The 57,671-nt window shown below is 69.7% G+C and carries 49 protein-coding genes (1 of these 49 running past the window's edge); 36 read left to right on the top strand and 13 right to left on the bottom strand.

Going from position 1 to position 57,671, the window contains the following annotated elements; genetic code table 11:
- The 6 genes from J3486_RS04285 to J3486_RS04255 form a co-directional block, all read left to right on the top strand.
- Positions 1 to 190 carry the 3' end of a 2-keto-4-pentenoate hydratase gene (locus J3486_RS04285; RefSeq protein WP_207818555.1) on the top strand. 617 nt of this gene lie to the left of the window's left edge, so only the last 190 of its 807 coding nucleotides appear in the window; its start codon lies beyond the left edge, outside the window; its stop codon occupies positions 188 to 190.
- Entirely contained in the window at positions 187 to 1,140 is a 954-nt protein-coding gene (locus tag J3486_RS04280) for an acetaldehyde dehydrogenase (acetylating) (RefSeq protein ID WP_207818554.1), read from the top strand. Before J3486_RS04285 ends, J3486_RS04280 begins: the two co-directional genes overlap by 4 nt.
- Positions 1,137 to 2,150, top strand: coding sequence for a 4-hydroxy-2-oxovalerate aldolase (gene dmpG, locus J3486_RS04275; protein WP_207818553.1), 1,014 nt, complete (start codon positions 1,137 to 1,139; stop codon positions 2,148 to 2,150). Before J3486_RS04280 ends, dmpG begins: the two co-directional genes overlap by 4 nt.
- Positions 2,147 to 2,491 (top strand): hypothetical protein, encoded by a 345-nt coding sequence (locus tag J3486_RS43875; RefSeq protein ID WP_229377395.1) that lies wholly within the window; start codon positions 2,147 to 2,149, stop codon positions 2,489 to 2,491. Before dmpG ends, J3486_RS43875 begins: the two co-directional genes overlap by 4 nt.
- A gap of 16 nt (positions 2,492 to 2,507) precedes the next feature.
- Entirely contained in the window at positions 2,508 to 3,326 is an 819-nt protein-coding gene (locus J3486_RS04260; RefSeq protein WP_207818552.1) for an alpha/beta fold hydrolase, read from the top strand.
- 279 nt (positions 3,327 to 3,605) lie between these two features.
- Complete coding sequence (locus tag J3486_RS04255) at positions 3,606 to 5,186, top strand: tannase/feruloyl esterase family alpha/beta hydrolase (RefSeq protein ID WP_229377600.1); 1,581 nt, start codon at positions 3,606 to 3,608, stop codon at positions 5,184 to 5,186.
- Positions 5,187 to 5,299: 113 nt separating this feature from the next.
- On the opposite strand, the gene J3486_RS04250 is transcribed toward J3486_RS04255, so the two are convergent.
- Together J3486_RS04250 and J3486_RS04245 are read right to left on the bottom strand one after the other, a co-directional pair.
- Positions 5,300 to 6,883 (bottom strand): carboxylesterase/lipase family protein, encoded by a 1,584-nt coding sequence (locus tag J3486_RS04250; protein WP_207818550.1) that lies wholly within the window; start codon positions 6,881 to 6,883, stop codon positions 5,300 to 5,302.
- A gap of 199 nt (positions 6,884 to 7,082) precedes the next feature.
- A complete protein-coding gene (locus tag J3486_RS04245; RefSeq protein WP_207818549.1) occupies positions 7,083 to 7,496 on the bottom strand; it encodes a helix-turn-helix domain-containing protein in 414 nt (137 codons plus the stop codon).
- A gap of 157 nt (positions 7,497 to 7,653) precedes the next feature.
- On the opposite strand from J3486_RS04245, the gene J3486_RS04240 reads away from it, so the two are divergent.
- On the top strand, positions 7,654 to 8,550 hold the full coding sequence (locus tag J3486_RS04240) for an NADP-dependent oxidoreductase (protein WP_207818548.1): 897 nt from the start codon (positions 7,654 to 7,656) through the stop codon (positions 8,548 to 8,550).
- A gap of 69 nt (positions 8,551 to 8,619) precedes the next feature.
- Here the strand turns inward: J3486_RS04240 and J3486_RS04235 are convergent, their stop codons facing one another.
- Entirely contained in the window at positions 8,620 to 10,200 is a 1,581-nt protein-coding gene (locus J3486_RS04235; protein WP_207818547.1) for a hypothetical protein, read from the bottom strand.
- A gap of 56 nt (positions 10,201 to 10,256) precedes the next feature.
- A complete protein-coding gene (locus tag J3486_RS04230) occupies positions 10,257 to 11,531 on the bottom strand; it encodes a prolyl oligopeptidase family serine peptidase (RefSeq protein WP_207818546.1) in 1,275 nt (424 codons plus the stop codon).
- A 708-nt stretch (positions 11,532 to 12,239) separates the two neighbouring features.
- Between J3486_RS04230 and J3486_RS04225 the strand changes: the two genes are divergently transcribed.
- Positions 12,240 to 15,392: a glycoside hydrolase family 3 protein gene (locus J3486_RS04225; RefSeq protein ID WP_207818545.1), complete on the top strand. Its 3,153-nt coding sequence runs from the start codon at positions 12,240 to 12,242 to the stop codon at positions 15,390 to 15,392.
- A gap of 839 nt (positions 15,393 to 16,231) precedes the next feature.
- Here the strand turns inward: J3486_RS04225 and J3486_RS04220 are convergent.
- Positions 16,232 to 17,242, bottom strand: coding sequence for a hydroxyacid dehydrogenase (locus tag J3486_RS04220; protein WP_207818544.1), 1,011 nt, complete (start codon positions 17,240 to 17,242; stop codon positions 16,232 to 16,234).
- Positions 17,243 to 17,739: 497 nt separating this feature from the next.
- Between J3486_RS04220 and J3486_RS04215 the strand changes: the two genes are divergently transcribed.
- The 8 genes from J3486_RS04215 to J3486_RS04180 all read left to right on the top strand — a co-directional run bounded on the left by J3486_RS04215 (position 17,740) and on the right by J3486_RS04180 (position 26,893).
- A complete protein-coding gene (locus tag J3486_RS04215; RefSeq protein WP_207818543.1) occupies positions 17,740 to 19,068 on the top strand; it encodes a sugar ABC transporter substrate-binding protein in 1,329 nt (442 codons plus the stop codon).
- Positions 19,065 to 20,036, top strand: coding sequence for a carbohydrate ABC transporter permease (locus tag J3486_RS04210; RefSeq protein WP_207818542.1), 972 nt, complete (start codon positions 19,065 to 19,067; stop codon positions 20,034 to 20,036). The genes J3486_RS04215 and J3486_RS04210 overlap by 4 nt, the downstream gene beginning before the upstream one ends.
- A complete protein-coding gene (locus tag J3486_RS04205; protein WP_207818541.1) occupies positions 20,033 to 20,899 on the top strand; it encodes a carbohydrate ABC transporter permease in 867 nt (288 codons plus the stop codon). The genes J3486_RS04210 and J3486_RS04205 overlap by 4 nt, the downstream gene beginning before the upstream one ends.
- Positions 20,900 to 20,953: 54 nt before the next feature.
- Positions 20,954 to 22,282, top strand: coding sequence for an alpha-L-fucosidase (locus J3486_RS04200; RefSeq protein WP_207818540.1), 1,329 nt, complete (start codon positions 20,954 to 20,956; stop codon positions 22,280 to 22,282).
- A gap of 46 nt (positions 22,283 to 22,328) precedes the next feature.
- Positions 22,329 to 23,762 (top strand): polysaccharide lyase 6 family protein, encoded by a 1,434-nt coding sequence (locus J3486_RS04195; protein WP_207818539.1) that lies wholly within the window; start codon positions 22,329 to 22,331, stop codon positions 23,760 to 23,762.
- A gap of 33 nt (positions 23,763 to 23,795) precedes the next feature.
- Positions 23,796 to 25,226, top strand: coding sequence for a polysaccharide lyase 6 family protein (locus tag J3486_RS04190; RefSeq protein ID WP_207818538.1), 1,431 nt, complete (start codon positions 23,796 to 23,798; stop codon positions 25,224 to 25,226).
- Positions 25,227 to 25,344: 118 nt separating this feature from the next.
- Complete coding sequence (locus J3486_RS04185) at positions 25,345 to 26,175, top strand: sugar phosphate isomerase/epimerase (RefSeq protein ID WP_207818537.1); 831 nt, start codon at positions 25,345 to 25,347, stop codon at positions 26,173 to 26,175.
- A gap of 70 nt (positions 26,176 to 26,245) precedes the next feature.
- Positions 26,246 to 26,893 (top strand): SGNH/GDSL hydrolase family protein, encoded by a 648-nt coding sequence (locus tag J3486_RS04180; RefSeq protein ID WP_207818536.1) that lies wholly within the window; start codon positions 26,246 to 26,248, stop codon positions 26,891 to 26,893.
- 73 nt (positions 26,894 to 26,966) lie between these two features.
- On the opposite strand, the gene J3486_RS04175 is transcribed toward J3486_RS04180, so the two are convergent.
- The gene (locus J3486_RS04175; RefSeq protein WP_207818535.1) at positions 26,967 to 28,019 is read right to left on the bottom strand and encodes an esterase family protein; all 1,053 of its coding nucleotides are present in this window, start codon (positions 28,017 to 28,019) and stop codon (positions 26,967 to 26,969) included.
- Between the two features lie 189 nt (positions 28,020 to 28,208).
- Here J3486_RS04175 and J3486_RS04170 point away from each other — a divergent pair, with 189 nt between their 5' ends.
- The 3 genes from J3486_RS04170 (at position 28,209) to J3486_RS04160 (ending at position 31,035) form a co-directional block, all read left to right on the top strand.
- Positions 28,209 to 28,640 (top strand): MarR family winged helix-turn-helix transcriptional regulator, encoded by a 432-nt coding sequence (locus J3486_RS04170; RefSeq protein ID WP_207818534.1) that lies wholly within the window; start codon positions 28,209 to 28,211, stop codon positions 28,638 to 28,640.
- Between the two features lie 452 nt (positions 28,641 to 29,092).
- The gene (locus tag J3486_RS04165; RefSeq protein ID WP_207818533.1) at positions 29,093 to 29,962 is read left to right on the top strand and encodes an alpha/beta fold hydrolase; all 870 of its coding nucleotides are present in this window, start codon (positions 29,093 to 29,095) and stop codon (positions 29,960 to 29,962) included.
- A 56-nt stretch (positions 29,963 to 30,018) separates the two neighbouring features.
- A complete protein-coding gene (locus tag J3486_RS04160; protein WP_207818532.1) occupies positions 30,019 to 31,035 on the top strand; it encodes a GlxA family transcriptional regulator in 1,017 nt (338 codons plus the stop codon).
- Positions 31,036 to 31,416: 381 nt separating this feature from the next.
- Here the strand turns inward: J3486_RS04160 and J3486_RS45145 are convergent, their stop codons facing one another.
- Complete coding sequence (locus tag J3486_RS45145) at positions 31,417 to 31,620, bottom strand: transposase (RefSeq protein WP_207818531.1); 204 nt, start codon at positions 31,618 to 31,620, stop codon at positions 31,417 to 31,419.
- A 1-nt stretch (position 31,621) separates the two neighbouring features.
- On the opposite strand from J3486_RS45145, the gene J3486_RS04150 reads away from it, so the two are divergent.
- The 4 genes from J3486_RS04150 (at position 31,622) to J3486_RS04135 (ending at position 36,806) form a co-directional block, all read left to right on the top strand.
- Positions 31,622 to 31,765, top strand: a complete 144-nt coding sequence (locus J3486_RS04150; protein ID WP_374194678.1) for a hypothetical protein — start codon at positions 31,622 to 31,624, stop codon at positions 31,763 to 31,765.
- Positions 31,766 to 32,569: 804 nt separating this feature from the next.
- Positions 32,570 to 33,985: an MFS transporter gene (locus tag J3486_RS04145; RefSeq protein ID WP_207818530.1), complete on the top strand. Its 1,416-nt coding sequence runs from the start codon at positions 32,570 to 32,572 to the stop codon at positions 33,983 to 33,985.
- A gap of 270 nt (positions 33,986 to 34,255) precedes the next feature.
- Complete coding sequence (locus tag J3486_RS04140) at positions 34,256 to 35,263, top strand: dipeptidase (RefSeq protein ID WP_207818529.1); 1,008 nt, start codon at positions 34,256 to 34,258, stop codon at positions 35,261 to 35,263.
- A gap of 97 nt (positions 35,264 to 35,360) precedes the next feature.
- The gene (locus tag J3486_RS04135; protein WP_207818528.1) at positions 35,361 to 36,806 is read left to right on the top strand and encodes an amidohydrolase family protein; all 1,446 of its coding nucleotides are present in this window, start codon (positions 35,361 to 35,363) and stop codon (positions 36,804 to 36,806) included.
- A gap of 42 nt (positions 36,807 to 36,848) precedes the next feature.
- Here the strand turns inward: J3486_RS04135 and J3486_RS04130 are convergent, their stop codons facing one another.
- A complete protein-coding gene (locus tag J3486_RS04130; protein WP_307804676.1) occupies positions 36,849 to 38,255 on the bottom strand; it encodes a serine hydrolase domain-containing protein in 1,407 nt (468 codons plus the stop codon).
- 144 nt (positions 38,256 to 38,399) lie between these two features.
- On the bottom strand, positions 38,400 to 39,644 hold the full coding sequence (locus tag J3486_RS04125; protein WP_207818527.1) for an FAD-binding oxidoreductase: 1,245 nt from the start codon (positions 39,642 to 39,644) through the stop codon (positions 38,400 to 38,402).
- Between the two features lie 262 nt (positions 39,645 to 39,906).
- Between J3486_RS04125 and J3486_RS04120 the strand changes: the two genes are divergently transcribed.
- The 3 genes from J3486_RS04120 (at position 39,907) to J3486_RS04110 (ending at position 43,418) form a co-directional block, all read left to right on the top strand.
- Positions 39,907 to 40,251, top strand: coding sequence for a RidA family protein (locus J3486_RS04120; protein ID WP_207818526.1), 345 nt, complete (start codon positions 39,907 to 39,909; stop codon positions 40,249 to 40,251).
- A gap of 466 nt (positions 40,252 to 40,717) precedes the next feature.
- Positions 40,718 to 41,923 (top strand): CdaR family transcriptional regulator, encoded by a 1,206-nt coding sequence (locus J3486_RS44885; RefSeq protein ID WP_207818525.1) that lies wholly within the window; start codon positions 40,718 to 40,720, stop codon positions 41,921 to 41,923.
- Positions 41,924 to 42,023: 100 nt separating this feature from the next.
- Positions 42,024 to 43,418, top strand: a complete 1,395-nt coding sequence (locus J3486_RS04110; RefSeq protein WP_207818524.1) for a serine hydrolase — start codon at positions 42,024 to 42,026, stop codon at positions 43,416 to 43,418.
- A 483-nt stretch (positions 43,419 to 43,901) separates the two neighbouring features.
- Here J3486_RS04110 and J3486_RS04105 read toward each other — a convergent pair whose 3' ends face one another.
- From J3486_RS04105 to J3486_RS04095, 3 genes are all read right to left on the bottom strand, one after another.
- The gene (locus tag J3486_RS04105; protein ID WP_207818523.1) at positions 43,902 to 45,074 is read right to left on the bottom strand and encodes an MBL fold metallo-hydrolase; all 1,173 of its coding nucleotides are present in this window, start codon (positions 45,072 to 45,074) and stop codon (positions 43,902 to 43,904) included.
- Positions 45,075 to 45,122: 48 nt separating this feature from the next.
- Positions 45,123 to 45,899, bottom strand: coding sequence for a DoxX family protein (locus J3486_RS04100; protein WP_207818522.1), 777 nt, complete (start codon positions 45,897 to 45,899; stop codon positions 45,123 to 45,125).
- A gap of 639 nt (positions 45,900 to 46,538) precedes the next feature.
- Complete coding sequence (locus J3486_RS04095) at positions 46,539 to 47,456, bottom strand: LysR family transcriptional regulator (RefSeq protein WP_207818521.1); 918 nt, start codon at positions 47,454 to 47,456, stop codon at positions 46,539 to 46,541.
- 136 nt (positions 47,457 to 47,592) lie between these two features.
- Between J3486_RS04095 and J3486_RS04090 the strand changes: the two genes are divergently transcribed.
- The 10 genes from J3486_RS04090 to J3486_RS04045 all read left to right on the top strand — a co-directional run bounded on the left by J3486_RS04090 (position 47,593) and on the right by J3486_RS04045 (position 56,775).
- The gene (locus tag J3486_RS04090) at positions 47,593 to 48,594 is read left to right on the top strand and encodes a fumarylacetoacetate hydrolase family protein (RefSeq protein WP_207818520.1); all 1,002 of its coding nucleotides are present in this window, start codon (positions 47,593 to 47,595) and stop codon (positions 48,592 to 48,594) included.
- Positions 48,591 to 49,553 carry a cyclase family protein gene (locus J3486_RS04085; protein WP_207818519.1) on the top strand — a complete coding sequence of 321 codons (963 nt, stop codon included), beginning with the start codon at positions 48,591 to 48,593 and terminating at the stop codon, positions 49,551 to 49,553. The genes J3486_RS04090 and J3486_RS04085 overlap by 4 nt, the downstream gene beginning before the upstream one ends.
- Before the next feature lie 90 nt (positions 49,554 to 49,643).
- Positions 49,644 to 50,774 (top strand): FAD-dependent oxidoreductase, encoded by a 1,131-nt coding sequence (locus J3486_RS04080; protein ID WP_207818518.1) that lies wholly within the window; start codon positions 49,644 to 49,646, stop codon positions 50,772 to 50,774.
- A complete protein-coding gene (locus J3486_RS04075) occupies positions 50,771 to 51,781 on the top strand; it encodes an amidohydrolase family protein (protein WP_207818517.1) in 1,011 nt (336 codons plus the stop codon). Before J3486_RS04080 ends, J3486_RS04075 begins: the two co-directional genes overlap by 4 nt.
- Positions 51,782 to 51,786: 5 nt before the next feature.
- Positions 51,787 to 52,725, top strand: a complete 939-nt coding sequence (locus J3486_RS04070; protein WP_207818516.1) for a VOC family protein — start codon at positions 51,787 to 51,789, stop codon at positions 52,723 to 52,725.
- A 103-nt stretch (positions 52,726 to 52,828) separates the two neighbouring features.
- The gene (locus J3486_RS04065) at positions 52,829 to 53,800 is read left to right on the top strand and encodes a fumarylacetoacetate hydrolase family protein (protein WP_207818515.1); all 972 of its coding nucleotides are present in this window, start codon (positions 52,829 to 52,831) and stop codon (positions 53,798 to 53,800) included.
- On the top strand, positions 53,797 to 54,567 hold the full coding sequence (locus J3486_RS04060) for an SDR family NAD(P)-dependent oxidoreductase (protein ID WP_207818514.1): 771 nt from the start codon (positions 53,797 to 53,799) through the stop codon (positions 54,565 to 54,567). Before J3486_RS04065 ends, J3486_RS04060 begins: the two co-directional genes overlap by 4 nt.
- Positions 54,564 to 55,352, top strand: a complete 789-nt coding sequence (locus tag J3486_RS04055) for an SDR family NAD(P)-dependent oxidoreductase (RefSeq protein WP_207818513.1) — start codon at positions 54,564 to 54,566, stop codon at positions 55,350 to 55,352. The genes J3486_RS04060 and J3486_RS04055 overlap by 4 nt, the downstream gene beginning before the upstream one ends.
- 17 nt (positions 55,353 to 55,369) lie before the next feature.
- On the top strand, positions 55,370 to 56,125 hold the full coding sequence (locus J3486_RS04050; RefSeq protein ID WP_207818512.1) for a CoA transferase subunit A: 756 nt from the start codon (positions 55,370 to 55,372) through the stop codon (positions 56,123 to 56,125).
- Positions 56,125 to 56,775 (top strand): CoA transferase subunit B, encoded by a 651-nt coding sequence (locus tag J3486_RS04045; RefSeq protein ID WP_207818511.1) that lies wholly within the window; start codon positions 56,125 to 56,127, stop codon positions 56,773 to 56,775. The genes J3486_RS04050 and J3486_RS04045 overlap by 1 nt, the downstream gene beginning before the upstream one ends.
- 98 nt (positions 56,776 to 56,873) lie before the next feature.
- Here J3486_RS04045 and J3486_RS04040 read toward each other — a convergent pair whose 3' ends face one another.
- Positions 56,874 to 57,311, bottom strand: a complete 438-nt coding sequence (locus J3486_RS04040; protein WP_207818510.1) for a DUF2267 domain-containing protein — start codon at positions 57,309 to 57,311, stop codon at positions 56,874 to 56,876.
- Between the last annotated feature and the right edge of the window lie 360 nt (positions 57,312 to 57,671).

Below are 57,671 nucleotides of genomic sequence, written 5' to 3'. Positions count from 1 at the left end.
GCTCAACGCCGCCGCCTGGCTCGCCTCGACCCTCGCCGCCGCGGGTGACCCGCTCAAGGCCGGGGACATCGTGCTCACCGGGGCCCTCGGCCCGATGGCCGTCGCCGCGCCCGGCGACCGCTTCGAGGCCCGCATCAGCCAACTGGGCCGTATCAGCGTGCAGTTCGCACAGACGGGAGACACCGCATGAGTGACCGTACGAAGGTCGCCGTGATCGGTTCCGGCAACATCGGCACCGACCTGATGATCAAGATTCTGCGGCTGTCCGAGTCGCTGGAGATCGCCGCGATGGCCGGCATCGACCCGGACTCCGACGGCCTCGCCCGCGCCCGCCGCCTCAAGGTCGCCACCACCCACGAGGGCGTCGAGGGCCTGGTGAAGATGGACGAGTTCGCGGACGTGGAGTACGTCTTCGACGCCACCTCCGCCGGCGCCCACCGCCACCACGAGGACGTCCTGCGCCCCTTGGGCCGCACCCTGATCGACCTGACCCCGGCCGCGATCGGCCCGTACGTCGTGCCGCCGGTGAACGGCGACGCCCACCTGGCCGCGGGGAACGTCAACATGGTCACCTGCGGCGGTCAGGCCACCATCCCGATCGTCGCCGCGGTCAACGCGGTCACCCCGGTCCACTACGGCGAGATCGTCGCCTCGATCTCCTCGCGCTCGGCCGGTCCCGGTACCCGCGCCAACATCGACGAGTTCACGGAGACGACCTCGTCCGCCATCGAGCAGGTCGGCGGTGCCGCACGCGGCAAGGCGATCATCGTCCTCAACCCGGCCGAGCCACCGCTGATCATGCGGGACACCGTGCACTGCGTCGTCTCCGCCTGCGCCGAGGAGGCCGTCACGGCGTCCGTCGAGGAGATGGTCGGCCGCGTCCAGGCGTACGTGCCCGGCTACCGCCTCAAGCAGAAGGTGCAGTACGAGACGGTGAGCCCCGGCGACCCGCTGCACACCCTCGCGCCCGCCGGAACCGGCGAGGCGCTGAAGGTGTCGGTCTTCCTCGAAGTCGAGGGCGCCGCCCACTACTTGCCGGCCTACGCCGGGAACCTCGACATCATGACGTCGGCCGCGCTGCGCACCGCGGAGCGCATGGCCGCGCACCACGCCACTGCTTCGAAGGAGGCGGCCAAGTGACCAGTCTCTACGTCCAGGACGTGACCCTGCGGGACGGCATGCACGCCGTCCGGCACCGCTACACCACCGGCCAGGCCCGCGCCATCGCCGCCGCCCTCGACGCCGCCGGGGTCGCCGCGATCGAGATCGCGCACGGCGACGGCCTCGCGGGCTCCAGCGTCAACTACGGTGTCGGCGCGCACACCGACTGGGAGTGGATCGAGGCGGTGGTCGACGCCACGAAGACGGCGATCCCCACCACGCTCCTCCTCCCCGGCATCGGCACCATCCACGACCTCAAGCAGGCCCACGCGCTCGGCATCCGCTCGGTGCGCGTCGCCACGCACTGCACCGAGGCCGACATCGCCGCACAGCACATCGCCGCCGCGCGGGAACTGGGCATGGACGTCGCCGGGTTCCTGATGATGTCCCACATGGCCGAGCCCGCCGAACTCGCCCGCCAGGCCAAGCTGATGGAGTCCTACGGCGCTACTTGCGTCTACGTCACCGACTCCGGCGGCCGCCTCACGATGGACGGCGTCCGCGACCGGTTCCGCGCCTACCGCGACGTCCTCGACCCCGGCACCGAGCTGGGCATCCACGCCCACCACAACCTCGCGCTCGGCGTCGCCAACACCGTCGTCGCCGTGGAGGAGGGCGTCACCCGCGTCGACGCCTCCCTCGCCGGCCAGGGCGCGGGCGCGGGCAACTGCCCCCTCGAAGCGTTCGTCGCGGTCGCCGACCTGCTGGGCTGGAAGCACCACTGCGACCTGTTCCCGCTGATGGACGCCGCCGACGACCTCGTCCGTCCCCTCCAGGACCGCGAAGTACGTGTGGACCGCGAGACGTTGAGCCTCGGCTACGCGGGCGTCTACTCCAGCTTCCTGCGCCACGCGGAGGCGGCCGCCGCCCGCTACGGCCTGGACACCCGCACCATCCTCGTCGAGGTCGGCCGCCGCGGCATGGTCGGCGGCCAGGAGGACATGATCACGGACATCGCCCTCGACCTGGCGGCGCGAGACACCGAGTGAGCGACGCGGCGCCCCGGTTGAAGGTCGGCATCCGTGTCCCGCCCTGCGACCGCGCCGACCGGATCGTGGCGACGGTGTGCAGGGCGGGGGAACTCGGCTTCGACAGCGCGTGGTTCCCCGACTCGCAGCTGCTGTGGCGCGATGTGTTCACCACGCTCACGGCGGCGCTGCGCTTCGCCGAGGAGTTCTGCCTGTTCGGCACCGCCGACGACATCGCCCGGCGGCTGCGCGCCCTGCACGCCGACGGCGCCGACGGGGTGTTCCTCCAGCACGTCGGCTCGTACGCCCGACCCACCGACCTCATCGAATCCGTCGGCGCCCCGGTGCTGCCGGCCCTGTGACGAAAGCGACCCCCGCATGACCGACACGACGGACACGACGGACACGACGGACACGAACACGCTGCGGAAGGGCTATGTGCCCAGCCGCTTCGGCCAGTTGCACTACGTGGAGACCGGCGACGGCGAGCCCGTACTGCTGCTGCACCAGACGCCGCGCTCCTGGACGGAGTACCTCGACGTGCTCCCCTTGGTCGGTACCCGGTACCGGGCGATCGCCATGGACACCGTCGGCTACGGGGCGTCGGCGAAGCCCGAGGGGCCGCACACCATCGAGCGCTTCGCCGATGGCGTCGCCGACCTGATCGATGCGCTCGGACTGGACCGCTTCCACCTGGTCGGGCACCACACCGGCGGGGTGGTCGCCGTCGAGGTGGCGGCCCGCTTCCAGGACCGCGTGGCGAGCCTGCTCCTTTCGGCCACGTCGTTCGTCGACGACGCGAAGCGGGCCTCCCACGGCCGCGTCGACCATGTCGACCCCCAGCCCGACGGCACGCACCTGCAGCAGCTGTGGGACAACCGGCGCGGCTTCTACCAGCCGGGCGAGGAAGCGGCCCTGGGCCGGTACGTCATCGACGCGCTGACCGTCCTCGACCGCGTCGAGGAGGGCCACCGGGCGGTACGCGGCTACGTCATGGAGCCCCGCCTGCCGAAGATCACCGCGCGCACGCTCGCGGTGTGCGCCCCGGACGACCGGTTCTCCATGCCGTCCCTCAAGAAGTTCGAGGCGGCGCTCGGCTGCCCGACCCGCGTGCTGTCCGCGGGACACGCGGCGGCGCCGGAGCAGGTGCCGCAGGAGTTCGCCGAAACCGTCCTGGAGTGGGCCGGCCGCGGCTGACCCGGCAGGACGCGGGACGGGGATCGTGCCGCTGCGGCATCCGGTGCGGCGGCACAGCGCCGGCGAGTGTTGACGGCCCTGTCGGAACCCGCAGACGGGAACGGCCGATCCGTTCAGCGGACTGCGTTCCTTGCAGGCCTGTCGCGTGTTCGCGATCGTCCCGCCTTGGACTCACGTAGGTAGCGCCTGATGTCAGGCACATGACCTCCACGAAGGGGACCCATGGCATTTCTGCGAAGGTCGACGGAGCCGGCGAGAGGATCGCGCCTACGGGTGGCGATGGTGAGCTGCGTTCTGCTTCTTCTTCAAACGGCGGGTGTCTCCACCGCCGCCGCGGCCGACGAGGCCGCGCATTCCGGCAGTTCATGCGCCACCCTCACGAAGCTGTCCCTGCCGAAGACCGAGATCACGTCGGCGCAGCCGGTACCCGGCGGCGACTACACAGCGCCCGACGGGAGAACGTACCGGGACCTGCCCGCCTTCTGTCGCGTGACCGCGACGGTCGCTCCGAGCCTCAAGTTCGAGGTCTGGCTGCCCGCCACGTCCTGGAACCAGAGGCTTCAGGGAGTCGGCAACGGTGGATTCGCCGGGCAGATCAGCTATTCGGCGATGGCCCCCGCCCTCACCGCGGGGTACGCGACCGTTTCCACGGACACCGGACATTCGGCGTCCGACTCGGCGAATTCCTGGATCAGCGACCCGACTCAGCTGGAGATGTGGGGTCGGACGTCGATCCATCTGATGACGGTGCGAGCCAAGGAGATCCTGGCGGCGCACTACGGAGCGGGGCCGAAGTACTCCTATTTCGTGGGCGGTTCCACGGGTGGCCGACAGGGCATGATCGAGGCCCAGTACTACCCCGAGGACTACGACGGCATCGTGTCGAAGAGTCCCGGGATGGACTACAGCCACGTGATGATGGAGGTCCTGTGGACCTCGCAGCGCCTCGCGGAGAACCCGGACGGCGTGCTCCGGGCCGACGATCGCAAGCTGCTCAATGACGCGGTGCTGGCGGCATGCGCAGGCCGCGACGGAGTCCGGGGAGACCCGTTCCTCAACGATCCGCGGGACTGCGGATTCAACCCCGAGCGGCTGAAGTGCCGGGCCGGCGAGACCGACGGGTGTCTGACAGCCGAGCAGATCGCGACCGTCGAACGGATCTACGCGCCGGTCACCAACCCGCGGACCGGTGAAGAGCTGTATCCGGGGTTCTCCCGCGGCAGCGAATCCGCCTGGCACTACGCGGCGGAGGACCCGGCCCTGACGTCCTATCCGCAGGCGCTGTTCGGGCGGGCCGTCTTCAATGATCCGAACTGGGACTGGCGCACCTTCGACTTCGACAAGGACGCCGCACTGGTCGAGAAGAAACTGGCCGCCAAGATCGACGCGACGAACACCGACCTCTCGCGGTTCGCAGCTCGCGGAGGCAAGCTCATCATGACCCAGGGATGGAGCGACGATTACCAGGCGGGGGCCCTGCCCGTCGAGTACTACAACCGGGTCCTGCTCGATAAGGGCGGCCCCCAGGTCCGCTCGACCCTCCGGGAAGTACAGGACTTCTACCGGCTGTTCATGGTTCCGGGCGGTGGGCATGTGTCGGGAGGCCCGGGTCCCAATGCCTTCGACGCGCTGGCCGCTGTGAGGAGCTGGGTGGAACAGGGCCACGCTCCGAAGAAGATGGTCGCCACCAAGTACGTGTCGGACCGTCCTGAGAACGGAGTCACCGTGACGCGGCCCCTGTGCCCTTATCCGCAGGTTGCTCGCTATGACGGGTCCGGGCCGACCTCCGAAGCGAACAGCTTCCGGTGCGCGGACGACTGGGGCGACTTCGCCGCGGACGTGGCACGAGTGAGGCACTGATGCAGGCGGCCGCGCCCCGTGGTGGGGCGCGGCCGCCCTGGCGGGCGCGTCATGAGTCCGGTGCACCGGGCGATCGGCGTCCGCCGACCCGCTGCCCGATCACGGCCGAGGGGTCAGGCGATGCTGTTCCAGAAGCCGCACTGATGGTCGGCCTTGTAGGTGGCGGTCGCGATCGCCGTGCTGCCGCCGGGCCGCAGGGACATCAGCCGGCCGCTGCGGTACGACGGCCAGGTGGCCTGGTCGGTGGCGTGTGCGTTGGGCGATCCGGTGCGGATGAAGGATCCCCAGTAGTTCGTCATCTCCTTCGCGAGCTTCCGCTGCGCTGCCGTGAACTGCGCCGACAGGGGCTCGTCACCGCCGGAGTAGGCCCAGATGTAGGGGATCTCCGCCGCGTGCGTGGCACCGGCCTCGAAGCCGGGGAACGCGGCGGACAGCGACGAAGGAGCGTCCTGGTCGTCGAACTCGTAGAAGTACGTGCGCGCCTGCTTGCCGGTGAAGTCCTGGGCCAACTTCTGCGCCGGGCAACCCCCGAGGCCGATCATGTAGCCACTGTCGGTCCACACGTCACCGACCGCGTAGGTGCCGGTGTAGGGGCTCGGGTAGGAGTCGTAGGGATAGCGGGCGAGCACCGCGTCGGCGTGCGCGCCGTATTCGTCGCGGACGGTCTGCTCGTACGTGGCCTTGGTCGCCCCGAGGTAGCCGAGGGCGAACAGGCGCGCCTCGTCATGGTTGAACCCGATCAGCAGGGGGACGTTGTTGAAGCGTCCGGAGCCGAGTGCGGTCTTCGGGTCGCGCGGGAGTTCCGGTGTGCCCGAGGTCGGCAGGAGGGTGCCGGCACTGTCGGCAAGGCTTCCCGACGCTGCCAGGAGGTCGCTGCCCGATCGCGCGCGCAGGCAGGTGGCGAGCGCCGCGGTGTCGGTGCAGCCGACCGCCTTCGCGTAGGCCGTGCTCCGGGTGGTCGCCACGGCCGGCGTGATGCTCTCGCAGACGCCGCTTTCCATGATCGCCTTGCTGAACAGGCCGCCCGCCTCGGGGGAGGCGAGCAGCGCGCACACCGAGATGGCGCCGGCGGACTCGCCGGAGATGGTCACCCGGCCGGGATCGCCGCCGAACGAGGCGATGTTGCGCTGGGTCCACTCCAGGGCCGCGATCTGGTCGAGCATGCCGTAGTTGCCGGCGCCGCCGGCGCTCAGACCGGGCACGTTGAGGAAGCCGAACACGCCGAGCCGGTAGTTGATGGAGACGACCACGGCGTTCTGGCTCTCGGCGATCTGCGAGCCGTCGTGGCCGTTGCCCGAGCCGGTCTTGAGCGAGCCGCCGTGGATCCAGAAGAGCACCGGAAGCCGCTTGTGACGGACTTGCGCGTCCCTCGGGGTGTAGACGTTGAGGTACAGACAGTCCTCGCTGCCGGTGGTCGTGGTCGTGCCACCGTAGCCGCCGGCCTGCGCGCACGCGGCGCCGTTCTCGGTCGCCTTCCGCACACCCGACCACGAGGCGGCCCGGTGCGGCGGCTGCCAGCGCAGCGCGCCGACGGGGGCGGCCGCGTAGGGAACACCGAGGTACTGGTGAGCCGACTCGGCGTCCTTGCCCTGGAGCCTGCCTGTGTCGGTCGAGACGATGAGGCCGTCACTGTTCGCTGTCGCGGCGGTGGCCGGCAGACTCACCACTGCGGTGAGGCACGCGGCGGCCAACGCCACCAGCCCCCCACGCAGTCGTGTGCGTCTTTGCGCGGTTCCGCCTCTGAAGAAACCCAGCATGTCATCCCATTCGTGAGAGGTACGCGGGAGAAGCAGGTGCGCGGGGCAGTGGATCACCGGCCCCGGGCGGAAACCAACGCCATCGGTCCGTTCAACGGAACTCCGTGGCGGTCTGCGGCGGTCTGCGGCCGCTCGCGTCTCAGTCGCCCAGCGCCTCGTCGTCGTACTGAGCCCGGTTGCGCGTGATCTCGTCGTGGTGGGTGCCCGCCCAGTCGATCAGGGCGGTCACCGCGACGAGCAGCGTCGCGCCGAGACCGGTCAGGGCGTACTCGACGCGCGGCGGCACCTCGGGGTAGGCGGTGCGCGTGACCAGGCCGTCGCGGCGCAGCTGGCGCAGGGTGTGGGTGAGCATGCGCTGGGAGATGCCGGGGATGGAGCGCTGGAGGTCGGTGTAGCGCACGGGGCCGTTCTCCAGGGTGCCGATCACGAGGACGGACCATTTGTCGCCGGCCCGCTCGACGATCTGCCGGATCGTCTCGCCTTGCTCGGCCGGCCAGCGGGCACAGGGCCCGGTCCGGCCCAGCGGCTGATCTGCGTGAACGTCGGATGCCATCGTGCGCCTGCTCTCCGCGTCTCTTACACGCGTGTGCCTTTTGTACGGACTTTCATTCTGACGCAGGGTGGGGTTGCGCACCAAAAGTAAGAAACGGCTGCACGGTGTCCCGTCCCGCGCACCCGCACACCCCCATCGCAGGAGGAACAGCATGATCATGCGTGCCGCTACCGTGTCCCGCTTCGGCGGCCCCGAGGCCGTCGAGATCACGGAGGTTCCGGTGCCCGCCCCGGGCCCGGAACAGGTTCGGATCAAGGTGGCGGCGGGCGCGCTGAACCCGGTGGACGCGGCCATGCGGGCCGGTGCCTTCGGCGGGGAGGGCGAGCGCATCGGCCTGGGCTGGGACGTCGCCGGCACCGTCGAGAGCGCGGGCAGCGGGGTGCGCTGGACCGCGGGTGACCGGGTCATCGGCCTGTGCACCGGCCACCGCACCCCGCTGGGCACGCACGCCGAGTACGTCGTTCTCGACGCGGACGCGATCGCGGCGGCCCCGGCGACGCTGGACGACACCCACGCCGCGGCCCTCCCCCTCAACGCTCTCTCCGCGGCGCAGGCCCTGGACATGGCCGACCTCAAGGCCGGGCAGAGCCTGCTGGTCACCGGCGCGGCGGGCGGCGTCGGGGCGCACGCCGTGGAGCTGGCCCACCATCGCGGCCTGAAGGTGACCGCGCTCGCCTCCGCGCGCGACGAGGAGTTCCTGACCACCCGGGGCGCCGACCACTTCCTCCCCCGCGACGAGCCCCTCCCCGCGGGCGCCTTCGACGGTGTCATCGACACCGCGCTGCTCGGGGTCACGGCCCTCGCCGCGGTGAGCGACGGCGGCGCCTACATCGGTGTCTGGCCCGGGCAGGAACCGGCCCCGGAGCGCGGCATCCGCGTCGACGCACTGGACGTACGGGCCGACGGTGCCCAGCTCGGCGAGCTGTCTCAACTCGCCGACCAGGGAGTCCTGTTGGCCCGCGTGTCGGAGACGTTCCCGCTCGCGGACGCCGCCGCGGCCCACGCGCGCCTGGCGGAGGGCGGCCTGCGCGGACGCCTCGTCATCGCGCCCTGAACCGCTCCCCGCCGGCGACGGCCCCCGCGGCACGGGGTATACGTGCCGCGGGGGCCGGGACATGGCCGCTCAGGGCCGCAGCTCGGCCCGTGGGGTGCGGTCGATCACCTCGATCGCCCGGCCGAGTGTGCGCACCTGGTCATACAGCTGAGCGGGGTCGAGCTTGTCGATATGGCCGTTGCGCGCCTCGGCGAGGAAATAGGTGTTGAAGCTGATGTAGCCGATGGTCGGTATCTTCCCCTTGTTCCACAGATAGGTGGCCGGGGTGATCGAGGCGGCGGCACGGTCGACGACCGCCGTGCGCGCGACGCGCGATCCGCGCAGCGCCTCCAGCATCACCGGGACGAGACCGTTGGGCGCGTCCTTCGGGCCCAACGTGTACGCCCAGGCGATGTCGGGCCTGTTGGCGGGCTCCACGATGTTCCGCGCCGGATCGCTGAGCCACTCGCGGCAGCCGAGATGTTCCATCGCGAGAGCGACGACCGCCTTCTCGGCGATCTCGGGCCGTGCGTCGATCCACCAGTTGTCCGCCATGGCCGAGCCGCCGAAGTGGCCTTCGGTCAGCACGCAGACGATCGTGCGGTTCCGTTCGGCGGGCGGCACCTTCGCGAAGTGGCGCATGAGATTGAGCATCGCCACGGCGCCGTTCTCCTCGACGGCGTTCATGCCGTCGGTGTGGGTCCAGAGCAGGATCACTTCGTCGCTCTTGCCGGGCAAGGTGGCGATCGTCGTCGCCGTCGGCACGTTCTTCGTGACCTTCGCCTGAATCGTGAGCGTCACCGAACCGCCGCGGTCCGCGAGCGCGCGGAGCTTCTTCGCCGCCGTCATGCCGACCCAGCACGAGGGCAGCTCCTCCGTGCCGGTGCGACGGAACTGGCCGTGGGCGTCGTCGTCGACACCATTGGTCCAGGCGTAGATCACGCCGACGGCGCCGGCCGCGCGCAGCTTGGCCTCGTAGCCGCTCGGCAGCCGGGACTCGATGGTGGTCCAGGCGGGCGAGTACGGCTGGACCGCGGGAATCGGACCGCCGTGGGTCGGGTCGACGAACCCCTTCACCAGGCCCTCGTAGATCTGGCCGAAGGGGATCGGGATCGACGGCATCTCGACGAGGGCGATCTTTCCGCTGACCTCGGGCGGGATGGGGAAGTCGAGCGGCTCGGTGGCGCTCGGGTCACCGGAGAAGAAGGAGCTCCCCTCGGCGCGGCCACAGAACTGGACCGGCGCGGTGACGCCTTGCGGCCTGGTGGTGGCCGACCACCGGCAGGTCGCGCCGATCTCGATCGGGGTGCCGTGTTCGGTCTTGAGGCCGGCGTGCGTCGGCTCCCACAGGGTCAACGCGTTGCGGTTCAGGTGCTCGACCTTGAGGCCGAGGCCCGCGAGCTCCGCGTCGAGACCACGGGTGAACTTCTTGTGCGCGGCATTGCCGGTGTAGCGCGGGCCGAGATGGTTCATCGCCACGACGTCACGCCAGATCTCGCGCTGCGAGGGCAGGTGCGCCAGGTCCGTGACCGCTGCGGCGGCGGGCGTCGCGAGCAGTTCCGGGGTGATCAGCAGCGCCGATCCGGCAACACCCGCGGAGAGCAACGATCGCCGCGACAAGGGCGCCCGGAAAGTACCCGAATTATCTGCTTCGCTCATCAATACCTCCATGAATGGTGCCGGGTCGGCGGTGGCTCGAGGGGACCTGCCCAGGGAGTTGCCTGCCCTCAGTCCCGTTGCTGGGCGGCCATCCACTGCCAGATGTGCGTCCCGTTGGAGCTGGGATCGTTGCGGGCGACGTAGATCCACGAGAAGTGGCCGAGGTACTGGTGGTCGTTCCAGATGACGTGGTCGTACAGCGTCATCAGCGAGCCGGGGATCACCTCGTGCGCGTGGACCGTGTTGGCCTGCGCGTTGATGATCGGGTCGTCCTTGGAGGCGACGAGCCAGCTCGGCGTGGTGATCTGCGCCAGCTCGCTGTCGGGGATCATCGGTGTGGTCCCGGGCGGGAGCACCGCGACGATGCCGCAGATCGGCACGGACGCGGCGAACAGGTCGGGATAGACGGCGGTCATCTTCATGCTCATGTAGCCGCCGTTGCTGCAGCCGGCGACGTAAATCCGCTCGTGGTCGATGTCCTTCCTGCGCGCGACCTCGCGGACCATCTCGTGGATCAGCGGGGCGAAGCGGGGGCCGTCCTCCATCCAGTAGGACGTGCTCTGCGGGGCGACCACGTAGGCGCCGTCGAAGATGTCCTGCGCCTCGGGGGTGGCGAACCCCAGGGCGCCGCGGTTGGCCCGCAGCGTGGTCTCGTTGTCGTAGTAGCCGTAGGCCAGCGCGGCGCCCTCACCCCCGCCGTGCAACCAGACGATCAGCGGACGCTTGCTGCCCCGGGCGTAGCGGGAGTCGGGTGAGTACAGCCGGTACTTCATCCCCGAGCCGGATATGTGGGAGCTGAACGCGTCCACCTCGGGGTCCGAGAGCCGGGGGTTCTGCACGAAGGTGTCGATGGTGACCGACCGGTGGTCGCGCAGGGCGATCGGGGCCTGCTGCGTGACGGTGTAGTCGAGGTCGAGTACCACGTTGCGGCCGGTGTCCACGCTGGAGACGTAGCCGAGCGTGCTCGCCCCCGGCCGGCCCTCGCCATGGGCCAGTTCGATCACGATGTTGCCGTGGCCGTCGAGCCGCACCGCGGTCACCGTGCGGTCGAGGTCGTACTCGAGCCTGGTGTCGGTGGGGGTGACGGCGAACGGGCGGGTGGCCTTGGCGTGCACGCCGAAGGTGCCGGTGGTCAGGGCGGCCGGGTCGATCGGGCCGAGCCGGGCGGTCTCGAGGGTGATCGAGGTGACTTGCTCGCCACCGTCGAGCACCTCGGCGTTCAGGGTGAATCTCACGCCGGCGGGCGCACGGTCGGCGGCGTACGCGGACACGCCGGGCAGGGAGAGCACGCCGGCTCCGGCGCCGGCGGCCAGGATGGTGCGGCGGCTCATATGTGTTGCCATGCGAACTCCTCGAGGGGTGCGAAGGCTTCATCGCGGCCTGTGCCCCGAACCGGGCACGGCCGCCGTCGAGTCGCGGAAGAGGCGACCTCGTCCGCCCGGCGCTCGGGCGGCAACAGCTGACGCAAGGACGGCTGGAGCGGGAGCAGCTGACGCAAGGATGGCTGGAGCGGGAAAAGCTGACGCAAGGATGGCTGGAGCGGGAAAAGCTGACGCGGGAGCGGCTGACGCGGGAACAGCTGAAACGGGCGGCTCTGGAACAAGGTGGTTCGTCAGGTGGGAAATGCGCTGCCGGACAGCGGAACGCGCTGAATTTCCCGAGAGGCCGGAGCGACGAGGGAGCCATCATGTGACTCGTTCGGCAGGTGCGCGACGCTTGCGTTCCGCTCAGTGGAACGCGGCGCGGGAAATGCCGACCTCCGGCGCGAATGCGCGAGCCAGGCTTCAGGAGTTGGACGGTCGGGCACCCAACCGTGTTCAAGGTGTTGACCTGGCCTGCAGCAGAGCACAGCATGACCCATTGGACGGATCAAGAAACAAAAGTTGAGTACTAGCTGTGAACCGAAAATTCTTCTGGGACTGATTTCGTCTTCACTTATTGACGGTCAGAAAAGTGCCTCCTAGCCTCCTCAACCATCCGGCTCTGGGCCGGATTTGACAGAGAGGACGCTGTCTGTGAGTACCTCACACAGAAACTCCCGGACCCGCGCCGTGACCGTGGCAGCCGCAGCCTCGGTCGTGGTGTCGGCCCTGATGTTCGGCGGGCTGCTGCCCGCCCAGGCCGCCACCACCGACCCCGAGCCGAGCGCCCTGGAGAAGGCCGATGCGACCTTGTCCCGCTCCGCCGCGGAGCAGGGCATGGTCCTGATGGAGAATCACGACCGGGCCCTGCCCATCGCGTCATCCGGCAACGTCGCCCTGTACGGAGTCGGCGCCTACGTCACCGTCAAAGGCGGCACCGGCTCCGGTGCCGTCAACAACCGCGTGACGGTGACCGCCCGCCAGGGCCTGGAGAACGCCGGCTACAAGGTCACCACAGGCAGCGCCTACTGGTCCGCGATGACCTCGTCCTACGACACCAAGTACGGCAACGCCGGCTCCGGCGGCATCTTCGGCCCGACGATCGACTATTCCTCGGTGGAACAACGGCTCACCGCTGACACGGTGCAGCCCACCGCCGACACCGACACGGCCGTCTACGTGATCGCCCGCAACTCCGGTGAGGGCTCCGACCGTACGTCCGGCAAGGGCGACTACCAGCTGGCCGACACCGAGCGCGCCAACCTCGAACTCCTGGGCCGCACGTACAAGCACGTGGTCGTCGTCATCAACTCCGGCGGCGTCATCGACACCAGCTTCTACCAGCAGATCAACAAGGCGGAGAAGGACTCCTCCGGCGGACTCGCCCTCGACTCGATGCTGCTGATGAGCCAGGCCGGCCAGGAGAGCGGCAACGCCCTGGTCAACGTATTGAACGGAACCGTCACGCCCTCGGGCAAGCTCACCGACACCTGGGCTGCGTCCTACTCCGCCTACCCGGCCTCGGCGACCTTCGCGAACAACGACGGCAACTCCACCACGGAGGAGTACAGCGAAGGCATCTACGTCGGTTACCGCTACTTCGACTCCTTCTACAAGCGTCTCGGCTCCGACCCTTCCGCCACCGTCAACTACCCCTTCGGCTACGGCGCTTCCTACACCGATTTCGACATCCGGGCACAGCAGGTCACCGCGAACGCCAAGCAGGTAAAGGTCACCGCGAAGGTCACCAACACCGGCAAGCGCTACAGCGGCAGCGAGGTGGTGCAGGTCTACGTCTCCGCCCCGCAGACCGGCCTGGACAAGGCGTACCAGCAGCTCGCGGGCTACGTGAAGACCGACAACCTGGCCCCCGGTGCCTCGCAGACCGTGACCGTCAGCTTCGACACGACCTCACTCGCCTCCTACGACGAGTCCCGCGCCGCCTACGTCCTCGACGCGGGCGACTACGTGGTCCGGGTCGGCAACTCCTCCCGGAACACCCACGTCGCGGCCCGGCTGAACCTGGCCAAGCGCGTGGTGACGGAGCAGAACCACACCGAGCTGGACGACCAGAAGCCCGCGAGCGAACTGTCCAGCGACCCGGCCGACTTCTACTCGTACGCAGGCGAGAAGAAGGAGATCGCGCACGCCAAACGGATCACCCTGAATCCGAAGTCGTTCCGCACCGAGGACAAGGCGTCGCCGCACGAGCAGGACGTCGCCGTCGACTCCTCCTCGCCGTACTACGCGCTCGACGGCGCGAAGATATCCTCCACCACCGCCTACCTGGACAAGAACCAGAAGAACTGGGAGAACACCGGCGCCCCCTACAAGGCGAAGACCGGCGAGAAGATCGAGTACGTCAAGACCGGTTCCACCAACACGCTCTACGACGTCGCCCAGGGCAAGGTCTCCGTCGAGCAGTTCGTCGCCGGCCTGTCGGTGACGCAGCTCGCCACCATCGTGGAGGGCTCCGGCCTGGGCGGCACCACCCCCTCCGCCGTCGGCGCCGCCGGGTACACCACCGGTGCCTACGAGAACCTGGGCATCCCGAGCATGGCCCTCGCCGACGGACCCGCGGGCCTGCGCCTCACCCAGAAGATCGCCACCACCCCCGCCTCCTACCAGTACGCCACGGCTTTCCCGATCGGCACTCTGCTCGCCCAGACGTGGGACCGGGACCTGGTCAAGAAGGTCGGCACGGCCATCGGCAAGGAGATGACCGCGTACGGTGTCCAGCTGTGGCTGGCGCCCGGCATGAACATCCACCGCGACCCGCTCAACGGCCGCAATTTCGAGTACTACTCCGAGGACCCGCTGCTCTCCGGCCTCACCGCCGCCGCCACCACCGAGGGCGTGCAGAGCAACCCCGGCGCCGGTGTCACGATCAAGCACCTCGCCGGGAACAACCAGGAGACCAGCCGCAGCGGCGGCAACGACGTGGTCGGCGAACGGGCGTTCCGCGAGATCGAGCTCAAGGGCTTCGAAATCACGGTGAAGGCCGCTCAGCCGATGGCCGTGATGAGCTCCTACAACAAGATCAACAACACCTACGCGTCCGGCACCTACGATCTGCTCACCGACCTGCTGCGCGGCGAGTGGGGCTTCAAGGGCACCGTGATGACCGACTGGGGCGGCGCGCACGGCGCGACCAACACCATGTACTCGGGCAACGACCTGATCGAGCCCGGCGGGAAGCCCTCCGACATCGTCAACGCGACGATCAAGACCGCGCCCGTCGTCGATCTCAACGGCCTGCCCGCCTACATGAAGACGGTCAAGACCACCGGCAACCCCAGCTACACCTTCCAGCTCGGCGCGCTCACCCTTGCGGCCGGCGGCACGGCGACCGTCTCCACGACCGTCGACAGCAAGACCGACCTGTCGAAGACCCCGCTCTCCGGCACCACCACCGTGGACGCCATCAACAACCAGACGTACACGGCCAACGCCAAGTTCACCTCGGTCGACGACGCCTACCGCTCCGTACAGACCCTGCTGGCCTCCACCGCGCTGACCGCCGCGCAGAAGGCCGCGATCACCGTCTCGGACGTCCAGTACGCCACCCCCGGTGACGCCGCCACCCCGGTCGTTGGATACAAGGTGAGCCTGGCGGGCAGCTACCCGGCCGACACCAGCTACACGATGCGTCTGGGCGACCTTCAGCGCAGCGCCATCCGGATCCTCACGACCGCCTCCAAGAGCTCGTCGTTCCAGCAGCTCGCCACCAAGCAGAAGGTCAAGGGCATCTCGGTCGGCTCGTACACGGAGCAGTTCAAGAATCTCGACCCAGTGGTCCAGTCGTCCAAGAACCGGGTCCAGGAGCCCCACCGAGGACACTGACCACCTAGCACGTGTGGCGTCGCGCCGGGGGGCGACGCCACACGACCTGCCTGGGTGACGTCATCACCACGGGGACACCGGAGGGCGTCGGGTGATGCCGTGGGCGTCCATCTGACTCCGTCCTCGGGTGCGCGCGGTAATCCCGTCGCTCAGGGCCACACAGCTTCCGGCGGGCACCGCCCCCAGGTACGCGGCCCCCGGTTCCCGGGGCCGGTCGGCGTCCGACAGCTCCAGCATGATGCCGAACAGGGTCGGAGCGATCGGCCGGTCGAGTCCAGTGTGTTCGCCGTCTCGGCCGGCTCGCACGGAGCGGAAGCGAAACAGCGCCGGAGCGATAGCGGGGAGGCGACGGCACGGCGACGGCCCCCGGCAAGGTAGTGACCACAAGGAGTCCGCCGACTCAGGGGCCGCATCGCAGACCTGGAGTACATCAACATGACCCGCTCCATCGCCCGCACGACCGTCCTCGCCGCTGTGCCCGCAGTCCGGGGTCAGCAGTCCGGCACGGCCTGCACCGTCCACAGGTATCCGGCCATCGCCCCTGGTGACGCAGGGGCCTCGACGTCCCGCAGGCCAAGGACGACAAGCATCTCGCCCGACCCCTGACCGTCCCGGCCGTCGGCACCGTCCACTCCGCGCCGACGTCACCCGCGGCACCGGGGCCGAGGACACCGGCGAGGACTCCCGGTAAGCGGACGACGGCATCGGCGTCCGCGCAGGGAACCCGGTCAAGTCCCTCGGCGACTGAGCCCACACGGGCGGACACCGGCCGGAGAGTGACGGCTGACTCAGGTCGTTTCCCTGTGGCGGCGCCCTTACCACGGCAGTGCCGGGCGAGGTCAGGCGAGCGACGCGGCGCGGGCCGGGTCGAGGGCGTGGTGGAGCGCCTCCGAGCTGGTGAAACGCCTGAGTTCGTCGAGCACGAGCTGTCCGAGGCGGTGGCGTTCGGCGCCCAGGGCGCCGGCGAGATGCGGGGTCAGGACGACGTTGGGAAGCGTGAACAGGGATGAGTCGGGAGCCGGGGGCTCGGGATGCGTGACGTCGAGTACGGCGGTGAGATCCGGTCTGGCGCGCAGGACCTGCGCGGCGGCCTGCTCGTCGATCAGCGCGCCCCTCGCGGTGTTGATCAGAGTCGCGCCGGGTTGGAGGGAATTCAACAGCCTTTCCCCGACAGCGCCTTGGGTCGCGGGCAGGAGTGGCGCGTGAAGGCTGACGACATGGCAGGTGGCGAAGAGTTCCTCCAGGTCGACCAGCCGGACGCCGGCCTGCCGGGCGGTGTCCGACGAGGCCACAGGGTCGGTGGCGACAACCTCGACGTCGAAGCGGGAAAGGTGGGCGGCGACGAGTCTGCCGATGTGACCGAGCCCCCACAGGCCGACCCGTGCCCGGTACGCGCCGGGGACCTCGGGGTTGCGCGGGAATCGGCGGCTGCTCGCGACGTCCCGGGCGATGCGGTACGTCTGCTTCAGCCCGAGCAGGACCTGAGCGAGGGTGAATTCCGCCACCGGGACGGCATTGGCCGCGGCGGCCGAGACGATCGGGATGCCGCGCGCCCAGAAGGCGGGCGTGGTCAGGTGCCGGACGGACCCCGCTGCCACGAACACGGCCCGCAGCCTGGGTGCCTGCTCGAGAAGCGGGGCGTCCAGTACGGGTGCGCCCCAGCCGGTGAGCAGGAGGTCGACGTCCCGCAACACCTCCGGGGCTTCGGCGAGTTCCTGTCGGGTACGCGGCGGCGCCTGCCAGTGCACGAGTCGGCTGATCCCCGCAAGCACCTCGGGCGGGTAGACGTCTGCCCGGCGTTCCTCCTCCATGACCAGCAGGGCTGTGGGTGCGGTGGCCATTGCGTTCATGCCGGACGGGTCTCCTCGGATGGATCCGCACCCGGGCGGGAGGCAGGACGACCGTTCCCCCGGGTTCGGACGTGTTGGAAAACGTGGGACTACGTGATGCACATCGATGTGGCTTGTTTACTGCGCAAGCCGAGCGGCCCGCAGGGACCATACATCGGATCTATCAGAGGTCCTGTTGGAAACCTCGGATGTCCTGGCGCACCCTACTCGACGAGGCGGAGCCGGAATTCCCGCCCACCCGCATCGGGGAAATCGATCCCGCGAGTGCTCCAACTACGTCCACACCAGGCAACTTTACGAGCGGTAGACACTCTTAGCACGCTTCCGCCCACGGAGGCCATACTTCCGGAGAGCGGCAAAGCGGGCACGCCAAGCAGGGAGGATTTTTTGTATTCATCGGAGTATTGACCGTCGATTCCGGCCCCGCTACCTTCCTGGCAGGCGCCACTGGCAAGCGCTTTCTTAGCCAACTGTGATGCGGGAAAACGGGAGTTGTCATGCAGAGATCGCGATGGGTCGGTGCCGGTGTTCTCGCCTCGGCCCTGGTGCTCACCGGCTGTTCGTCCGGGCCTGCGGGAGTGACTGCCAAGCAGAACTCGAAGGCCACTTTGGAGCTCTGGACCCGGACGACACCGGGCGGGCCCGGCGAGCAGGGCGCACTCAAGCTCGCCGCCGCCTTCACCAAGGCCACGGGCTACAAAGTCAAGGTCACAGCCATCTTCGACGACTTCGAGACCAAGCTGGCGCAGCGGGCGGCCCAGAAGAAGCTTCCCGACATCGTCATGAACGACGTGACGCAGCTCGGGGCCATGCACAGTCAGGGGCTGCTGCGGGAGATCGACCTGGACAAGATCAAGGACAGCAAGCAGCTCATCGGCCAGGGCCTCGACTCCGGCAAGAGCGTGGACGGCAAGCAGTACGGCCTGCCGTACTCGGCGCAGGCGTCCGCGCTGCTCATCCGCAAGGACTGGCGGCAGAAGCTGAAGCTGGACACTCCGAAGACCTGGGACGACTTCGCCGCCATGGCCAAGGCCTTCACCACCAAGGACCCCGACGGCAACGGGAAGAAGGACACGTCCGGCCTCGCCGCGCCGCTGTCCACCAAGCGCGGCTACGCCTCCTGGTACTTCTCCAACTTCCTCTGGGCCGCGGGCGGCGACTTCATCACCGAGGCCGGCAAGGGCACGTACAAGCCGGCGATGACCAGTAAGGCTTCGGTCGAGGCGGTGCAGTGGTTCCGCGACCTGGGCTGCAAGGACAAGGCCATCCAGCCCGGCGCCGTGACCATGGACACTCCCCCGACGAACGAGACGTTCGAGTCGGGCAAGACCGGCATGTTCGTCGTCGGCCCGTACCTGCTGCCCCGCTTCGACGAGACGCTCGGCAAGGACAAGTACGAGGTCGTGCCGATGCCCAAGGGCCCGAAGGACGCCACCGTCCTGGCCGAGGGCGGCTCCGTGTACCTGATGGCCGGCTCCGACAACCAGGCCGGCCAGGACGCCTTCGCCTCGTTCGCCGTCTCCGTCAAGGGTCAGAAGACGGGGATGGAGGGCGACACCGCCTACACCGTGCAACTTCCCGTCAACAAGGCCGTGGACGTCTCCCAGGTACGCCCAGACCCCCGCTGGAAGACCTACGCGCAGGCGTACCAGGACTCCGGTCGGTACGCGCCGTCCATTCCGAACTGGACGCCGGTGCGGCAGGCGACGGCGGACACCCTGAACGCGCTCATGGCCGACTGCAGCCTGAACACCGAGGCCAAGCTCGGTGACCTCGACAAGCAGCTCGCCGACATCCTCAAGGAGCAGGGGATCGACGCGTCATGAGCCTCGACCAGGCGGAGCCGACGGCTGCTCCGGCAGCCGCGCCCGGTCCCCGCAAGCCGGGCCGCGGTCGCGGCGCGGCCACCGCCCGACAGGGGCGCAGCCGCAGATCGGGCCGGTGGTGGACGCCCTGGCTGTTCCTGGCCCCCGCGCTGATCCTTTTCCTGTACTTCAAGTTCATCCCCATGGCCAACGCGCTGACCATGTCCTTCCAGGAGGTTCAGCCCTATCTGGGGAACAAGTGGGTCGGCACCGAGAACTACTCCACGGTGCTCCAGTCCCACGGGTTCCGTGAGGCAGCCTGGCACACGGTCGTCCTCGCCGCCGGACAGACGGCCGGTTCGATGGCGCTGGGCCTCGTCCTCGCCCTGCTGATGGAGGGGCAGGGCCGCCGGCTCAAATTCGTGCGCTCCGCGGCGTTCCTCCCGGTGGTAGTGCCGATCGCGGTCGTCGCCGAGCTGTGGCGGATCATGTACCACCCGACCGGGGACGGCATGCTCAACTCCCTGCTCGGCCTGGTGGGTCTGGGGCCGTCGGGGTTCATCAACGACCCGGACACGTCAATGGCCTCGATCATGCTCACCGGCATCTGGCGGGGCGCCCCCTACGACATGATGATCATCCTCGCCGGTCTGACGAGCGTGGACCGCGGTCTGTACGAGGCGGCGAAGGTCGACGGCGCATCGAGGTGGCAGCGGGTGTGGCACGTGACCGTGCCCGGACTGCGGTCGGTGTTCTCGATCCTGTTCATCCTCGCCGCGATCCGCGGACTTCGGGTGTTCACCGAGGTGTTCCTGCTGACCAACGGCGGACCCGACGGCTCCACCGAAGTCGTCATGACCCTCATCTACAAGCTCGGACTCGAACAGAACCGGCTCGGCGTCGGAGCCGCAGGTGCCGTCCTGCTGTTCGTCGCGACGCTGATCCTGACGGTCGTCGTCCAGCTGCTGCGACGCAGGGAGAGCAAGTGAGTGCGCAGACCGAGACCGCGCTCGGCCTGACCGAGAGCCGCAGCGCCGGCGGGCGGATCCTGAGGGCCGTCGTCCACCTCCTGGTCCTGATCGTCTTCGCGGGGCCCCTGCTGGCCCTGCTCGTCAGCGCCTTCGGCCATGTCAAGGACCCGACTCAACTGAGCATCGTGCCCACGGGCCTGACGCTGGACAACTTCAGGATCGCCTTCGACCAGGGGGTGCTCGCGTATCTGCTGAACTCGTTCCTCGTGGTCGGGTTCGGGCTGCTGCTCCAGGTCGCGGTCTCCGTTCTGGCCGGGTACGCGCTGGCGCGCAAGAAGTTCCCCGGGATGACACTCGTGCTCGTCGCCATCCTGGCGACGCTGATGCTGCCCGAGGAGATCCTCGCCCTGCCCCTCTCCCTGATCCTGTCCGATCTGCCGGTCGTCCACTTCAACCTCATCGGAACGCTGGCCGGCATGATCGTGCCGCTGGGCGCCTGGGGCTTCTCCATCCTGGTGATGACCGAGTTCATGAAGGACGTGCCCCGCGAGCTCGAAGAGGCCGCCCGTATCGACGGTGCGGGAGACCTGCGGATCTTCGCCCAGATCATCATGCCGATGTGCAAGCCCGCGCTGGGTGTCATCGGGGTGTTCGGATTCACCATGATCTGGGACCAGTACCTGCTGCCCCTGCTCGTCTCCACCGACTCCTCCTCGTACACGCTGCCGCTCGCGCTGCGGACTCTGCGGATCGACCCCGCCGTCACGCCTGGAGTCGTCATGGCGGCTTCCCTGCTCGCGCTGCTGCCCTCCGTGATCGTCTTCCTGTTCTTCCAGCGCTCCTTCGTGAGCGGCCTGTCCTCCGGCGCGTTGAAGGGCTGACCCCGACCGCTCCGCGCCCCTGCCCCGCCCGTGCACGAGAAGGAACGATGCCCCATGCCCACTGCCGCCGAAGCTCACCTGTCCGCGTCCCCGGTTCCCCAAGTGGCCCCGGAGACGGCCTGGTTCACCACCGCCCGGTTCGGCATGTTCGTCCACTGGGGCCTGTACTCCCTTGCCGCCCGGCACGAGTGGGTGAAGAACCGGGAGCGGCTGACCGACGAGCAGTACCAGGTGTACTTCGACCACTTCGACCCCGACCGCTACGACCCCGTCGAGTGGGCCAAGGCGGCCAAGGCCGCCGGCATGCGCTACGTGGTCCTGACCACCAAGCACCACGACGGCTTCTGTCTGTGGGACAGCGCCCTCACGGAGTACAAGGTCACCAACACCCCGCACGGCCTCGACCTCGTCGGCCCGTTCGTCGAGGCGTGCCGGGCCGAAGGTCTCAAGGTCGGGCTCTACTACTCGCTGATCGACTGGCACCACCCGTCCTTCCCTGTCGACGGCACCCATCCGCAGCGTGACGACGAGGAGTTCAAGGCCGCCCATGCGGACCGGGACATCCGTGACTACCAGCGGTATCTGCACGGGCAGGTCCGTGAACTGCTGACCTCCTTCGGGCGCATCGACTACCTGTTCTTCGACTTCTCGTACGCCGGACGCACCTGGTGGGGCGGCAAGGGGCCCGACGACTGGGACTCCCCGAAGCTGCTGGAAACGATCCGCGAGCTCCAGCCGCACGTCCTCGTCAACGACCGGACCGGGCTTCCCGGAGACTTCGTCACCCCCGAGCAGTACCAGCCCTCGGGACCGATGACCGAGAACGGGCGGCCCGTGCTCTGGGAGGCCTGCCAGACGCTCAACGGCAGTTGGGGCTACGACCGTGACAACCTCGACCGCAAGAGCGCGGACCTGCTGATCCGCATGCTCGTCGACGGGGTGTCCAAGGGCGGCAATCTCCTGCTCAACGTGGGCCCCACCGGCCGCGGCGATCTGGACCCGCGCGACACCGAGGTCCTGGCCGAGATCGGCCGGTGGATGCGGCTGCACGACCGGGCGATCCGCGGCTGCGGCCCCTCCCCCTTCACCGCCCCCGCCGAATGCCGCTACACCCAGCGCGGCGACCGGCTCTACGTCCATCTGCTCGCCTGGCCGCTGCGCCACCTGCATCTGCCGGGCCTGGCCGGCCGGGTGCGGTACGCCCAGCTGCTCAACGACGCGTCCGAGATCGTCCCGGTCCACATCGCGCCGGACCGGCCCGCGGTCAACACCGAGATGGGCGGACAGCCCGCCGGAACGCTCACGCTCCAGCTCCCGGTACGCCGCCCCGACACCCCCGTCCCCGTCATCGAACTGTTCCTGGACAGCCCCACCGACGTCTGAACCCACGTCCTGGACAAGCTGTTCATCGCACCGTCACGGAGGAACCATGCAGCGTCGCACCTTCCTCATCAGCACCGCGGCCGGGGTGGCCCTGGCCGCCGCCCCCGTCGGCACCCTGTCGACCGCGAGCGCGACCACGGCCCCTGCCACGGTCCGCACCCTGGACGAGCTCCGGGCCGCCATCAACGGCGCGGGCCCCGGTGACCGGATCGTCGTCGCCGACGGCACCTACACCGTCCCGGCCGACAGCCCGCTCCTCATCAGGGGCAAGAACGGCACCGAACGCGCCCCGGTGACCATCGCGGCCCAGACCCGCGGCGGCGTCGTCCTAGAGGGTGAGCAGAGCTTCGTCCTGGAAGCCTCCAGCCACATCACCCTCAGCGGCTTCTCCTTCCGGCAGTCCACCACCCTGGACGTCCCCCCGGACTGCTCCCACATCCGGCTCACCCGCAACGACTTCCAACTGGCCGACATCGAGGGCCTGCACTGGGTGATGGTGCGCGCCGACGACAGCACCATCGACCACAACCACTTCCACGGCAAGAGCACCCTCGGCATCTACCTCGGCGTCGAGGGCGCGGGCACCGAGGAGATGGCGCAGCGCGTGCACATCTACCGCAACCACTTCTCCGACCACACCTTCACCGGGTCCAACGGCGGTGAGCCGATCCGCCTCGGCGTCAGTCCCCGAGCCCTGTCGAGCGCCCAGGCCGTCGTCGAGTACAACCTCTTCGAGCGCTGCAACGGCGACCCCGAAGCCATCTCCGTGAAGTCCTCGGACAACACCATCCGGCACAACACGATCCACAACAGCTTCGGCGGCATCGTCCTGCGGCACGGCAACCGCAACCGGGTCGAGGCCAACCACCTCGTCGACGGCACGGAAGGCGTCCGGATCTACGGCAACGACCACGTGATCGTCAACAACTACCTCGGCGGCCTGGCCGGGCGCGCCATGGTGATCGGCAGTGGATCGGAGCGCGACCACCTGCCCGGCGAGTCGCCCGAGACGCGGCGCGGCAACGACGCCCCCGACCGTGTCCTCATCGCCTACAACACCCTGGTGAACAACGCCGGCACGCTCTCCGGCGAGAGCCAGCGCCCGCACGAACCGCGCGATGTCACCGTCGCCGACAACCTGTTCGTCGCGGACACCGGTCAACTGGTCGCGATGGCCGCCACCGTGCGCTTCACCTGGTCGGGCAACATCCTGTGGGGCGCCGCGGCCGACGGCAACATGCCCGCCACGGGCGGCGTCCGGACCGACCCGAGACTGGTGACGGACGCCCACGGCATCGCGCGCCCGGCCGCCGACAGCCCGGCGATCGACGCCGGCACGCTCCGGTGGCCGCCGATCACCCACGACATCGACGGCCAACCGCGCGGCCGTCTGCGGGACGTGGGCGCGGACGAGCACTCCCTCCGCACGCCGCGGCGCGGTCCGCTGACCCCCGCCGACGTCGGCCCCGAGGCCGCCTGAGCACCCCCTGTCCCCATCGACGTAGGAGGCATCATGCAACGACGCACGTTCCTCAGAAGCACCGCGGTGGCCGCGATCGCCGCCGTCCCCCTCGGCACCACCCTCACCACGAGCGCCTCGGCGGCCGACATACCCGTCGCCTCCCTGGCCGCGCTCCAGAGCGCCATCAACAGTGCGGGTCCCGGGGACCGCATCGTCGTCGCCAACGGCACCTACACCGTCCCGTCGGGGGGCGCCCTCACCATCTCGGGCAAGCACGGCACCGAGGCCGCACCGATCACCATCGTCGCGCAGAGCCGCGGCGGCGCCGTACTGAAGGGCGAGCGCAGCTTCGTACTGAGCGACTCGACGAACATCGTGCTCAGCGGCTTCGCCTTCCGGCAGACCACGACGCTGGAACTCCCGGTCAGCTGCTCGGGGATACGCCTGACCCGCAACGACTTCCAGCTCGCCGACACCACCGATCTCGACTGGGTCGTCGTGCGGTCGGACGACTCGAAGATCGACCGGAACCATTTCCACGACAGGACCACCGCGGGCATCTTCCTCGTCGTCGACGGTCCTTCCGACACGTCGGTCATGACCCAGCGGACGCACATCCTGCGGAACTATTTCTCCGACCACAGCTACGGCGGCACCAACGGCGGCGAGCCGATCCGGATCGGCTACAGCAAGCGGGCCCTGGCCAGTGCCGACGCCACGGTCGAGTACAACCTGTTCGAGCGCTGCGACGGCGACCCCGAGGCCATCTCGGTGAAGTCCTCGGACAACACCATCCAGTACAACACCGTTCGCGACAGCCTCGGCGGCATCGTGCTGCGCCACGGCAACCGCTCCACGGTCCAGGGCAACTACGTGATCGGCGGCACCAACGGTGTGCGCCTCTACGGCAACGACCACACCATCGTCAACAACTACATCAGCGGGCTGTCCGGCCGGGCCCTGGTGATCGGCAGCGGCTCCACCCGGGACCACACCACGAGCGAGTCGGACGAGGAGCGGAAGGGCAACGACGCCGTCGACCGCGCCCTGATCGCCCACAACTCCCTGATCGGCAACGCCGAAACGCTGGAGGGAGAGACCCGCACGTACGAGCCTCAGGACGTCGTCGTCGCCGACAACCTGCTGGTCGGCGACGCGGGCAGCCTCGTCGCGATGGGAGCCACCACACGCTTCACCTGGCAGAGCAACCTGCTGTGGGGCGCGGCGGCGGACGGCAACATCCCCGCCGGCGGCTTCACCCGGGCCGATCCTCGCCTCGCCCAGGGCACGGACGGGGTCATGCGACTGACGGCGGCCAGCCCGGCGATCGGCGCGGCCACCCTCGCCGACGCGCCCGTGACCGACGACATCGACGGGGACCCGCGCGGCAGCGTCCGGGACATCGGCGCCGACGAGTACGCGACGACGGCCGCGCTGCGCCACCCGCTCACGACGGCGGACGTGGGCCCGAACGCCCCCTGAGCGCACACCGACCGGCCCCGGAACCGGCCGCACGACCACACTCGGCCGCCCGCCCGCCCGCCCGGCGGGCGGCCGCACCCCCAGCCAACCCCCAGATCCACCAGGAGAAGGGAGCACCATGACCGGGACGAACCGCCAGGCCACGGCAGCACCCGGCCCGCCGTCCGCACCTGCGACGAGCAGGACCAGGCTGGGCCTGTGTTCCGTCACCTACCGCCGGTTGCCCGCCATCGAGGTCGCACGGTACGCCGTCCATGCGGGCCTGGAGGTCATCGAATGGGGGGCGGACGTGCACGCCCCCGCGCAGGAGCCCGGCACCGTCGGCACGGTCCGGGCCGTCTCCGACCAGTACGGGCTGACTTGCTGCTCGTACGGTTCCTACTTCCGCGCCACCCCGGGGGAACTGGCCGGCTTCCCCGCCATCGCCCGGGCCGCGGTGCGGCTCGGGGCGCAGCGGGTCCGGGTCTGGGCGGGCGGGACCGGATCCCAGCACGTCCTGCCGGATGAGCGGCACGAGACCGTGCGCTGTCTGCGCGAGGCGGCCCGGATCGCCGCGGACCACGGCCTCACGCTCGCGACGGAGTTCCACGGCGGAACCCTCACCGACACCGTCGCCTCGACCCTCCGGCTGCTGGACGAGGTGGACGCGGACAACGTGCGCACCTACTGGCAGCCGCCGCAGGACATGCCCGACGAGGAAGCGCTGGCAGGGCTCGTCGAACTCGGTGCCCGGGTCGCCGCCGTCCACGCCTTCTCGTGGTGGCCGGGCAACACGCGACGTCCGCTGGTGGCACGCGAGGCCCTGTGGACGGCTGCTCTCGGTCTTCTGGAGGGCCGGGGAGTGGAGGCGCTCCTGGAGTTCGTACCCGGCGACGACCCCGCGGTCCTGGCGCGCGAGGCGGCAGCCCTGAGGCAGGCCGCGGGTCAATCCCCCGCCCCACAGACGTAGTTGACGGGAAGCGGACGTACCACGAGGAACAGTTCACCCGCTCCCTCCACCCCGACCCCGGACGGCAGGCATGCACTTCACGGACGACGACACGCTCCTGTTCATCGGCGACTCCATCACCGACGCGGGCCGCGACCGCGCGGACGCCACCTCGCTCGGCACCGGCTACGTCAGCGAGATCGCCCGGACCCTGCGCGACCGAGCGGCAGGCAGTTCCGGCCCCCGGATCGTCAACCGGGGGATCAGCGGCCATCGCGTGTACGACCTCGAACCCCGCTGGACCGCCGACGTGATCGACCAGAACCCGACCGTCGTCACCGTGAAGATCGGCATCAACGACACCTGGCGGCGCTACGACCAGGGACTGCTCAGCTCCGTCTCGGAGTTCCGTACGTGCCTGGACCGCCTGCTGGCTGTCACGGCACAGCGGCTCTCCGCGCGGCTGGTCGTCATCACCCCGTTCCTCCTCCCGGTCGAGCCGGGGCAGGAAGCCTGGTTCGAGGATCTCGGGCCCCGCACCGACGCCGTCCTGCGGGCCGCCGCGGACAACGGCGCCCACGTGGTCCGCGCCGATCTCCTCCTGCCCCGCGCCGCGCGGAACCGCCCGGCGGCGGAGCTGGCCGAGGACGGTGTCCACCCGACCCCTCTCGGACACCGGCTGATAGCCGACGCCTGGCTCTCCACCGTCCACGCCTCGTCCCCGGATCCGATGCGGTAGCCGGTCCGGCGTGCGTCGCGACGGTCCACCGTGACTGCCTCGACACGGCTGCATCGTGGCCGTCTTCGGTGTCTCATCGTTGAGCTGCCCGGGGAGGCTGAGGTCGGTCGCTGATGCGGTGCGCCAGCCAGGCAAGGGCAGGCGGCATCCGGTACTCGACGGCATGGTGGCCGCCCTCGAACAGCTCGAAATGCACGATGTCGTCGGCCACGCCGACCTCGGCGAGCGCATCACGGAAGGCCGACGCACCCAGGTCGAGGAACCATTCGTCGCGGGTGCCTGCGTCGATCCAGATGCCGCGCTGGGAACGGAGGGCGTCGGCGTGGGTGGCGGCCATCCGGACCGGGTCCCAGGCCAGCCACCGCTCCCACTCCTTCTCGCGCAGGGCCCCGGTGCGGGGGTCGAACGGAAGGGTGGGCGAGCCGTCAGGGCCGGGGGAGAAACAGGCGGAGACGCCGAGGATCTCCAGGAGGTTCAAGTCCTCTTCCTTGGTGAAGGCAACGCGCGAGCGGAAATCGTCCCACCACCGGTTGATGTCGCCTCCGTAGGCACGCAGTTGACGGGCGGCGGTCAAGAAGTGCGGCTGGTACTGGGCTTCGGACAGCGAGTCGCCGGAGTGGGTGGCGAAGGCGCCGAACAGATCCGGGCGGAGCATGGAGGTGACCGCCGCACCGAAGCCGCCGCTGGACTTTCCGGCGATGGCGCGGTGGTCGGGCACGGGGAGCGTGCGGTAGCGGGCGTCGACGTACGGCACGATCTCCTCGCACAGGTAGGAGTGGTAGGGGCCCGTGCCGGGCGAGTCGACGAACTGGCTGCCACCGTAGGAGGTCCAGGCGTCCACGAAGACCAGCACCATCGCGGGGGCTTCCCCCCGGGCGAAAAGCTCGTCGACGAGTTCGGGTACCGGCTTGCGGTAGGCCGTGCGGTTGCCCCAGACCGGCAGCGTCCCTGCGTAGCCGAGGAGCAGATAGGTGACGGGGTAGCGGCGTTCGGGCGCGTCGTCGTAACCGGGCGGGGTGTAGACCCACAGCGGCCGTTGCGCCGGGTCGCCGAGGGGGTTGCCGCGGAGCAGAGCGCTGTCGATGACGTGCTCATCGATACGGCCCTTGAGGTGGAAGGTCGCCATGACCCGAGACGTTACTACGATTTCAAAATATCTGACTCCATAATTTCAGGACGGTAGGGTGACGCCGTGACATCACGGCATTCAGCTGCGGAATCAGCGCAGCCAGGAGACTCGATCGACCGGCACATCGCCCGCTGGAGGCATGAGGTTCCTGGACTGGTACCGGAGTTGGAGGGTGCCGTCACCCGCATGCAGATGCTCGTACGGCATTTGCAGCGCCAGAAGGAAGCCGCACTGGCGCGGCACGGCCTGAAGCTCTGGGAGTACGAGATCCTGTGGCGCCTGCGTTCTGCGGGAGAGCCCTACCGAATGACACCCACACGTCTCGCTCAGGGGCTCGGCATCCATCCCGCGACCTTGACCAACCGCCTCGACCGCATGCAGGCGGCAGGCTTGATCACTCGCGAGCACGCGGCCGAGGACCGCCGCAGCCTGCTCGTCGGTCTCACCCCCCGAGGGGCCGAGACGTGGGCAGTGGTGATCGACGACCAGCGGGAGGCCGAGGCCACGCTGCTCGCACCCCTGTGCGCGGAAGATCTGGGAGAGCTGGCCGCTCTCCTGCGGGTCGTGGCCCTTGCTGTCGAAAAGGACGGACCTCCCCTCATGCCTCACGTCGACTGAACCATCAGCGCCATCGCCCAGCCGGTACGTTCCCCCTCCCCCCACGACGGAGACCGGCGGAACGCAGCGAACACCTCCAGCCGCCTCGAAGAGAAGTCCTGCCACATCACCTCCCCGTGGCGCTTCCGCCGTCCACCGAGACCGAAGCGCCCGCCATGCAGGGGAAGCCGTCGCACGCAAGCACGAGCACGGCGCGCGCGATCTCCTCGGCCTCGACCTCGGCCATCCGCTCCAGCCCGTCGAGGTCGAGCGGGCCGAACGCCTTCTTGTACGCCGCGCTGTCGGAACCGCCAGGGCTCAGCCTCCGGAGGTGCTGTTCCCGTCAGTCTCTGACCAGAACAGCCAGCTGCCTGATCGTCCCTGCCCGGTGCTCGCTGCCGTGGGGTGCGGGGGTCTTGAATCGGTGTGCCGCGGGTCTCGCGGCGGTGGGTGGCCGACGGAAGGTGTGGCACATGACGGAGTTCGTGGAACTCGAGGGCGGGCGCATCGCCTGTGACGTGGTCGGCGAGGGCCCGCTCGTGGTGCTTTCCCACGGCATGGGGACCTGGCGCGCAGACTTCCGGCATCTGGTGCCCGTGCTGGTCGACGCGGGGTACCGGGTGGTGAACGCCGACATGCGGGGGCACGGGGAGTCCAGTACCGGCTGGGCCTCGGTGACGGGGAAGCGCGCCATCAGCCGGACCGATGTCGCCGGTGATCTGCTCGGGGTCGTGCGGCACTTCGGCGGGCCCGCGACGATCGTCGGGCACTCCCTGTCCGGTGGCGCCGCCACCATCGCCGCGGCTCTGGCCCCGGAACTGGTGACCACGATCGTGGAGATCAATCCGTTCACCAGGGTCACGAAGATCGATGTGGGCGCGCTGCTCACCGTCCGCCGGTATCGCCGGGGCGGCCTGCGGTTGATCGGGACGCAATTGCTGAAGTCCCATGGCCTGTGGCGGAGTTACCTCGATGTCGCGTATCCCGGCAAGCCCGACGACTACCGGCGGCAGATCGACGACCTCATGACGGCGCTGCGGCGACCCGGGCGGTGGCAGGAGTTCATGAAGACCGGCCGGACCACTCCGGCCGACGCCGGGGCGCGACTGCCGGAGGTGAGGTGCCCGGCGCTGGTCATCATGGGCGACCAGGACCCGGACTTCCCCGACCCGGTGGCCGAGGGCGAGGCCATCGTCGCAGCCATGCCCGCAGGGCTGGGGCAGGTCGCCGTGATCGAGGACGGCGGACACTACCCGCATGCCCAGTCCAGCGACCGGGTGGCCGAACTGGTCATCGCCTTCCTGCGGGAGCACACCCGAGACGCCGTTCGGCACACCACGTGACCGCTGCCGGCCGACGGTGGGTTTTCGCGTCCCGTGCTCGCGGCGATGATGGTGCCATGGCCTCATCCCGCACTGTCGTCCTGGTGGCGTACGACGGTATACAACTGACCGAACTGGCCGGTCCGATGGATGTTTTCCACGCGGCGAACACCGTGTTGGAGAGCACCGCCTACCGGATCGTGACGGCAGCGCCGCGGGCAGGGACCGTCACCGTCGCCGGCGGGCTGAAGATCCATGTCGAGCACTCGATCCGGGAAGCCGCCCTCGGCGAGACGGACATCGACACGATGATCGTGATCGGCGGCTTCGGAGCCTTCGATCCTTCGGCGTCCCAGGAGGTGGTCAGGGAACTCCCGGTGCTCGCCGGGGTTTCGCAGCGTGTCACCGCGGTGTGCGCCGGCGCGATGCTGCTGGCCGCAGCCGGGCTGCTCGACGGGTACCGGGCGACGACGCACTGGGCCGCGACCCGGCAGCTCGCCGAGCGCTACCCGCGGGTGCGGGTCGAACCGGACCGGATCTACGTGCACGACCGTGACCGGTGGACCTCGGCAGGAGTGACCGCCAGCATCGATCTCGCCCTGGCCCTGGTCGAGTACGACCACGGAGCCGAAGTGGCACAGTCCATCGCCCGCAGTTTCGTCGTCTTCACCCGACGCCCCGGCGGCCAGAACCAGTTCAGCGCCCAGATGCGCGCCCAGACCGCACGGACCCCGGCCGTCCGCTCCGTCCAGGACTGGCTGCCCGACCACCTCGACGAGGACCTGAGCGTGGCGGCCCTGGCATGCCGGGCGGGAATGAGCGAGCGGAGCTTCGCCCGTGCGTTCCGCGCCGAAACCGGCAGCACTCCGGCCGACCTCGTCGAGAGCCTGCGCCTCGAAGCGGCCTGCCGCCTGCTCGAGACAACCGCCCTGACCGTGGGCGCCATCGCCAGGACGGTGGGGTACAGACACGGCGAGACCCTCCATCGCGTCTTCTCCCGCCGCCTGGCCACCACGCCGGACCGCTACCGCCGGAACTTCCCGATGTCCACGACCGCGGACACGGGCACACCGCGGCCTGTCGGCAGGCGATGACCCGGCAGGTGCCACGCCCTGGGATGCACCCCCGGCGCCCTGCACCCCAGCACACGCACACGTGCTCGGAAGCCGTTGTCGCCGTCCGAGAGCCCGATCAGTTGGTTCGATTCGGGCCGCAGCGGGATCCGCGGAAGACGCGCCGGGATGCCAAGCGGGCCAGGCCTCGCTCGACGGCGCGCGGACGCCGACGCGTGTGCGGTTTACGGTCCGCTGTGCCGCGGTGAGTCCGCCCCGGATCCGCACGATCTTGTGGGGACAGACGGCGGTCAGATCGTGGCCCCGGCCCCCCGGCAGGGCCGGCCGGCGTGGAGGGCGAGCGATCGAAGATGAAGCGGCTCGCGGACCGCGGCTCGGCGACAGAGTCGGCCCCGGGCCGGTTCACCCTCGCCGACGGGCCAGCTGTCGGATCATGAGCATCGTCATCGACCACAGCACCATCTGCTCGCGGACGGCTGGCAGCGTCTCGTAGTCGCTTACCAAGCGGCGCGAGCGGAACAGCCAGGCGAACGTGCGCTCCACGCACCAGCGCCTCGGTAGCACCATGGACCCCGATACGTCGTCACTGCGCTTGACGATCTGCACGGTGAGCTGGAGCGTCGACGCCTATTCGCTGGCCCGTGAGGCGGCCGATCCGCAGGCCGCGGTGGGCGAGATCTTTCAGATGATCGAGGCGGCCTGGGCCGTCACCTGCCCCTCCGGAGACTTCACCGGCACGGCCAGACCGTAGTCAGGACTCAACCCCATTCCGCGCCGTTTCGTCCGAACGCCAGCCACAGAGCAGACCTGACGCAAGGCCGCCTGAGCAGCAGGCTTCCTGACGAATCGTCAGAACGCGGGTCAGGTGCGTCACATCTCCGTCGAACATGCGGCGAACATGCGTCAAGAGATCGCCCGTAACGCACACTCGCCGAAAACACAGTTCAGCGACCCTTTTCGGCAGGCTCAAGGATCGCAACGCATTCCACATGACGGGTCATCGCGAAACATGTGGAACCAAAAAACGTGGACTTCATGCAGTTCAGCTGTGTGCGAGCAACGTGTCGGACAGAACGCCCCTTGTGCAGTGAGTGCGTTGTGTGCTCTCCGTGCGACAGCTTGACGCTTGCGCGGAAAGTAGCGCGAACAACCTCACGCACGCTGCCCCTCCCCTTGATGGACGTCACCCCCACAGGCCCCGGCTTCCCCGCACACGGTGCGACAGTTGACCGACTTTCGTGACGCGAACTCCGACGTGTGTCGATTGTTGAACGAAGCCCCCGCCGTCACGCTTTCCAGCCATGACATATCTGTCACGCATGCGGCGGACGGCCATGAGCACTTCCGCGGCGCCCTCGCTCACGTACGAGGAGCGGGCCGGACCGGCCGACGGAGGCGCAGTCGTCTCCGGCGCCCGAGTGTCACGCCAGAAATCCCGCTACCGCAGGCGGGTGCTCCCGCGTCCCCGCTTCTTCCTCGTCCCCGCTCCTTCCTGGAGGCCGTCGTGCCCGATTCCGCACCACACTCAGGTCAGCGCAGTCTTCCCCGAGCGGGCATGGCTGTGCTGGCCGTACTCGCCGTCGCCGTCGGCGCTCTGGAGAACGTCCCCATCCCCGTGCTTCCGCTCCTGCAGCGCGAGTTGACCCTCACTGCGGCGCAGGCGGCGCTGCTCACCACAACTCTGGTCCTCAGCGGCTCGGTCACGGGCCCGATCACGGCGAAGCTCGCCGACAACTTCGGCGGGCGCCGCATGCTGCTCGTGATGACCTGGATCATCGTCGCGGGCGCCGGTATATCGGCCTTCGCCGACTCCCTGCCTGTGATGCTGGTGGGCCAGACGCTCCAGGGCATCGGCGTCGGCATTCTGCCGGTCGCGTTCACGCTGGTGAGGGAGTACGTGCGGGAGCGCGTGGCGCTCGCCGTCGGACTGGTCACGGGGCCCTTCATCGCGGGCACCGGCCTGGGGATCGTGGCCGCGGGCCCGATCGCGGACGCCATGTCCCGCCGTTGGGTCTTCCTGCTGCCCACCCTGCTGGTGGCCGCCCTGGCCGTCGCCGCGCAGTTCGCCCTGCCTCAGCGCAGGTCGTCCGCCGTCCGACACGAGGGACGGGAGAAGCTGGACTGGCCGGGCGCACTGCTGCTGGCCGTCGCACTCGGCGCGCTCACGTTCGATCTCTCCCGGATCCCCCGCACCGGATGGCTGTCCACCGAATCCTTGACGCTGTTCGCCGTCACGCTCGTCAGCGGAGCCTGCTGGGTGGCCGTGGAGCGGCGGGCCGGCTCACCTCTGATCGACCTCCGTCTCCTCGGGCGGCGCGGCGTGTGGAGTTCGGTCGTTGTCGCGGGCGTCGTCGGCGCGGGGTCCGCCGTCCCGGCGTACCTGTTCCCGCAGTTGCTCGCGATGCCGTCGAAAGTGGCCGGGTTCGGTTTCACCGCCTCCACCAGCCAGGTCAGCCTCTACCTGTTCCCGGCGTACCTCTGCGCGATGTTCGTCGGGCCGCTGTCCGGGCAGTTGGTCCGCTGGTTCGGGTCTCGCCTGGTCGTCACCGCGGCGCTGCTCGTCACCGCCGCCGGGCTGCTCTTCGCCGCGGTCTGGCACAGCGCCCCATGGCACGTCGTCCTCAGTCTGATCGTGGCCGTCGGGATCGGCGTCGGAGCCGCCGGTACCGCGCTGTACGCCGGCACCATCGCGTCGGTGGATCCGGCCGACACCGGTGTCGCCAGTTCGGTCAACATGGTCGCGCGCGGGATCGGTGCGGCGATCGGCGTGCAGATCTCGGCCGCCGCGCTGTCCAGCAGCACGGATCAGGTCAACGGTCTGCCCACCGAAGGCAGCTTCCGATTCGGATTCCTGCTCGCCGCGATCCTGGCCGTCCTCCCGCTCGTGATCGTCGCTTTCATGCCCGGCCGCGCCCCGGCACCCAGCCGCCCCACGGCGAGCAGGGTGCCAGATCCGGTGCCAGGCTCGTAAGCGCCGGCCTCCGCATGGGCCCGCGGCCACTGCAGGCCACGGGCTCGGATGCACCTTCCTTTGCGGCGTCTCCTGCCTCGTCTCCGCGCTGCGCCGCAACCCCACGGGCCAAAACAACGGAGCACTCGCCGACGCGCCCCTCCATGGCGGGCGACAGTTTTCTACAGCAGTCGAACGAGCCTCGCGTTCCGCACGACAACTGCCGCTCGCCTGCCGTCTCACGCGGTCCTAGCATTCGGCCGAGACCCGCCTATCGCCTCTGGGAGATCCATGAAGCAGGAGTACGCGACGGAGCAGCAGCCCGGATTCGCGGCCGAGTACGCCCGAGCGCTGGTGTGGGAGCAGCATTGCTGCCTTCCGCTCGACCCGGACACCCGCGTCGACGAGTTGTGGCGTTACGCGAAGGCGGGAGCTTCATTCGTGTCGGTGAACGTCGGTTACGCGCCACACGACATCGCCGACACGGTCCGGGTCCTGTCCGCGTTCCGCCGTCACGTGCTCATGCACCCTGACCGCTACGTCATGGCCACCTCGGCGGACGACGTACGCCGGGCCAAGGCCACCGGGCGTCTCGCGGTCGCGTTCGACCTGGAGGACACCCGTCCCCTGGGCGGCCGCATCGACACCGTGCAGACGTACTACGACCTCGGCGTGCGGACCATGCTGCTCACCTACAACCAGCGCAATGCCGCCGGATCGGGCTGCCATGACGACCTCGACGACGGTCTGACCGACTACGGCCGAGAAGTAGTGACCGAGATGAACCGGGTGGGCATGGTCGTCGACGCCACCCACTGTTCCTACCGCACGTCGATGGACATCTTCGCCACATCGACGGCACCGGTCGTGCTGTCCCACTCTGCGGTACGGGCCGTCCACGACCACGAGCGCAACGTGTGGGACGACCAGATCCAGGCATGCGCCGCGACGGGCGGTGTCATCGGGATCAACGGCGTCGGGATCTTCCTGGGCGACAACGACACGAGCACCGAAGCGCTCGTCCGCCACGTCGATCACGCTGTCGATCTGGTCGGCTGGGAGCACGTGGGGCTCGGCCTGGACTTCTGCTTCGCCACCGACGACGTCAACGATGAACTGACCCAGAATCCGGACCTGTTTCCGTCGAGCTACGGGCAGTGGGATCGCATCGATTTCATCGAGCCGGAGCGACTGCCCGCCATCGCGGCGGCGTTGGCAGACCGCGGATATCCGCCCGAGGCCGTCCGCGGAATCCTCGGTGAGAATTTCCTCCGCGTGGCGCAGACGGTGTGGCGCTGATCGCCCACCGAAGCTCTTTGGGCGGCATCGAGAAGCCAGTTTTTGTCCGACGTGCTGCGCCTCTCAGAAAGACGCAGTCGGCCTTGAAAGAGAGAACATGTCACTCCTGTTGACCGGTGCCACCGTCATCGACGGTGTCTCCGAAAAGGGAATCGAAGGCCGGTCGATCCTGGTGGACGACGGTCGCATCGTGGCGATCGGCCGACCGGCCGAGATTCCGGTTCTGCCGGACACCGAAGTGGTCGATTTCAGTGGAAAGTTCATCATCCCCGGGTTGATGAACGCCAATGTGCATCTACTCGTCAACATCCTCTTCGAGACGCTGGTCCGGTACGAGGGAAGATACGAGGAGTTGATCGTCGAGGCCGCCCAGGTCGCGCTCAAGAGCGGAATGACGACGGTGTTCGACACATGGGGGCCGCGGCGCGCGCTCATGACGGTCCGCGACAGGATCGACCGGGGCGAGGTCGTGGGCAGCCGCGTGCGCTGCGCCGGGAACATCATCGGGTTCGACGGCCCGTTCTCGCCTGACTTCGACGCGAGGATCCCCGGGGTCGGCAGCTCTCATTTCGTCGACCGCGTGAACGCGACGTGGGTCGAGAACACCGGGCGGCATCTGATGTGGCTGACGCCCGAGGCGGTGGGGGAAGAGGTCCGCACGTACATCGAGCACGGCATCGACTTCGTCAAGTACGCGGCGAACGAACACGGTGGGACCTCGGCCGGCGCCTTCATCCAGTTCTCCGAGCGAACGCAACGCGCCATCGTCGAACAGGCTCATCGCGCAGGATTGACCGCCCAGGCGCACGCCCAGTCGGTCGAGGGCCTGCGGATGGCGATCGAGGCGGGCTGCGACCTCGTGCAGCACTGCAACATGACAGGACCTGTGGAGATCCCGGGCGAGACCCTCGAACTCATGTCACGGCACAACTGTGGTGCCGTCGTCTTTCCGCTGACCGACAGCGGAAGGGAGGCTCTGAAGCAGAGCGTCTCGGATTTCGAGTGGACGATATGGAAGGCGTCGGACGCGAATACGCGCCGCCTCATCGAGTCCGACGCGATGATCCTCCTCGCGAACGACGGAGGCATCTTCGCCCCGGAGGTCATGCAGGAACCGATGATCAAGGCCAGTTGGAACGGACTGCCCGAGGACGAAGCTCTGGGCCGACTGGCGACAGGTCACTTCGTCTGGCTGCGGGCCATGGAAGAAAAAGGCATGTCGCCGATGGGCCTGCTGCACGCGGCGACCCGGAACATCGCCAGGGCCTACAAGGTCGAGGATGATCTCGGAACACTCGAAGTGGGCAAGATCGCCGACATGGTCGTGCTCGACGCGGATCCGTTGCAGGGCGCCAAGAACTACCGAAGCATTCACGCAGTCGTGAAGGACGGCGCGTTGGTGGACCTCGAAGCGCTCCCGGAGCGGCCGCTGTTGACCGCGGAGCTGCCCGGCCCGCTCGACGAAGAGGCTCGCTACAAGCGGTCCCTCCATCACGGAGCTCGCCTGCCGGGCTGCCCGAGCTGTGTGAACGGAGCGCACTGACGGCCGGAGTTCCGGCCGTCGCACGACGACCCCGAAGGCGTGTCAGGACACCTTCGGGGTCGCGCGCATGCCGTGGTGCACAAAGCTTTCGCCGGTGGGCAGCGAGGTGAACGTCACCGGGATCCAGGACGGGCTGTCGGCGTACCGCACGAGAAACTGGCTGTCCGAGACAGGCACCAGCACGGTCTCCAGAACCGGCTCCGCCACCAGGTGTGCGAGCGGCCCGGTCGTGGTGTGCCGCAGCCGCAGCCCGTCCGCGCGTTGGAGGACGTCGATGCGGGTTCCGGCCCGCTCGTACCGCCCGAGGTGTCGGCGTGCGTCCACGGACACGGGTACGGCCGGTGGCTGCGGAGGTTGCGGCACGGCCACCCCGGCGAGCTCGGCGAAGATCTCCCCGAACAGTTCCCGGTACAGGTCCTTTGCCGCACCGCCGTTGGTGAGCAGCGTGACGGCCAGGTCCTGCTCGGGCAGCACCCGCAGGAACGCCGCCTGCCCGAGCGTGGCCCCGTCGTGCCCGATCAGTCTGCGGCCGTCCCAGCCGAAGCGGATCCAGCCGAGCCCCCAGGAATCCCCGAGCGAGAGCGGGTCCGGCAGCTCGACCTGCCGCTCGGCCATCGCCTGCGCCGAACGCTGCGAGAGCAGCCGCGCGCCGTCCGGGGCGGTGCCACCCGTCATGTGCAGGCGGGCGAAGGCGAGGACGTCCTCGGCCGTGGCGGTGATCAGGCCGGCCGGTCCTTGGGAGCGCGGCAAGCCCCAGACGGGGACCGGGCGGGGTGGCTGGTCGCCCTCCGCGTCATGGCCCATGGCGGTGCGGAAGCGCAGCGCCTCTTCCGGCAGCGTGACGGTGTGCTCGAGGCCGAGCGGCGCGCACAGCCTCTCGTGCAACGCACGGTCCCAACTCGTGCCGGTCAGCTTCTCGATGACCCGACCGGCGAGCACGAACCCGGAGTTGCAGTACGAGAAGGTCGCCCCCAGCGGATGGTTCTGCGCGGCCTCGTCCAACTGGCCGACGAATCGCTCCAGGCAGTCGTCGCCGCGCCCGGTGTCGGTGAACACGTCCCCGTCGATGCCGCTGGTGTGGGTCAGCAGATGCCGCATCGTCACCTGCCGCGCCACCTGCGGGTCGGTGAGGCGCAGCTCCGGCAGGACGTCGGCGACCGGGGTGTCCAGGTCGAGGGCGCCCTCGTCGACGAGTTGCATGGCCAGGGTCGCGGTCCACACCTTCGTGATGGACCCGATCTGGAAGAGGGAGTCGGACGTGGTGGTGACTCCGGTGGCGTTGTTGAGTACGCCGCACGCGACCACGTCGCTGTGCGCACCGCGGGCGATGCCCAGGACCGCGCCGGGTACCCGGTGCCGTTCGGCGAGTTCCGTGAGCCGCCGCTGCCGGTACGCAAGCTGCGGCAGCACGGAGGAGGAGAGGTTGTCGACGCTCAGTGGTCGGGTCACGGCGGGCTGTCTCCTCGGGGAGGTGGGGATACGGCGGAGGTGTGCGTACGTTGCGGAGTGCTCGCCGCGGCCGGGGACGTGATGTTCGGGCCGGCCGGGCGAGGCGACAGCGGTTGTCGCTCCGCTGTCGGCCGGGTCGTCTCCTCAGCGCAGTGGGTCGACGGCGCGCAGTGCCTCGGGACGCTGCCCCGTGGCGATCTGCTCGGCGAGGAGCCTGCCGCTGACCGGGCCCAGGAAGATGCCCCACATCCCGTGGCCGCCGGCCACGTAGACACGGGAGTCGCTCCCGGCACCGATCAGGGGAAGGCCGTCCGCGGTGCAGGGACGGGCGCCCACCCATTCGTCCTGGCGGTCGTCGAGATGCGCGCCTCGCAGCAGGGTGCGCGCCTGTGCGACGAGGGACTGGATGCGTCGCGGGTCCTTGGGCGCGCTGACGTCGCGGAACTCCATCGTCCCGGCGATCCGCGCCCGGTCGCCGAGGGGCGTGCAGACGAGCTTCTGCTGGGTGAAGTAGACCGGCCCCTTGGGCAGTTGATCCATCTTCACGGTGAAGGAGTAACCCCGACCGGCCTGCACGATCTGCCTGACACCTGTCTGGCGGGCCAGCCGGTTGATCCACGCGCCGTGGGCGAGTACGACGGCGTCGTAGTCCTCGCCGGCCACGGTGACACTGGCGCCGGCCCGGTGGATGGCGTGCACTTCCGCCCTCTCGACGATCAGGCCGCCGCGCGCCCGTACGGAGTCGGCGATGGCCCGGACGTACTGGGCGGGATCGATGAACCGCTCGCCGTGGAGGCGCACCACGCGGGTGATCTCGTCGGCCAGGACGGGTTCGGAGTTCCCTGCCTCGGCGCCGTCGAGAATCTCGAAGTCCACCGGACGGCCGGTGGCCCGCAGGTGTGCGAACTCCTCCAACAGTCCCTTACTGTCCTGCGCGGTGCGGAACGCCGCGGTCAGCGGATCGGCCGACTGTGTGCGGGCGGTGACCCCGCCGTTCTCCAGCGCGTCGAACGCCGGCAGGGCACCCTCGATGAGAGGGAGCATGCCCTGCATGGCCTTGTCCCGGCGGGATGAGGTGCAGTTACGAGCGAACTGTGCCAGCCACTTGAGCATGCGCGGGTCAGCGGTCGGGGGTATGTAGAGCGGCGACGACGGGCTGAACATGGCACGGATGCCGTATTTCAGGACCGCCGGTTCGGGCAGCGGAGCAGCCAGGCTGGACGTCAGCCATCCCGCGTTGCCCCAACTGGAGCCCGCGGCCACGCCGGAGCGGTCGAGGACCGTCACCTCCACTCCGGCCTCCTGGAGGAACCATGCGGTCGACAGACCGACCATCCCGGCGCCGATCACGGCAACTCGCCCGGGTGGCTTGCGCGTCGAGCGAGTCATGCCTGAACACCGCCTGCACGGGCGTCGGCCGTACCCACGGGCCGACGCCCGTGGGCGCACGGCGGGCCCAGAATTTCTTTCGAAAGCATGCTGGTCTCCTGAAGAGAGGACTGTGCTGTGGTGAGGGCGGCTGCCGATGTGACAGACGTCGAAAACGAGACCCTCAACACCGGACAACTGCAGGGCGACTTCGGGCGGCGGAAGACAGATAGTGAGCCGGAACGGGCCCGACCGACTGTCATCTCCCAAGTGAGGCGAACCGATGAGCTCTTTTCCGCACTTCCGTCCGAGCGTGGATGCCGGCGACCTTGTCGCGATCTCCGGACAGATCGGTCTGCTCGACGGCCGCCTGGTGGACGGTGGCGCCGCCGAGCAGACGGAACAGGCCCTGGCCAACCTGCTGTCCGTGCTGGACGCGGCCGGACTGACGCGCTCCGACGTGGTCAAGGTCAACATCTACCTGACCACGATGGACGACTTCACCGTCTTCAACGAGCGGTACAACGCGGTCTTCAGCTCCGAACCCCCGGCCCGTACGTGCGTGGCGGTACACCAACTGCCGTTCGGCGCCCTGGTCGAGCTAGAAGCCTGGGCCCGCCGTCGCTGACGGCCCGAGGCCCTCAACGAGCGGGCCCAGTGGTGATGTCGTCGGCGATGCGCGCATGGGAGCCTCCAGGTCGGACCGTCGTGTGCCCGGCGACGACATCGCGGACCGCGCCGAGCAGGCACGGTGCCGGACGCCGGACCCCACAAGACTCGCGCAGAGCGTGCTGCCAGGCATGTGGCCGGCGTTGCGTTCTGGGCATCGACGCTGCTACAGCTGTCGTACGGCCCCACACAGGCAAGAGCAGTCGGCGCCGGTCCCGTCGCCATCGCCATCGCCATCGCCATCGCCATCGCCATCGCCCAGAGCGGAGACCAGGTGTGGCGCCCGCACATCACTGCACGCGTCAGCTGTCGCTTCGGGATGCCCCACCATGTGACTGGCGTCGCATGCCGTGGTACGACTGGGCGAGGCGTCGGCGGGAGCCGTGACCGGACGGGTACAGGTCTGCGGCAGGGTGGTGAGTGGTGTGCTCGAAGAGCTTCAGCGCGTGGTGGAGGCGCTCGCGCATCGCCTCGGGCGCGCGGTCGCCGTGGACGACCTCGACTTCAGGTTGCTGGCCTACAGCACACACGCCGACGAGGGCGACGCATGGCGCGCACGTGTCATCCTCAGACGTGAGGCCCCGCCCGAGGCTCTGGCGTGGCTGCGCCGCCAGCGTCTGGGGCGCGCGACCGGACCGGTGCGGCTCCCGGCTGACAATGATCTCGGGATCCTGCCCCGGGTGGCGGTGCCCGTCGTGTATCAGGACGTGCGCTTCGGCTACCTGTGGCTGTTCGACGCAGAGGGCTCACTTACCGAGGCGCAGCTAGAGCTGGCGTCGGCGGCGGCCGCTGACGCGGGCGCCATCTGCTTCCGCGAGCGCGTTGTCTCCCACCTGCGCACGGCTCGGGAGGGCGAGCTGGTCCGCGACCTGCTCTCGGACGACGCAAAGGTCAGGGGCATGGCCTCGGCCAGGCTGGTCGAGGAGGGCCTGTTCGCGCTGCGCGGCGATGTCACCGTCGTTGTGGCGCGCCCGCTGCCCGCCGACGCGGCCAGTGTCGACGAGGACGACCGGATAGCTCTCCAGGCCGCGGTGAACACGGCCTCCGCCCGCCTTGGCGATCGAGGGCGCTTGCGCCTGGTCCGGCCGGATCACGCGGTCCTGGTCACGCCGACCGCGGCGCTGCGACGCTCGCCGGAGTTGCCGGCAGCCATCAGGGCGGCCTCCTTGGAACGACTGGGCCGCAGCGCGAAGTGGCGTGATGTCCATGTCGCCACGGGCAGCCCGGCCCACCGCCTCCACGACGCCGTGACGTCGTACACCCAGGCGCTCGACGCGTTGCGCGTTGCGGAGGTCGTCCCCTCGTTCGCCCCGCTGGTCGCCCACGAGGCACTGGGCATCTATGCGCTGCTCGCCGGCCAGCCCATCGACCAGCTTGGCGCTCACGGAGTGCATCCTGCGGTACGCCGCCTGCTCGAGGCCGACCCTCAGCTCTTCACCACGGCCGAGCTGTACCTGGACAGGGCGGGTGACGCCCGGGCGACGGCCGACGAGCTCGGACTGCACCGCGCCAGCGTGTACCACCGCGTCCGCCGCATCGAAGAGGTCACGGAACTCGACCTCTCCGACGGGCAGCACCGCCTCATCCTCCACCTGGGCATCAAGGTCTCCCGGCTCCTGGGTCTCGTGTGAGCCACGGCACGACATGCCTCGACATCCGTCAAACGGTCATCGCTGAACAGGCGACCACTGTCGCGTGTGACTGATCGCCCGCTCACCTACCTTTGTGGCCATGATGACGTCGCAGGAGCTCACCCGTCGGCTTGCGGACCTGGCCGAGGAATTCAACGTGGCAGGCGCGTCAGCGGCCCTGTGGCACGAGGGCACACTCGTCAGGGCCCAGACCGGGACGGTCAACGTGGCGACCGGTGCTCCCGTGCTGCCCCATACGCTGTTCGCCGCCGGGTCCGTCACCAAGGTGTTCACGGCGTCCCTGGCGATGACGCTCGTCGACGAGGGTCTGCTCAAGCTCGACGCGCCCGTACGGGACTACTTGCCCGACTTCCAGCTTGCGCGTTCCGGGCGGTCCGCAGCCATCACCGTACGCATGCTGCTGAACCACTCATCCGGTCTGCCCGGCGACTACATGCCAAACCTGGCCCCGGGCGATGACGTGCTCGAACGGTTGGTACGAGAGCTTCACGCCCTGCCGGTCACAGGGATCCCCGGCGAGCGGTGGTCCTACAGCAACATGGGAATGAGCACCCTCGGCCGGATCATCGAAGTGATCACCGGCGAGAGCTACGACACCGCCCTGAGCACCCGCGTCCTGCAGCCCCTCGGCCTCAACGCAACCGCCGACGCCGAAGAACTCCTCCTGCGATCAACCGCCGTGGGACACACCGTCGACCCCGCCAACGGAAGCGCCTCACCGGTCACCCGCCTGCGCGCCTGGCCCGAGGTCGGCCCGGCCGGCTCCCGCTTGTGGCTCGACATCGACGCCCTGATCGGTTTCGGGCGGCTGCACATCGACGGCACGGCTCCCGACGGACGCCGGCTCCTGTCCCCCCGGGCACTTCACGAGATGCGCGAACCCCAGTTCGACGACTTCTGGGGCTGCTTCCCCATGTACGTGAACTACGGGCTCGGCTGGGCCATCGTCCGCGAGGGCGACGACCCGGTGCTGGCGCACGGCGGCGCCAACCTCGGCATGCACTCGACCCTGTATGTGCTTCCGAAGCAGCAGGCCGTCCTGGCGGTACTCACGAACAGCACGACCGGGTTTCAGCTGTACTCCGCGCTGTGTGAGCGTCTGCTCAGGGAGTGTTTCGACGTACGCAGTCCCGCTCCCTCATACGCGCCGGAGCCCACGGTCGAGGTCGACAACGAGCAGTTCACCGGGGTCTACCGATCACCCAACGGCCAGGTTTCCGTCGACGTGCACGACGGGCGGCTGCACCTGCGGATGACGCCCGCGCCCGAACTGGCCGCGTGGGAACGGCTGAATGGCCGCACGCCGGGTGACAGTCAGGCCCTGCCGCTCGTCTGCATCGACAGCGAGCAGCGCCGGTTTTCCATGAACCTCGGCGCCCCAGGGACTTTCGCGGCCGTGCGGTTCTACGACCCGGGCGCGGACGGCCGCCCCACGCTGGTCCGGGTCGGAACGCTCTACGAGCGGACACCCTGAACTCACGCTCAACGCCGACGCGTTCGGCGTTCTCCCATCGATACACCGTCGTCAGCGGTCCTTCCGACGTCATGGCGCTCGTTCGGATGTCACGCGCCGGCACCGAAGTAGAACCGCGCTGTCTCCTCGACCACGGACCCACCGGTACGCGTACGGATCGCGTACCGCCATGCCCGGTTGGGGCTCGTCATCCATGAGCCCGCAGCTTGAGCGCGGGCACATGGAGCGAGGCTCCTACGAGCCTGGTACCGGATCCGGCACCAGGACACCGACGGAGCCGAGCACACGGTCCCCGGCCCCGACTCCCCCAGCTTCCCCCCCATTGCGCCCTCCTGCTCCCCCGCTACCGCGCCATCCACAGCCGCCCGAGCGAGCACTGGGTCGCCGGCAAAAGCCTCTCTTGGCCTGGGCAGTCCGGCGGCTGCGACACGTCCGGGTACCGCCGGGCCCCGTCTCGTTCGTCTTACGACCACGGGTTCACGATCACGCCTGCCCGACACCGAGGGTGAGCAGATCCTCGCCCACGACGAGCTTGCCGGAGTAGCCGCGCTGCGCGCCTCTCCAGCGGCGGGCGGGATTCGCCGCGGGGACCAGGTGGTTCAGGACCAGGTGCCTGGCTCCCGCCGGTTCCGCGACGTCACGGCCCACTTGTTCGATCGCGGTGTGGCTGGTGAGGAGGTGCTCCCGTATCGCGTCACGCTGGGCCTCGGGCAGAGCTGCCGTGAGTTGGTCCACGAACTGCGGGTCGATCACCTCGTGCACCAACACGTCGGTGTCCCGCGCCAGATCGATCAGGTTGTCGCTGACGCAGGTGTCGCCGGAGAAGACGATCGAGCCGTCGGGGGTGTCGAAGCGGAACGCGAACGCCGGGGCGGTCGGGGCGTGATCGACGAGCGTGGCGGTGACGCGGACGTCGTCGTCCTCCCAGACGCGCAGGGATGAGCGCAGACGCGGCGGCCTGCCGGCCTGATCCACGGTCCATACGCCGTCAAGATCGATGTCGCGTACCGAGAACAGGTCATCGGGGCTGGTGAAACCGCTCTCCCGAACACGTGTGTTGAAGTCGGTGGCGAACGCCTGGCCCAGGTAGCCGGTCATGGCGGTGATACCCGGTGTGGGCCGCTCCGGATTGAAGACGGCGGGCTCGGGCCGTCCCGGAGGGAACATGGCGGGCAGCACGCCGCGGTCGCCGGGGCCGAAGACCTGGATCGGCTCGGGGCCGCGGCCGACGATGTTCGTGGGTCCGGTCGCGTACATCGCGGGCCAGTCGGCGACATGGTCGCTGTGCAGGTGGGTCAGGAAGATGCCGCGCACCGTCGACAGGGCGGATCCCAGTCCGTCGCCCGGTCCGAGCCCGCTCTGCACCAGCCGGTGCATGGCGCCGTGTCCCAGGTCGACGAGGTACACCCGGTCCCCGTACACGACCGCGCTCGACACGCCGCACCGTGCGCCGTCGAGCCAGGCGGGACCGCCGGCGGTGCCCAGCAGCACGAGGCGGGTGCGGTGGCGGCGGGCGGCTGTGGCCGCGCCGGACGACCCCACGGCCAGTAGCCCGCCGGCCGCCGTGGCCGCGCCCAGGGACTTCAGGAAGCGGCGGCGGCCGGGGCCCGCCGGGGGGAGGGACTGCCGGATGGCTTGGTCAAGGACATGGCACACAGATGGATCCTCTGAAGTGTTGAGTGCTGAGCAACCTTTGATGGCACGTCAGAATTCGGCTGTCGGCGCGGTCGCGGGCACCGGCGGGGCCCCCGCGGCGGCAGGCCCGGTCGCGGGGCCGTGCTTGCGCTGGTGCATCAGCAGCCCGAAGAACCCGGCGAAGAATCCGCTGATCAGCCCCGAGACCGCATGGTTGGCCGCGTTCGCCCCAGCGGTGGAAGGGACCCCGACCACCAGGTAGTTGGCCAGGGCGCTCATCGCCGCGCCGATGACGCCCCCGATCACACCGCTCACGACGGACGCGCGGACCGCGCAAGGACGCGTGGCGACGGCGGCCTTGTGACCAGCCGGTGGCGGGAGTTCGATACCGAAGGGGCGGTCGAGCGCGAGGGGCCCCGGTCCAGCCAGCAGGACGACGAGGAACGCCGCCACCATCATCAGCGGGAACTCCGCGCCCGCCCCGCCCGCCGGGCCCTGCTGGGGCGTCAGGAAGCCGGTGTCCGCGTTGACCAGTGCGATCGCCACGCACAGATGCGCGGTCAGGAGCAGCGCCGTCAACCGCGAGAGCAGTCCGAGAACGAGCAGCAGCCCGCCGAGGGTCTCCCCGATCGCCACCGCCCACCCCGTCGCCGTCGGCGCGGGGACACTCAAACTGCTCAGGAACACGCCGAATCCGGCTGGTCCGTCGACAAGTTTGTCGATGCCGTGAACCGCCGTGACGGCGCCGGCGGCGACCCGCACGATACTCGGCGCGGCGGACTGGAAACGGTGGGCCGGGGCGAGAGCGACGGCTCGCCGCAGCGTGTCCGACCGGAAACCGGGCATGGTGAAGTCCTCTCGGAGGGTGAAGGTGTGAGCGCCATGGCCAGTGCCGTGCGGTTCGGCGGCATGAAGGTATGACGGTGGCCTGGTAGGGCCGGGTGTGCGCCGTCACGTCGTACTGGCGGATGACGTATGCGCCACTGTGCGGTGGACTCGGCCGCGACGGAATCCCTTGTGTCATCGCGAGTGCGGATGCCGTTGATCCATGGCGTGGATGCCGCCACCACGCGCGCGATCGGTGACTGCCGTCAGCTCGCCGAGCGGAATGTGCACGGGGAGGGACGCAGGGAGGCCCAGAGGGTTGGCCAGGTGGCGCCCTGGCGGGTCCAGGAGTTCCGGGTGCTCGACCCGACGGACAGGAACCGTCAGCGAACACGCGGCTTCGAGGCGGGAGACATGGGGGGAGACATGGGGAGGAGACATGCCGCCGACGCACTGATGGCTGCCCACGCCGCCACGCCGTGGTCGACCTGCTCCGAGGGGCTCCTGCGTGAGGTCGAAGCGGCCGGGACCGGCCCGGCGTCGAGAGGCGTGGGGGGGCGGGGCCCGGTCGCTGAGCCGGTCAGTGCCATGAGATGGCCTTATCGCGTGGCGCCCTTGGGCCAGGACGTTGCCGGGAACGTCACCGGGTCCGTTCGCGGATCATCCGTCGTGCACCGGCGAGAGCCGCGCGCCCACCCGCGCCGCCGTCTCCCGCAGCCAGATGTGCGCGGCGTCGTGCGTGTGCACCGGATGCCACCACAGGGCCTCCTGCAGCGGCACGGCCTCGTAGGGAGGTTCCACGATCCGGACCGGGGCGATCGGCGCGAGCAGGCGGGCGAGGCGCGCCTGGACCAGGGCGATGCGCCGGGTGCCGGCCACCAGCTGCGGCAGCAGCTGGAAGCTGTCGACGGACACCTCCACGCGCGGTTCCACGCCGAGCATGCCGAGCTGCCGCACGGCCGGTGCGTCGTAGATCCGCTGGTAGGTGACCCACGGGAGGTCGGCGAGGTCCTGCCGGGTGAGCCGGTCCTCGACGGTGGGGTGGTCGTCGGCGACCACGAAGACCCATCGGTCCTCGTAGAGATCGGTGGCGGGGAAGCCGTTGATCACGCCGTGCGGCATGAGCAGTCCGTCGACGGCACTGAGCAGGGTGGCGGTGTCGTCGACCACGGTGGGCGGAGTCTGTGCGAACCGCAGCCGGACGCCGGGGGCCTCCTCGTGCACGACACGGGCGAGTTCGGTGCCGAACACGGAGACGGCGTAGTCGGAGGCCACCAGCTTGAACTCCCGGCTCTCCTCGGCCGGGTCGAACTCGGCCTGGCTGGAGAAGAGGCGTTCGAGGACGTCGTAGGCGGTGGAAGTGCGGTCGAGGAGGACCTGGCCGAGGGCGGTCAGTTCGTAGTGGCCGCCGACGCGGGCCAACAGATCGTCGTCGAAGTGGCGGCGCAGCCGGGACAGCGCGGCGCTCATGGCGGGCTGGCTCAGTCCGACGCGCTGCCCGGCACGCGTGACGTTGCGCTCCTCCAGCAGGGCGCGCAGGGCGACGACGAGGTTGAGATCCAGGCGAGCCAGGTTCACGGAGTTTCCCTTGCTGTACGGCGTCGCACGACGCTGACCAGGTGAAATCTGCTCAGTGGATGCTGGTCATCCACACAATCTATTTCCCTGATCTCGGGTGGCGGGTCCAGATTAGTCCCACCGCAATCAGGAGGACATGTCCGTGAAACCTGCTCCCGCATCCGCGCCCTTCGCCGGCCCGTTCGCCCTCGCGACCCTGTCGGGTTCCGAAGGACCGGCGTTCCCCGCCCTCGTCACCCCCGACGAGCACGTCGTCGACCTGCGGGCCGCCCTCGATGACGAGCGGCTGACCGTGCGCCGCCTCCTGGAGGACTGGCCGGGGGTGCTGCCGCGGCTGCGCTCCCTGGCCGACGACGGTTCCACGGAGCGCAGGCCGCTGGCCGAGTTCCGGGTGCATGCCCCGGTCGAACCGCGCCAGGTGTTCCAGTCCGGCGCCAACTACCGCCAGCACGTGATCGATCTGCACGTGGCGCACAAGGCTCCGGGGGACGAACGCCCGGAGGCGGAGCGCCGGGCGGAAGCCGCCGAGATCATGGACCGGCGGGCCGCGGAGGACCTGCCGTACGTGTTCATCGGGCTGCCGAGCGCGATCACCGGTCCGTACGACGATGTCGTGCTGCCCGCGTGGGCCGAGAAGCCGGACTGGGAGCTGGAGTTGGCGGCGGTCATCGGCCGGCCGGCGCACCGGGTGCCCGTCGAGGAGGCCCTGGAGTACGTCGCCGGGTACACGATCGCCAACGACCTCACCGACCGGGCGACCGTGTTCCGCCGCGACATGCCGCAGATCGGCACCGACTGGCTGCGCAGCAAGAACGCCCCCGGTTTCACGCCGCTCGGCCCGTGGATCGTGCCCACGGAGTCGATCGCGCACCCCGGCGACCTGCGGCTCACGCTCAAGCTGAACGGCGAGACCATGCAGGACGAGTCCACCAAGGACATGATCTTCGACCTCGCCCGCATGGTGTCCTATGCCTCGCAGAGCGCTCAACTCCTGCCCGGAGACCTGGTGTTGACCGGTTCCCCGGCGGGCAACGGCATGCACTGGGGTCGGCTGCTGCGTGACGGCGACGTGATGGACTCCGCCATCACCGGGCTCGGCGCCCAGCGCACCCGGTGTATCGCGGAGGCCGGCGCATGACGCTCGACCGCACCGACCCGGAAGGTGCCATCGCCCGCGCAGCCAAGGCGTACTCCAACTGGGGACGCTGGGGCGCCGACGACGTGCTCGGCACGCTCAATTTCCTCGACGAGGCCAAGCGCAGGGAAGGCGCCGCGCTCGTGCGACGGGGCGTCAGTTTCTCGCTGTCGCAACGCTTCGACATGGACGGCCCGCAGAAGGGCTGGCGGCGCCGGACCAACCCGGTGCACACGATGCTCGACACCGGCACCGACGCGGCCCTCGGCAACCAGGGCTTCCCGCACGGGCTCGGCGGCGCCGACGACGTCATCGCCATGCCGTTGCAGTGCTCGACGCAGTGGGACGGGCTCGGCCACATCTTCGACCACGGCAAGGCGTGGAACGGGCGTCCGTCCGAGCAGGTCGTCACCTCCGACGGCGACCTGGTCACCGGCATCGAGCACATGGCTCCCTACGTCGCCGGGCGCGGCGTCCTCCTCGACGTCGGTCACGTCGTGGGCGAGGCAGGCGAGTTGGCGGACGGATTCGCCATCACCGAGGAGCATCTGACCGCGACCGCCGAGGCGCACGGCGTGACCGTCGGCCGCGGTGACATCGTGCTGGTGCGCACCGGCCGTCTCGCGCGGGCCCGGCGCGAGGGCTGGGGCGAGTACGCCGGCGGCCCGGCGCCCGGCCTGTCGTTCACCACGGCGGGCTGGCTGCACGGCACCGAGATCGCCGCGATCGCCACCGACACCTGGGGCTTCGAGGTCCGGCCGAACGAGTTCGAGCACGCCTTCCAGCCGCTGCACCAGGTCGCGATCCCCAACATCGGCCTGCTCATCGGCGAGATGTGGGATCTGGACGCACTCGCCGTGGACTGCGCGGCCGACGGCGTGTACGACTTCTGGCTCACGGCCGCTCCCCTGCCGATCACCGGTGCCGTGGGCTCGCCCGTCAATCCCGTCGCCGTCAAATAGTCCTCAACCACTCAGTACTCCTCACCAACCCAGTACTCCTCACCCATCCAGTACTCCTCACCCATCCAGCGGAACAAGGGAGTTCCCTTTATGAACACACCCCGCACGGTCCTCGTCATAGGCGGCGGCGCGGCCGGCAACGCCGCCACGATCCTGCTGCGCCGCGCCGGGATCAATGTCGACCTGATCGAGGCGAAGGACGACTGGAACGCCACCGCGGGCTCCGGCATCACCCTCCAGGGCAACGCCCTGCGCGTGTTGCGTGAACTCGGCGTGTGGGACCAGGTGGCGAAGTCCGGGTACGGCTTCGACGCGGTCGGCATCACCACGCCCGACGGCACCGTCCTGCACGTCGCGGAAGACCAGCGGACCGGCGGCGACGACCTGCCTGCCACCGTCGGCATGCAGCGCCCGCGCCTCCAGCGCATCCTCAGCGACGCGGTCCGCGCGAGCGGCGCCGGCATCCGCCTCGGCGTGCGCGCCACCTCTATCGACCAGGACGGCAGCGGCGTCACGGTCCGCTTCACCGACGGCACCGAGGGCCGCTACGACCTGGTGATCGCCGCCGATGGCCTCGGCTCCACGACCCGCGCGGCCATCGGCATCACGGACCGGCCCGAGCCCACCGGCATGGCCATCTGGCGCATCGCGGCACCCCGCCCGGCCGGGCTGACCCGGACCGATCTCGCCTACGGCGGCCCCGCCTACATCGCCGGCTACTGCCCCACCAGCGAGGACACGATCTACGCGTACGTCGTGGAGGCGAACCGCGACCGCGCCTCCATCCCGACCGACTCGTACGCCGACGAGATGCGCGCCCTGGCCCAGCACTACGGCGGCCACTGGCCCGAGATCACCGCACACATCACCGACCCGGCGAAGGTCAACTACACCTGGTTCGACCGGATGCTGGTCGAGGGTTCCTGGCACCGCGGCCGCGTCGTCCTCGTCGGTGACGCCGCGCACTGCTGCCCGCCCACCCTCGCCCAGGGCGCGGCCCTGTCGATGGAGGACGCCTGGGTGCTCACCCAGCTGCTCACCGCCACCGACACCTGGGACGACGCGCTCCTCCAGGCCTACTACGAGCGGCGGATCGCCCGCGTACGTCCCGTCGTCGAAGCCTCCGTCCAGATCGGCCAGTGGCAGCTCGACGGAGTCCGCGACGCGGACGTGCCCGGCCTGATGGGCCGCACCATGACCATGCTCCGGGAGCTGCCGTGACGACGACCCCGCCCACCGTCGACGTGCACGCCCACGTCCTGCTGCCGCAGATCGAGGCGCTGGTCGAGGGCCTTCCGGGCCGCGCCGAGGCGAAGGCCCTGGACGCCCGCCGCAACGGACCGGACGCGCTGAAGGTGAACGGCCCGATGGTCGGCGAACGCATCCGCCGCCTCACCGATCCGGCCGTCCGTCTCGCCGCGATGGACGGCCAGGGCGTGGACATCCAGCTGGTCAGCCCGTCCCCCTCGCACTACCACTACTGGGCGGACGAGGAGACGGCCGAGAAGGTGTACCGGCTCGCGAACGAGGCGACCGCCGCGCACTGTGCGGCCGCGCCGGACCGGCTGCGCGGCCTCGGCCTCGTACCCCTGCAACACCCCGCGCAGGCGGTACGGGCGCTCGACCACGCCCTCGACCAGGGCCTGGCCGGCGTCGAGATCTCCAGCCACGCCCCCGGGCGCGAACTGTCCGACCTGGCCTACGACCCGTTCTGGGCGAGAGCCGAGGAGACGGGCGCGATCGTCTTCCTGCACCCCTTCGGCTGCACGCTCGACGAGCGGCTCGACCGGTGGTACCTGTCCAACTCGGTCGGCCAGCCCACCGAGAACGCCGTCGCGCTCTCGCACCTGATCTTCTCCGGTGTCCTGGACCGCTTCCCGGGCCTGCGGATCATCGCCGCGCACGGCGGTGGCTATCTGCCCACCTACATCGGCCGCGCCGACCACGCCTGGTCCGCCCGGTCCGACGCGGGGTCCGGCTGCGCCCACCTGCCGAGCAGCTATCTCAAGCGGCTCTACTTCGACTCGCTGGTCCACGACCCGCACGTGCTGCGGGAGTTGGTGCGTGTGGCCGGTGCGGACCGGGTGCTGCTCGGCTCCGACTTCCCCTTCGACATGGGCACCGAGGACCCGGTGGCCGCGCTGCGCGCCGCCCGCCTGCCTGACGCCGACTTCCACGCCGCCCGGGGCGGCACCGCCGCCTCCCTCCTCCGTCTTCGGAAGGACTGATCCCCATGAGCGGACGCCTGCTCACCCACCTGCGGCACGTCGACCTCGCCGTGCCGGACTACGACAAGCAGCTCGACTTCTACTCCGGCGTCTGGGGCCTGACCAAGGTCGCCGAGGACTCCGGCATCTCCTTCCTGGCCGCCGAGGGCAGCCCGGAGAACTACGTCGTTCGGCTGCGCAAGGCCGACGAGAAGCGCCTCGACCTCGTCTCCTACGGGGCCGCGTCCCCCGCCGATGTCGACACGCTCGCCGAGCAACTCCTGTCCGGTGGCGTGCAGTTGATCTCGCAGCCGGGGAAGGCCGACACCCCGGGAGGCGGCTACGGCTTCCGCTTCTTCGACGTCGACGGGCGCGCCATCGAGGTCTCCGCCGACGTCGAGGTACGGCAGCACCGCAAGATCGAGGAGAAGGAGGCCATCCCGGTCAAGCTCTCCCACGTCGTCCTCAACTCCCCCGACCTGAACCGGACTCGGGAGTGGTACGAGCGCCACCTCGGCTTCGCCCTCTCCGACACGCTGAGCTCCCCGCACATGGGCGAGGTCATGCACTTCATGCGGATCTCCAACCAGCACCACTCGATGGCGATCGCGCAGGGCCCGCACACGGCGCTGCACCACGTCTCGTTCGAGATGCGCGGCATCGACGAGTACATGCGCGGCTCCGGCCGCGTGATGCGGGCCGGGTTCAAGAAGATCTGGGGGCCGGGCCGGCACATGGCGGGCGACAACACGTTCACGTACTTCCTCGACCCGCACGGCAACACCATTGAGTACACGACCGAGCTGGAGTGTCTGGACGAGGACACCTGGCACCCGCACGTGTACGACTTCTCGCAGCCCGAGGTCACCGACCAGTGGGGCACCGCCAACCCGATGAACGAGCTGATCGCCAAGGAGTCGTTCAACGACCCCGACCGCGGCGTGTTCGTCGCCCCGCCGGTCTGATCCGACCGGCTCCGCCCCGAGTTCCGGGGGCGCGGCGGCCCTGTCCATGCCCTGACTCCGCCGGCCGCGCCCCCGGTCCCTGCCTGCGCCAGGAGTACCCCGTATGCGCTTCGCCACCTACGAACACCAGCACCGCACCCGTGTCGCCGTCATCAAACAGGACGGCACGCTCCACCCGCTGCCCGGCACCACGTCCCTCACCGAGTTGGTGCGCTCCGGCGGCGGACTGCCCGCCCTCCTCGACGCGGGCGTCGCCGCTCTCGACGCACCGGCCGGTCCGCACGTCTCCGAGGTACGGCTGCAGCCGCCGCTCCAGCCGTCCTCCGTGCGGGACTTCGTCACCTTCGAGGAACACGTGGAGGGCGTGCGCCGCTCCGTCGACGGCGTCAGCGGCGTACCCGAGCAGTGGTACGCGGCTCCTACCTTCTACTTCACCAACCCGCACGCGGTCTACGGCGACGGCGACGCCATCCCGATGCCGCCGGGCTCCGCCGTTCTCGACTACGAGCTCGAAGTCGCCGCCGTCATCGGCCGCGAGGGCCACGACCTCACCCCCGAGCAGGCCCGCGACCACATCGTCGGCTACACGGTCTTCAACGACTGGTCGGCCCGCGACCTCCAGTCCGCCGAGATGAGGGTCGGCCTCGGCCCCTGCAAGGGCAAGGACACCGCCACCACGCTCGGCCCGTACCTGGTCACCGCCGACGAACTCGACCCGTACCGCGACGCCGACGGCTTCCTGCGTCTGGCCCTGACCGCCGAGATCAACGGCCACGTCGTCGGCAAAGACCTTCTGTCCAACATGAGTTGGACCTTCGAGGAGATGGTCTCCTACGCCTCGCGCGGCACCCGTGTCGTGCCCGGCGACATCCTCGGCTCCGGCACCTGCGGCAACGGCGGCTGTCTCGCCGAGCTGTGGGGCCTGCGCGGCGAACAGACCCCGCCGCCGCTGAAGCCCGGCGACACGGTCACCCTCACGGTGGAGGGCATCGGCACGCTCACCAACACCATCACTCGCGGCGCCACCCCGGTCTCCCTGCCCAGCGGCCGTCGTCGTTCCCGGGAGCGGCCGTGAGCGACCTGTACCCCAAGCGGCTCCTCGGCAAGGTCGTGGTCGTCACCGGCGCGGCCCGCGGCCAGGGCGCCGCTGAAGCAACGGCCCTCACCAGGGAGGGCGCCCGCGTCATCGCCACCGATGTCACCGAGGGGCCCGGCATCCGTCCGCTCGACGTCACCGACGAGGCACAGTGGGCCGGGCTCGCCGCCGAACTGCGGGATTCGTACGGGCAGATCCACGGTCTGGTCAACAACGCGGGCATCACCTGGCGCGCCCGCCTCGACGAGGTGCGCGCCGACGACTTCGCGCGCGTCCACGCCGTCAACGTCACGGGCCCGCTGCTCGGCATCCAGCACCTCACCCCGCTGATGCCGCCCGGCGCCTCGATCGTCAACGTCGGCTCGTCGGCCGCGCTCACCGCGCACTACCCGGTCGCGTACACGGCCAGCAAGTGGGCGCTGCGCGGCCTGTCGAAGACGGCGGCGCTCGAACTCGGGCCGCGCGGCATCCGCGTCAACACCATCCATCCCGGCTTCATCGAGACCGAGATGACGGCCTCGGCCGCCCCCGCCTTCAGGGAGTCCAACATCCGCGAGACACCGCTCGGCCGCACCGGCACGGTCGACGAGATCACCCCGCTGGTCACGTTCCTGCTGTCGGACGGCGCTTCCTTCATCACGGGCGCCGAGATCCCGGTCGACGGCGGCTTCACCGCCCACGGCGGCGCCAAGTCGATCTCCGACGCCCTGCAAGCGGGAGCGATACGGCCGGGAGTGCGGTCATGAAGCGTCTGGAGGGCAAGGTCGCTCTCATCTCCGGGACGGCCCGCGGCCAGGGCCGAGCGGCGGCGCTGCGGTTCGCGGCCGAAGGCGCGCTGGTCGTCGGTGGCGACCTGCTGCACGAACAGGCCCTGGAGACACAGCGGTTGATCGGTCGTGCGGGCGGCGTCGCCCTCACTCCGGCCCCCCTCGACGCGACGGACGAGAGCTCCGTGCGGGCCTGGGTCGAGGAAGCCGTGGCCGCCTTCGGCGGGGTCGACATCCTCTACGCCAACGCGGGAGCCGTCCGCTTCGGCGCCGTTGACACCCAGCCCTACGCGGACTTCGCGTTCACGCTGCGCGCCGAACTGGACTCGGTGTGGCTCGCAGCCCATCTCGCCTGGCCGCACCTCAAGCGCAGCCGCGGCACCATCGTGACCGTCGGCTCGACCGCGGGCCTGACCGGCTCGCTGAGCAACCGCCGGACCGCCCACTCCGCGTCCAAGGGCGCCGTCATCGCGCTCACCCGCCAGCTGGCCGCCGAGGGCGCCCCGTTCGGCATCCGTGCCAACTGTGTCAGCCCCGGCATGATCGACACCGAAGGATCCCGCGGCGACCTCCTCGCCGAGGACCACCCCCTGCGCGCCGCCGCCGACCACATCCCGCTCGGCCGGATCGGCTCGCCCGACGACGTCGTCCCGGCCGCCCTCTTCCTCGCCTCCGACGACGCCGCGTACATCACCGGCCACAACCTCGTCGTCGACGGCGGCTGGTCGACGGTCCTGCCCGGCCCGCCCCACCCGCTCCCCTGAAAGGATCTCGCACCACCGTGGACAAAGTCATCGCCGGTGCCGCCGAGGCGGTCGCCGACATCCCCGACGGGGCCTCCCTGGCCGTCGGCGGCTTCGGTCTCTCCGGCATCCCCGCCGTCCTCATCGACGCCCTCCACACCCAGGGGGCGACCGACCTGAAGGTCGTCTCCAACAACTGCGGCGTCGACGACCACGGTCTCGGCGTACTGCTGTCCGCGGGACGGATCGCCCGCGTCACCGGCTCCTACGTGGGCGAGAACAAGGAGTTCGCCCGCCAGTACCTCGCCGGTGAACTGGAGGTCGAACTCACCCCACAGGGCACGCTCGCCGAACGGCTGCGCGCGGGCGGCTGTGGCATTCCCGCCTTCTACACGCCGGCCGGCGTGGGCACCCAGGTCGCGCGCGGCGGTCTGCCCTGGCGCTACGCCCCCGACGGCACGGTCGCCGTGGCCTCCCCGCCGAAGGAGACGCGCGAGTTCCACGGCCGCCCGCACGTCCTGGAGCACGGCATCACCACCGACTACGCCCTCGTCCGCGCCTGGCGCGGTGACCGCCACGGCAACCTCGTCTTCCGGCGCGCCGCCGCCAACTTCAACCCGCTGGCCGCCATGGCCGGCAAGGTGACGATCGCCGAGGTCGAGGAGCTGGTCGAGCCGGGCGAACTGGCCCCGGACACGATCCACCTGCCCGGCATCTACGTCCAGCGGGTCGTGGCCCTCGGCGCGGATGAGGCCGCGGACAAGCACATCGAGAAGAGGACGGTACGTTCCTGATGCCCTGGACCCGCGACCAGATGGCCGCCCGCGCCGCCGCCGAACTTGACCACGGCTCCTACGTCAACCTCGGTATCGGCCTGCCGACCCTCATCCCCGGGCATCTCCCGCCCGGCGTGCACGTCGTCCTCCACTCCGAGAACGGCATCCTGGGCACCGGCCCTTATCCGTACGAGCACGAGGTCGACCCGGACCTCATCAACGCGGGCAAGGAGACCGTGACCGTGCTGCCCGGCGCGAGCTTCTTCGACTCCTCGCTCTCCTTCGGCATGATCCGAGGCGGCCACATCGACACCGCCGTCCTCGGCGCGATGCAGGTCTCCGCCCGGGGCGACCTGGCCAACTGGATGATCCCCGGCAAGATGGTCAAGGGCATGGGCGGCGCCATGGACCTCGTCCACGGCGCCCGGCGCGTCATCGTGCTGATGGACCACACCGCGAAGGACGGCAGCCCGAAGATCCTCGACGAGTGCACTCTCCCGCTCACCGGCGAGCGCTGCGTCCACCGGATCGTCACCGACCTCGGCGTCCTGGACGTCACCGACGACGGCCTCGCCCTGGTCGAGACGGCACCGGAGGTCACCCGGGAGGAGATCACGGCCCGCACCGGTGCTCCCTTGCGCCTGGACGGCCGGACGTCCTCCTGCTGAAGCAAGAGGTCCAAGGACCACGTCACCGCGTCGCTGTGCCGGACGCCCTCGATCACCGCTTCCGCCGTCATGGTGTTACGGAACCGGCACGCCACCCGCTACGCGGCAGGGGCGAGTTCGGCGCGACCGAACAACAGGGCGTAACCGGTGGGGAGTTGGTGCAGGATGCGGGTGATCAGGTCGGGACCGGCGTAGGCGGCGACGGCAGCGAAGACCGATCCCGCGTCCCAGCGGGTAGTGGCCAGGGAGGCCCCGGTCCGGGTGGCAAGATCCTTGACGAAGGCCCAGCCGGTCAGCGGCTGGAGGGCGGGGATCTGCGCAGTGAGCACGCGTGCGGCTTCCAGGGGCAGACTCGCCGCGAGGTCGACGCGTTCCTCGCCGGTCAGCTGGCGCCCCAGTCCGGCGAGGACCAGGCGGGCGGCTTCGTCGGCCCTCTCGCGGGTGGGATATGCGCCGTCGTACCGGATCTTCTCCAGCATGTGCTCGTATGCCGTCCCGTACGGCTGCTGGTGCGGTGCGTGCCGGTCGGAGATCACTGGGGTGGTTGCCTTTCTTGTTCTGGCCGGTGTACGGGCACTGGGGTACGGGGCGGTCAAGTGAGGTGGGGCCGCCGAAGCGAAGGCCGGACCCCACAGGAGCCGGTGCCGGAGCTGACCGCCTAGTTCCTCGTGGTCGGCACCTTGGGCAGCACGGCGCTGATGCCCTGGGCCGCGGTCCGCTCGGTGGCGCTTTCGATCCATGTGGCGGCCGCGCGGATGAACCGCTGGGGGGCTACGAATCGACGCTCGGCAGCAGGTCCGGCAGGGCGGGGGGGCGAACTACTTCGGCAGGCACGCTCGACGTCCTCCGCCGTGCTGCGCTCGCCGCCCCTGCTGGTCCGGACTGCCCACAGGGAT

The sequence above is a fragment of the Streptomyces sp. VRA16 Mangrove soil genome (assembly GCF_017377775.1).
Taxonomy (GTDB): Bacteria; Actinomycetota; Actinomycetes; order Streptomycetales; family Streptomycetaceae; genus Streptomyces.
The sequence above is the reverse complement of the archived record's forward strand: the minus strand, read 5'-3'. Positions and strand labels throughout refer to the sequence as shown.

Excerpts from the sequence above, each read along its gene's own strand:
- J3486_RS04280 (WP_207818554.1), top strand. The coding sequence starts at position 187 with ATGAGTGACCGTACGAAGGTCGCCGTGATCGGTTCCGGCAACATCGGC.
- J3486_RS04260 (WP_207818552.1), top strand. The coding sequence starts at position 2,508 with ATGACCGACACGACGGACACGACGGACACGACGGACACGAACACGCTG.
- J3486_RS04255 (WP_229377600.1), top strand. The coding sequence starts at position 3,606 with ATGGTGAGCTGCGTTCTGCTTCTTCTTCAAACGGCGGGTGTCTCCACC.
- J3486_RS04245 (WP_207818549.1), bottom strand. The coding sequence starts at position 7,496 with ATGGCATCCGACGTTCACGCAGATCAGCCGCTGGGCCGGACCGGGCCC.
- J3486_RS04240 (WP_207818548.1), top strand. The coding sequence starts at position 7,654 with ATGCGTGCCGCTACCGTGTCCCGCTTCGGCGGCCCCGAGGCCGTCGAG.
- J3486_RS04235 (WP_207818547.1), bottom strand. The coding sequence starts at position 10,200 with ATGGAGGTATTGATGAGCGAAGCAGATAATTCGGGTACTTTCCGGGCG.
- J3486_RS04230 (WP_207818546.1), bottom strand. The coding sequence starts at position 11,531 with ATGGCAACACATATGAGCCGCCGCACCATCCTGGCCGCCGGCGCCGGA.
- J3486_RS04220 (WP_207818544.1), bottom strand. The coding sequence starts at position 17,242 with ATGAACGCAATGGCCACCGCACCCACAGCCCTGCTGGTCATGGAGGAG.
- J3486_RS04215 (WP_207818543.1), top strand. The coding sequence starts at position 17,740 with ATGCAGAGATCGCGATGGGTCGGTGCCGGTGTTCTCGCCTCGGCCCTG.
- J3486_RS04210 (WP_207818542.1), top strand. The coding sequence starts at position 19,065 with ATGAGCCTCGACCAGGCGGAGCCGACGGCTGCTCCGGCAGCCGCGCCC.
- J3486_RS04200 (WP_207818540.1), top strand. The coding sequence starts at position 20,954 with ATGCCCACTGCCGCCGAAGCTCACCTGTCCGCGTCCCCGGTTCCCCAA.
- J3486_RS04195 (WP_207818539.1), top strand. The coding sequence starts at position 22,329 with ATGCAGCGTCGCACCTTCCTCATCAGCACCGCGGCCGGGGTGGCCCTG.
- J3486_RS04190 (WP_207818538.1), top strand. The coding sequence starts at position 23,796 with ATGCAACGACGCACGTTCCTCAGAAGCACCGCGGTGGCCGCGATCGCC.
- J3486_RS04185 (WP_207818537.1), top strand. The coding sequence starts at position 25,345 with ATGACCGGGACGAACCGCCAGGCCACGGCAGCACCCGGCCCGCCGTCC.
- J3486_RS04180 (WP_207818536.1), top strand. The coding sequence starts at position 26,246 with ATGCACTTCACGGACGACGACACGCTCCTGTTCATCGGCGACTCCATC.
- J3486_RS04175 (WP_207818535.1), bottom strand. The coding sequence starts at position 28,019 with ATGGCGACCTTCCACCTCAAGGGCCGTATCGATGAGCACGTCATCGAC.
- J3486_RS04170 (WP_207818534.1), top strand. The coding sequence starts at position 28,209 with ATGCAGATGCTCGTACGGCATTTGCAGCGCCAGAAGGAAGCCGCACTG.
- J3486_RS04165 (WP_207818533.1), top strand. The coding sequence starts at position 29,093 with ATGACGGAGTTCGTGGAACTCGAGGGCGGGCGCATCGCCTGTGACGTG.
- J3486_RS04160 (WP_207818532.1), top strand. The coding sequence starts at position 30,019 with ATGGCCTCATCCCGCACTGTCGTCCTGGTGGCGTACGACGGTATACAA.
- J3486_RS04145 (WP_207818530.1), top strand. The coding sequence starts at position 32,570 with ATGGCTGTGCTGGCCGTACTCGCCGTCGCCGTCGGCGCTCTGGAGAAC.
- J3486_RS04140 (WP_207818529.1), top strand. The coding sequence starts at position 34,256 with ATGAAGCAGGAGTACGCGACGGAGCAGCAGCCCGGATTCGCGGCCGAG.
- J3486_RS04135 (WP_207818528.1), top strand. The coding sequence starts at position 35,361 with ATGTCACTCCTGTTGACCGGTGCCACCGTCATCGACGGTGTCTCCGAA.
- J3486_RS04125 (WP_207818527.1), bottom strand. The coding sequence starts at position 39,644 with ATGACTCGCTCGACGCGCAAGCCACCCGGGCGAGTTGCCGTGATCGGC.
- J3486_RS04120 (WP_207818526.1), top strand. The coding sequence starts at position 39,907 with ATGAGCTCTTTTCCGCACTTCCGTCCGAGCGTGGATGCCGGCGACCTT.
- J3486_RS04110 (WP_207818524.1), top strand. The coding sequence starts at position 42,024 with ATGATGACGTCGCAGGAGCTCACCCGTCGGCTTGCGGACCTGGCCGAG.
- J3486_RS04100 (WP_207818522.1), bottom strand. The coding sequence starts at position 45,899 with ATGCCCGGTTTCCGGTCGGACACGCTGCGGCGAGCCGTCGCTCTCGCC.
- J3486_RS04090 (WP_207818520.1), top strand. The coding sequence starts at position 47,593 with ATGTCCGTGAAACCTGCTCCCGCATCCGCGCCCTTCGCCGGCCCGTTC.
- J3486_RS04085 (WP_207818519.1), top strand. The coding sequence starts at position 48,591 with ATGACGCTCGACCGCACCGACCCGGAAGGTGCCATCGCCCGCGCAGCC.
- J3486_RS04080 (WP_207818518.1), top strand. The coding sequence starts at position 49,644 with ATGAACACACCCCGCACGGTCCTCGTCATAGGCGGCGGCGCGGCCGGC.
- J3486_RS04070 (WP_207818516.1), top strand. The coding sequence starts at position 51,787 with ATGAGCGGACGCCTGCTCACCCACCTGCGGCACGTCGACCTCGCCGTG.
- J3486_RS04065 (WP_207818515.1), top strand. The coding sequence starts at position 52,829 with ATGCGCTTCGCCACCTACGAACACCAGCACCGCACCCGTGTCGCCGTC.
- J3486_RS04055 (WP_207818513.1), top strand. The coding sequence starts at position 54,564 with ATGAAGCGTCTGGAGGGCAAGGTCGCTCTCATCTCCGGGACGGCCCGC.
- J3486_RS04045 (WP_207818511.1), top strand. The coding sequence starts at position 56,125 with ATGCCCTGGACCCGCGACCAGATGGCCGCCCGCGCCGCCGCCGAACTT.